The sequence below is a fragment of the Nitrososphaera sp. genome, from assembly GCF_036397675.1.
Lineage (GTDB): Archaea > Thermoproteota > Nitrososphaeria > Nitrososphaerales > Nitrososphaeraceae > Nitrososphaera.
Genome location: NZ_DASWIL010000026.1, coordinates 1 through 53155 on the forward strand (window position 1 = coordinate 1; position 53155 = coordinate 53155).

The window sequence follows — 53155 nt, forward strand, 5'->3', positions numbered from 1 at the left end:
GGTGGTGACAGAAAAGTTACCCTAGGGATAACAGGCTCGTCGCGGGCGAGAGCTCCCATCGACCCCGCGGTTTGGTACCTCGATGTCGGCTCTTCCCATCCTGGTTCTGCAGCAGGAGCCAAGGGTGGGGCTGCTCGCCCATTAAAGGGGAACGTGAGCTGGGTTTAGACCGTCGTGAGACAGGTCGGTCTCTGCCTGACAGGGGCGTGGTTGTCTGAGGGGAAGTCGCCCCTAGTACGAGAGGAACAGGGCGGCGAAGCCTCTGGTTTATCAGTTGTCCGACAGGGCAAGCTGAGCAGCTAAGCTTCTTAGGATAAGTCCTGAAAGCATCTAAGGACGAAGCCTTTCCCGAGAAAAGACAGCCTTCCGTAAGGAGAAGGGCGGCCATAGAAGATGGCGTTGATGGAATGGAGGTGTACGCACCAAGCTTCGGCGAGGTGTTCAGCCTGCCATCACCAATAGTCCAACGCACTTGAACCGGATTGTTCAAGCAACCGGTTTTGGTGGATAGCCATCGGCACCGTTGCCATGGACGCATCTATACAGCCTCGGAACACGCAAAGAACGCGTGAAGCCACTGTTGCGACGTGTTTTCTGTTTTCCTCTGTACGGCGGTCCGCGTTTTTCTTTTTCTCAAACTATTAATCCCGGGTAGCAGGCGCTATTGTGTTTTGGAAATAGTGTGCATGTCCCACAAGGAGGACGTCGACGGAATTGCATCGGCTGCGCTTATCAAGGCCGCTTTTAACGCGACTTCGATCATACTTTCAGACTACCCGTCGCTGATACCCCGGCTTGAGAGGCTGGCGGAGAAAAAGATTGAAAAACTGTTCGTGTGCGACCTCGGGCTGTCAAAGAGAAACGAGGAAAAATTCGCGGAAATTCTGGGAAAAATAGCCAAGGACGCCGACGTGACATACATAGACCACCACGACATCTCGCCGGCGACCAAAAAAGCATTGAAAAAAGCGGAGGTAAGGCTTGTCCACACCATAAAGGAATGTACTAGCGTGCAGGTGTACAGCAAGTACAGGAAAATGTTGCCTGCGCACGCCGCGTTCTTGGCGGCGATGGGCGCGCTCACCGACTACATGGAAACGAAACCCAAAGCGCGCGCAATAGTGTCCAGGTACGACAGGCAGTTTCTGATGCTCGAGGCAACCGCCACCTCGTATATGATATCGGCGAGCCAGAAGGACGACGATTTCCTGCTGAGAATAGTGGACACGCTTGCCAGGATGAAGTATCCGCACGATGTCAAGGACGGGTTTGAGCGCGCAGAAAAATACACCAAAAAGGTGGCAGGTGCAGTCGATACGATACAGGGAGGCATCATCACCCTGCAGAACCTTGCGCACGCGCCAAGCACCGTCGACCTGTCGTCCAGCATGGTCGTGAATTTCGTGTTGGGCTCGTCGGGCAAGCCGGCGGCGATGGTCTACAAGCTGAAGGAGGACATCGGTTCGTACGTCGTTTCCATACGAGGGTCAAAAAAGTGCAAGGTGCACCTTGGCCGGCTCGTGAACGAGATAACAACAGAGCTTGGTGGGAGCGGCGGCGGCCACGACAAGGCCTGCGGAGCAGTTGTGCCAAAGGCCAAGCTGGACGAATTTGTCAAGGCCCTTGACGCCAGGATAAGCTAGACCTCGACTATAAACTCGACTTCCACCGCGCTTGCAAGGGGCAAGCTGCTGACGCCGACGGCTGCCCTTGCGTGTTTGCCTTTTTCCCCAAACACCTGCACCAAAAGATCGGACGCGCCGTTTATGACCTTGGGGTGGTCGGCAAACGACGGCCCGCAGCTGACAAAGCCCGTCACTTTTACGATTCGCTTCACTTTGTCAAGGCTACCAAGCACGGCTTTTAGCTGCGCAAGGCCGTTTACCGTGCACAGCCTTGCCGCCTCCTGGCCGGCCTCTACCGGAAGGTCCCTGCCCACGTTGCCCTTGAATTTAACCTGTCCAGCTTCTAGTGGTATCTGGCCGGCTACAAACGCAAGGTTGCCGCTGACTACAACTGGCACGTACGAGCCGGCAGGCGCAAGCGGTGACGGCAGCGTTATGCCAAGCGATGACAGTTTTTCCTCTATCATTATGGCTTACATCCTATTGCAGTTATTTTACTTTTAAAAAGCGAATACCTTTAAAAAGCCTCATTTCCAAATAGAGATGTCAATGTGCGCTCACCAGGAAAAGCCATCGGGCGGGTACCAGATGACCGGTGTCGCATGGTCCATACTTGTCATGGGCGTCTCGCTTGCGATCATCTTCCTTCTCTGGGTCGGGTTTGGATATATAGGCCCCAAGTTCTCTGACGATGTGCTGCGTAATCAGCAGGAAACCCTGAGGGAGCAGTACGGTTTTCCGGCGAAGCCCCACATAACCCCCCAAGAGGCGCAGATACCGCCGTCACTTAGGAACCTCGGCTAGAGCAGGTCTTCGTCTATAGTTTCAATCTTGTCCGCGTACTGCTCGCAGTCGCAACCAGGCACTGAGCACCTGCCCACCTTCAATATCGAATCGCAAGTAGCCGAGTCGGTGTGCGCCTGGTGGGTGTGGAGGCACCTTATGCAGTTCATCGCCATATCAAAAAGTGTCTGGGCAATTAAACGCAGCGAAACAAAGGCTTATACGTAATTTCCATATGCAACTTGCCGTGGATTATGGCGATTACCTGAGGCGCTACCAGAAAAGGACAACTAAGTCAAGGCACCTCTTTTTGCGTTCGCAAAAGTTGTTTCCCGGCGGCATCAGCCACAACATCCGCTATTTTGAACCCTATCCGTTCTTTGCAACGGGCGCAAAGAGCAGGTACCTGCACGACGCGGATGGCAATAGGTACACGGACTACTGGATGGGCCACTGGGCGCTTATACTCGGGCACTCGCCTGCGCCAGTCGCCACGGCGCTTGCAAGGCAGGTGAAAAACGGCACCCTGTACGGCGTCGCAAACGACGCAAGCGTCGCGCTTGCAGAGACGATACAAAAGATTATGCCTGTAGCAGAGAGCATGCGTTTTTGCAGCACCGGCTCCGAAGCAACGATGTACGCGGTCAGGCTCGCAAGGGCAAAGACGGGCAGGCGCGTGATAGCAAAGGCGATAGGCGGCTGGCACGGCTTTAACACGACTCTCATGCAGACTGTCAATTACCCATTTGAGGCCGATGAGGGCCCGGGCCTCGTGCAGGATGAGGGGCAGCATGTTGAATCCATACCGTTCAACGACCTCGAGGCGTCGCTGAAGGTACTTGAGAATATCAGGGACGACCTTGCCTGTATCATAATAGAGCCTTTTCTGGGCGGAGCCGGCTGTATCCCTCCGGCCGGCGGATACCTGAAGGGCCTACAGGAGTTTGCCAGAAGGAACGACGCGCTTTTCATACTCGACGAGATAGTGACCGGCTTTCGGCTGTCGCTCAAAGGCGCCACAAAAGAGTATGGGCTGGAGCCCGATCTTTTCACTCTCGGCAAGATATGCGGGGGCGGCATGCCCATCGGCGTAGTCTGTGGAAATAAGGAAATAATGTCGCTTGCAGACCCCGTGTCAAGGCGCGACAAGGAGACCAGGTGCGCGATCGGCGGCGGCACGTTTTCTGCAAACCCGGCAACGATGGTTGCCGGCAAGGCCACGCTTGACTTTCTGGCAAAGAACGAGAAAGTCTACGGCAAGATAGACAAGCTGGGGCAGATGGCAAGGAAAGGCCTGACAAAAATATTCGCTGACGCCAAGATCCCATGCCAAGTCACCGGCACAAACTCGCTTTTCCTCACCCACTTCGCAGGAAGCAGGATCGCAGACGCGACGGACGTTGCGACTTCTGACAGAGCGCTGCTTGCAAAATACCACTTAGCGCTCATGGCAGAACACGACATATTCTTCCTACCCACCAAGATGGGCGCCATGTCGTATGCGCACGACGAGTCTGACGTCAAGAGACTGCTTGCCGCGACAGAGTCGCTTGTAGAGTCCGGACTTTTCAAGTAGCACTGCATTGCAGTGCAATCGCAAAGCTTCTTAGAGCGCGGTGCGCAGTAGAGCCGTTGGAAGACAAGCGCGACGACCTTGTTAGGGACTACGGCACGGTGCTAAGGGAGAGCTCAATTCTTGTTGTAATCTCTGGCATACTGTTTGGATTCCTTCTCAACATGACCGTCACCGCCCCTGACAATTTCGGCACGGTCAACATGGTCGCCCTGCTCGTAGCCGTGTTTTCCATAACGGTGGCAATATCGCTCTTTGTCATGCCGGTCATTTACCACCACATGCAGTACCCCTACACCGACATCGAGAAGTTCAAGCTGAGGAGCCACAGGTTCATAATCTTTGGCATGGTGCCGGCAGGAATAACGCTGTACCTCGGCCTTGCGATAGCCCTCTCGTCGCTTCTGGGCGAGTTCGCGTTCATACCTGCGGCGTTTCCGTTTGTCATAGTGTACGTGCTGTTCCGGATGAGGAAATAGCCCAACACTTAAAAGGCGGACTACAAGAATCCATGAAACGTACATGGCCGCGCGTAAGAACACGTCGCGCAAGAAGCGACTGATGAAAAAGACCAGACAGAACCAGCCGGTTCCTGCGTGGATAATCATCAGGACCAAGAGGAAGGTCAGGACCAACCCTAAGCGCAGGGCTTGGCGCAGGTCTGACGTGAACGTCGGCTAGGTGATAATATGTCCATAGAAGAAAACCTTACACGCGTTTACACCATCAACCTTGGCAGGGCGTGGATCACGCCTGAGTACAAGAGGACCGACAGGGTAGTCAACATTATCCGCGAGTTTGCTGAGAAGCACATGAAGTCAAGCGAGGTCAAGCTCGACCAGGACCTGAACAGGCAGGTCTGGGCACGGGGCAAGACAAACCCGCCAAGGAAAGTGAGGGTAAAGATGGTTAAGGACGATGATGACGTCGTGACAGTTTCGCTGTTTGAAGAGCCGGTAGAATCGGCTCCTGCCCCGACAGTGGAAGTGCCGGCGGTCGAGGAAAAGCCTGTTGAGGCAAAGACGGAAGAAACGCCGGCTGAAACAAAGGTAGAAGAGAAGCCGGCTGAAGTCAAAGCTGAAGCAGAAGAACCGGCTGAAACAAAGAAGCAGTAAATGATAGACGTCTGCCCTGTCTGTTACAGGTTTTTGCAGACTGTTTATGACAAAAAGAAGATGAAAGAAGTCAGGCTTGAGGAGACCAAGCCATGCATGAGCAGCTACCACAAAAAGCTGACTGATTCGTTCAAATCTTGAAGTGGCACATCTCGCATTTTTCAAACGTTGTGCCGTCGAGGTGATCAAAGTGGGCGCCACAGTCCTTGCATGTGTGGTGGATGTCGGTGTATCCGTCAGCAGCCTTGAAACTGTTGCCGGCAAGCCGTTGGCTTTTGCAAACGATGCACCGGCAGCCGCAGGTAATTTCCAACGCCGCTTGCTTGCCGGTTTTGCTATAATAACCTATTCGATTACCGGAATTGCTAGCTGGATCTCGGGTGCCGAATCGGGCTCGTCCCAGTCAAGGTGGCTGTCCATCGGGATTATCTCGCCGAGCGGGTCGTATGAGTCAAACCGCGTTTTTTGCGGCGCCGACGCCACGAGGCTGACCCTCACGCCGGCGCCTGCTTGGAGCGACGACATCGCAACTTCAGTTGTCCCTTCTTCCTTGAAGATACCCCTTGCGTACGAAACAAGTTGATTCAGGGCAGATATTGAGAGTTTGTCGCCTCCCATGACGTAAAGCACCGCACGCTTGATGGCGTCCGTGCCGGCGACATCCTGGTAAAGCATCGAGATAGAGTCCCTGAGTGAAGTTTCAGAGTCGCCCGGCTTGCTGGTGGATAAGATGTTCATGTCCGACCTTGTACCCTGCGACGAGAGCGCCGACACGACGCCGATTATCGCGCTGTTTGTGAGAGAATAGCACTCTTCCTTCGACAACTCGGAGTTGTTGTCAAGGAAGGCGTCGTTGTCTATGACTATTGTGGAGTGCGACGCGTCGCGTACGCGCCTCAGGGTCACGCCGGCATTGAATAACCTGTCTTTCTCAAAGCCAAAGGGCATGACTGCAAAAGTTATCAGGGTCCCGGCGTCCTTTGCCAGGCTGCATACAATGGGCGCCATGGCCGCGCCGGCCATGCCTGCCAGGTTTGCCATCACGATGACCGTCCCAAAGCCTTCCATCTTGGACCTCAGCTGGTCGGCCTTGCCCTGAGCAAACGACCTCAGCTTGAGCGTGGAAGGATTGACGTACTTGCCGGAATTGACGAGAACAGAGTTCTCGTCGCCAAGGTCGCGCTTGTCGTTGCTCACGATGAGGCAGTCACACTCGATTGCCTTTTTTGCCTCTCGTGCAAGCTTTGCGCCGGCGCCACCTATGCCCACTACCAGTACTGGACTTGAAATTTGAAGATCATACATGCTACCCCGAACTCCCCCGTCGTCAGTAGCCGACGAAAGTTAAAAAGCTTTGGAGGTAGCCGGCGGTCCGCCGGTGGTTTAACTATTTTGAGCTTTGCAGGATCGCGCGAGCCTTGAGCGAAAAGCTGGAAAAATCATGAACCCTGACGCGGATTCTTGCACCCAGTTCTGCAGGCTCTTCGAGCACCACCGGCTTGTAGGCGTAGTTCCTGCCCTGGGAGACCTTGACCACCTCGTTGACTATTACCTCGCCCTCCCAGCCCTGCCAAGCAGAGTTGCGCTTTTTTGCAATCCTTCGCACAAGGGCGGTCGCGCGCCTTGACCTCTCTTTTGCGACGTCTGTCCTCACCCTGCCCTTCCAGCGTGTCGCCTCTGTCCCGGGCCTTGCACTGTAACGAGAGATGTTGACTACGTCCGGCTCTGTCTCCTTCAAGAGGTCAAGTGTTTGCTGGAAGTCGTCCTCGGTCTCGCCTGGAAAGCCCACAATGATGTCAGTCGATACCGTAAAGTCGGGCATCTTTTCGCGAAAAGCGTGCACCGCGTCGGCAAACACCCTCGCGGTGTGGCCGCGCTTCATCTTTCTCAATATTGGCTCACTTCCGCTCTGCACCGGCATGTGCACGAACTTGAAGAGCTTGTCGTTTTTATCATAGACATCAACCATCCTCGCGATCATGCCGGGCATGTACTGCGGGTTGAGCATGCCTACTCTCATCTTAAAGTCGCCGTCGACTTCGCAGCATGCCTGCAACAGCTCTACAAGGTCCGAAGCCATGTCCCGTCCGTAGCACCCGCTGTCGGTCGACGTGAGCCAGACCTCCCTACACCCGTCTGCTACGTCCTGCCTTACCTGCCTTACGATGTCGCCTGGGCGGTAGCTTCGGAGTACGCCTTTTGCCATCTTGGTCTGGCAAAAAGTGCATTCACTCAGACAACCGCTTGCAATCTCGACTATGCTAACTGCCGGGTTTATCCTGACCCGGGGTATGTTGACCTTGTCTGTTTTTGAATCTGAAAGCGCGACGAGCCTGTTTCCAGAAAGCGTCGAGGCAACCACTTCAGCAGACCTGTCCAAGGAATGCGGCCCCATCAACGACGCGTCGGAATTGAGCGACTCTACAAGCGCCCTGTCCGCCTTTGGCAGGCAGCCGGCTACTACAAGCGGCTTGCCAGACTTGCTCAGCTGTTTTATGCGGTGCACCATCTTGTGCTCAGTTGTGTCCTTGACAGAGCAAGTGACTATGAGGTTCAGCGTTCCTTCCTTCTTGCTCTGCGCGATTTCATAGCCGGCGCTCTTTAGCAGCCCCGCAATCATTTCAGAGTCCGCCATGCTTGCTGAGCAGCCGTAGGCCTCAAGCCACACCTTGCCCTTTGGCTCCCTGCGTATGACCTTGATTGATTCTATCAGCTGGGGCTTGAGCGACCGAACGTACAATGCAACGTGCAGTCAGCCTTCTTTGGTTTAAAAATCATGTCTTTTGAAAGTAGTTTTTCAGAGGCTCACAGTAATAGCCAACCCAACCCTGTCGATAATCTGCGGCCTGTCCTGCAGGAACCTTTGTGTGGACCATTGTCAACTCTGTGCCGCCTTTCTTGGCAAGCGTGATTTCGAGCGTCGACGGACAGTACCCTTCTGGCCACTTGGTTGTCTGCCACTCTTGCACTATCTTTTTGTTTCGAACAAGCTCGATGTTGTTCCCGATGAGGTAGCCGTCCCAGGCGAAGAATTTCCCTCCCACCCTCGGGTCGCACCTCGCCTTGCCACCCGTGAATTTTGCGTGCTTTTTTGCGTCCATGTAGGCGTCATAGACATCTTCGAGAGTTGCAGGGAAAGTGGACCTGTCTAATGGTAGAGGTCTTGCTGGCCATGAACAAGAAAGCGCACGGCTGTAATTATGATCTGTTCTGCGACCAGACCTCTGACAGCACCGCGACGTAGGTGGTGACGAGCGTGCCTGACTCCATGCTTTCGCGGTGGCTTTCCATGTCGTTTCCAAAGGTCAACGTCAGGGCCTTTGGCACCTTCAGGTACTCGTTCATGTATATGAGGAGTGAATAGTACATCAGCTTCATCACATCGCCTTTCTCGTCGGCTTTCAGCTTCATACTCTCCATGACGTTTGTAGCGACGAGCGAAAACTGCGGCGACAGCAATGCCTTTTCTCGCTCAAGCCTTATCGCCCCCATGTATAGCAGGTCCTCTATTGCAGACGCTGTCTCTTCTATCCGCTGCTCGTCAGACATGGCCGCCACCTACGATTGCCTTGTAACCTGCTATGAAATCAGAGTCGATAATCCCTTGCACGACGTACGGCTGGCCGTTTGAAAGCGTGATGTCCATCGCCACCGCGCTATACGGTATGTCAAACAGCTCGACTTGTTGCGGGTCGTCTGTTTCAAAGATCTTGCTGCATGCGCCGTCGCAGGAAAAACCGTAGACCTTGCTTATCTTCCTGTTCCCCGAGCCGGCCGCGCGGCCGCCCGCAGAGCCCCTCGACTCTTCAACCATCAGCACAAAGATCTCGTTTTTTAATTTATTGTCAAGCGACACGTCGCTTTCCGCGACAACCAGCTTGCGCTGCGGCAGCTGGAGTATCTCGTCTATCGACATGAGGTACGTCACGGGCCCGCGTTATAATACGTTAGCGCAGGCCCCCGACTTCCCATTTCCGCTGTTTTTCCCTTTCCCTTGCGCGGCTGCAATGCTCTTTTTCAGGTCTTCAAAGGTCATCGCGGGGTTGACCTCTACCTTTGCGCCCAACATGAACAGCGGCTGTGCTATTGCCGGTATCTGTCGACGCCTGACACGTCCATTATGAACACCACCGTCTTGTCGCCGTCTAGTTCCAGAAAATACGACGCTGCGTCGTTATTTGCCTTGATGTAGTTTTCCATGTTGGCAAGAAAGTTCCGATCCTTGACCATCCTGTTGCCTACTTCGGCTTATATGACTGCCCTTAGGACAAATCTCATGACATGTGAAAAGGACCCCCGCGATTTAGGATTTTCCCATCGTGTCGCAATAGATATAATGTCTGGCAGGTGATCAAAAGCATGGCAAGAACACTCTCATCCCCTGTGGTCCTCAAGACAGGAATGCAGGCCCCTGCTTTTACCTTGAAAGGTGTCGACGGCAAGTCGCACTCGCTTTCCGATTACAAGAGCAAATCCACACTCGTCATTTTCATGTGCAACCACTGCCCGTTTGTCAAGGCAAGGATAGGCGAGATGGTGGAACTGCAGTCGAGGTTCAGTCCGTCAGAACTGCAGGTAATAGGCATCAACAGCAACGACCCGAACTACGAGGACGAGGGTTTTGACAACATGGTCAGGTTTGCCAAACAGTACAGCGTCAACTTTCCGTACCTCATAGACGAGAGCCAGGAGGTCGCTCGCGCCTACGGCGCGATGTGCACCCCGGACCCTTTCCTGCTTGACGCCAGTGGAAAACTGATGTTCCACGGCAGGATAAACGACGCGATGGAGCCGGAGGCCAAGCCGACAGTCCCGGTGATGGAGAACAATATCAGGGCGCTCTTGTCTGGCAAAAAGATAGAGAATGACTTTGACCCTTCCATCGGCTGCTCGATAAAGTGGAAGAGCTAGCCGTACTGGTAGATGACGCCCTTCTCACCGCGTGGGTGGCGCCACTCTGTCTCTTTGGCGCACGTCCCGCACTCGATGCAGGGCTCGTGTTGTAAGATCACCTTGCCGTCCTCCAAGCTGTAGCATTTCGTGGGGCACAGCGTGACCAGCTTTTTCATGAATTCTGATTCTGGGTCGAGCACCCTAATGTGTGACTGCCTGTCGTCGTCGTATTTCAGCCGGGCCACGCGCTCGGCAACAGTCGGTATTTTAGGCTCGTATGTCTTGGCCACCAGCTTGCCGAGCCTCTCTGCTATCTCGATTGGCACCTGCACGTAGGTTTCTTCGGACTCGACTAGTGGCAGTAATTTATCGTAGCCAAGAATGTTGGCAAGCCCGACCGCAAGTCCTCTGAAAGCGCTTGACGACATCAGTCGAAATACCACGCCGTAACGCTGGCCCACGATGTCCTTTGGCACATCCTTTGCCGCGTCTAGGAACGTCTTCAAATAGTCCTTGTCAATCTCGCGCATGTCTCGCGTGTAGGGACTCTTGTCCACATCTTGCGCGTACTGCTCGCCCATGTATTCTGGCCCAAAATTGTTCTTGTCTATTGCCTTTGCGACTGCCTCAGCGGCGCGAACTGCGTCGTCAATGCCTACGTTGAGGCCCTCTATCCTCGGCCCGATAAAGACTCCCCTGCCGGCCGCGTCGCCAACGAAGAGTATGTTTCTGTGGTACGGCTTTTTCATCGCACAGCGCTTGCCGTCCGGGACTAGCTTTGTCGAGTATTCAAGTTCGACATAGTCGTCCACGAATTTGGTTCCGTACTTTGTCTCAAGGTCGGCCTTTACAGAATCAAGCCGTGATTTTATCTCCTCGTCTGATTTGTATTTGCCGCTTTCGACCAGCTTGCTCCTTGCAGCCGGCGAGTGATAGGCGTCGCGTAAATCGTTCCACGTTTTTACCAGCTTGCTTACCGCAAACTTGGCGCGCAACTGCTCCTCCTTTGGAAGGTCGCGATCTATCTCCTGCTTTACCGCGACCTCGTCCCTTATCATGCCGGACACGAGTGGATTTTGCAACAGCGCGTTTGCAAGCGCCGACGGCTCGGCAGGCTTTTCCACAAGCGAGTCAAAATGATAAACGGCGCCGATGGACAGCGTGTCGCGGTTTGTGTAGACAAAGCCGCCGCCGATGTGGCCCAGCGTCACGTCGCCGGCAAACAGGTGCGCCGAGCCCTCCTCCGGCCCTATGCCGAAGCGCTCCTCGAGTATCTGCTCTGGAAGTTTGACGATGACCTTGACGCCTTGGTACAGCTGCTCTGGCGTGAACTTCTCCCTTGCGCCCGTCATCTCGGCTACTTCCGAGTTGACGCCGTCAGCAGCTATAACGGCTTTTACTTCAAAAGGTTGCAGTTCGTCAGTCTCGATAAATGCGCGGCCATCGTTCCAACCTATTGACCGGACGTGCACACCGGTGACCATACCGCCGCCGTGCTTTTCTGCGGCCTCACGTGCCTGTTTTGCAAACCAAGAGTTCAGCCTGTTGAGCAGGACAGAGTAGCCAAAGTTGGCCTGGTACTCGTGGGCCTTTGTAAGGTCCATGGCAAAATCCCTGTCCTTTGACGCTGCGTGAAGTATGTATTTGGTTATCTTGCGCTCGACCGGCGCCTCTTTCTCGAAATTCTCGTACAGGTCCTCGACGTTGTTCGTCCTGCCCTGTTTTGGCTTTTTTGAGTACAGTATTCCGCCAGAGACGTTCTTGGTGCCCACCTGCCTGCCCGCTTCTATCAGGACTGCCTGCTTGCCAAGGTCAGCAAGCCTCTTGAGCGCCGCAAGGCCGGCAGAGCCACCTCCAATTATCGCGATGTCGTAACGCTCCGTCATCTCCTAGCCTCCACTTTCGGTCTGAGCGCCCGCAATTCCTCCAGCAGCGCCGGGATGACGTCCTCCATCCTCCCCCTGATGAACATGTCGCACTCGCCCCTTATCGGCGCGTCCTCGTCCGGGTTTATCGCTATCACAAATTCCGACTCTTTCATTCCAGCAAGGTGCTGCATCGCCCCGCTGATTCCTGCCGCGATATACAGAAGTGGAATGACCTTGCGGCCGCTAGTGCCTATCACTCTGTCAGGGACCATGTAAGTCGAGCTCGCGCCCTCGCTCACCGCGTACGGCTTTTTCGATATCGGGAGAGAAACGCCCACCTCTGCGTCCAGCTCTTTTGCAAGCTCAGCCACAAGCCTAATGTTTTCCTCCGGCGCGTTCTTTATCCCTCTACCAAAACTGACGACGGCTTTTTTGCTGTCAAAGTCGACGGCACTCTTGACTATTTTCCTGCTGATTATCTTCACCTGCAGATCCCGCGCCTCAAACGATGGCAGATAGTCGACTACGATCCCTTTCCTTGATTCGTCGCGTACAAGCGGGGCAAACACGCCAGGTATTATGCTGCAGGCCTGCGGGTGGTAGTCCCTTGCAATGTCGGGGTTGCGGTTGTCAAGGCACAGAATGGTGGTCCACAAAAAGCCTGAAAAGTCCGGCCTGTACATTTCAAGTGTGCGCTCGTACACCTGCGCCTGCCCCTTTGTCTTGTGCTGGTGCACGATCTCAAGGTCGCTTATGACCAGCTTGTTGATGTCCGACGCAAGGCCAGAGTCAAGCTCCGCCATCACTGTTGATGAAAGCTGCCGGCCGATGTTGTCTGCCGAGAAAAACATGTAGCGGGGCTTTGCAAAGTCGGTTGACTTGGGCGCGAATTTCAGGACCAGGTCCCTAGTTGTCGCAATCTGGCTGATGACCTTGGTGTCCACCAAGTTGCGTGTGTACTCCAGCTCCGGGCTTTGCGCGTAGATGATGGCGTCTGCGCCGTAGAATATTAGATCGTCGCAGAGCTTGCGCACGTTGTTGCCAAGGACTACTGCAACCACTTTTTCATCAGCATTGTATTTGTTGTTGTAGCCATCCATCAGGCGGCGAGCCTCGCCCAGCATCTCAAGGCTGACTGGCACCGGCCTGCCCCCGTCGTGCTCTATGATAACGTAAAGGTGCTCGTACCTCATTTTATGACCATGCCCCCGAGCACTTCGTAGATTTTTGAAGCGACCCTGCGCAGTTCGTCTCTATTCGAGCCATCGACGACCTCGGCTTTTCTGCTTGCCTTTGCCTTTGGTATCTTTTCCACCCTGTACACTATGGTAGGCGAGCCGGGCAGGCCGACCATTTTCGGGTCGGCTCCAAGTTCCTGCGCGTTGAACATTTTCAGATACTGCTTGTAGTTTGCGACGCGGGACTGTGCCTCCTCTCGGTATTTTTCGTGGGCGAGGCGCTGCGAGACCGTATTGAAATGAGGTTTGTATGACGGGTCGACTGCCATGAATACCGGCAAGGGCGCCTCCACCTCTTCAACGATGTCGTAAAAGCCTTGAAGCGCGACCAGCCTCTTTGCACGCACGACTCGCCGGTCCATGTCAATATCGTAATCGATGACGTGTCCAAGGAAAGTAAAGCCAAGCTTCCACGCAGTCTGAGGTCCGGTCTGCCCTGTCTCCCCGTCAGAGGCCCTGTGTCCCGACAACACGATGTCCATCTTGCCGTCCATCCTAGCGATGCCGGCACGTAGAGTCTCGGCGGTGGCAAGGGTGTCGGCCCCTGCAAAGAGCCTGTCACTGTAAAGGTGCAGCTCGTCGGCGTCGCATATCGCCTGCGCCTGAGCAAGCGCCGAGTCGGCGCTGGGCGGTCCCATTGTGCCAACCCCCACCCTTGCGTCGAATCTCACCTTTGCGTAAAACGCGGCTTGGCAAGCAACCGCGCTGTGCGGGCCGAGTATACTCTTTGTCTCGGCGCGGTTCAGGGTGCCGTCGGCGTTGTAACTTACGTTGCCTTCAGAAAAGTCTGGCTCGAGTTTAACGATAACTGCGATGTTGAGCTTTGACATCTAGTTGCACCCTTTAGTTCCATGTAGTGGCTTTAAATGGTTTTTGAATGAATTATACGGTAACTATCTTGCTTGCAGACCTCAATTCTTCGTAGCAAGAGCGCATGCTGTTGTAAAATTCGGGCATTTTTGGCTGGATCATTGCGTATGCAAGGTAAAAGTCCTCGGCCTCGCGCAGGTAGCGCCTGGACTTGGCGTGCCCCGGCACCTTTGCGATGAACTCCATGTTGTTGATCCTATCTGCAAGCTTTATCGTCTTGACGTCATAATCTGCCTTTAGCAAAAGGTCGCAATAATCCCAAAAGCGCGCCCGGACCCTGTCGTCGGCAGTCCTGCCGGAAAAGTTGTCAAGCGGCTTTATCCTTAGCTCGCTTGCAATTTTGTGGACGCGGCTTCCAAAGCGATACCGCATGTATGCGTCAAAGCCGTACGATTTTGCTTCGTAAAGGTTCAGTATGCGCTCGTCGTCTTCCATCACATCGTGAAGAATGGCAGACGCCACTTCCACGCCGGTGATGTTTCGGCCACTTGCCCTGTAATGCCTGACCACGTCCATGGCGACTGGCCACGTGTGCGTCTCAAGAAACGACGACTCTTCATCCTCCCGCATGAGCCCGGAATGGACCTCCTCGGCCACCTCCACCGCGCCTTCCACCAGACTGTCTACCCTCAGGCCCTCTTGCTCCAGGAACGATAGGAACTGGGCCCTGCTTGCCTGTTCGACCATACTGTATATTGGCGGAGGTCAGAGAAAAGATTTGCTGGCCTAAACGCACCGGAGCCGTAAGACTTTAATTTTCAAAAAAAATAACGAGCCGTCAGGCCCGGTTATTACTTCTTTTTGCTAGTCTTTTTCTTGGACTTTGTGCTCTTTTTCGCCATGTTGTCAGGTTTATGAAATAATTCACAAGAACTTAAGTTTATCTACTTTGATGCGCTGCCAAGGTGTATTCCCGATGATGCCAGAAAGGAGACCCCGGCGCGCAAAACACTTTAGAATTTGTTTTGCGATGACTAATCAAGAGCCCGCAGCTTGCAGAGTTGATCGCAGGCATCTGATTTGCGGTGAAAAATAATGATGACAAAAAAAATAGAGCACAGACCGTGGGGCAGGTTTGAGCAGTTTGCACACAACGAGACCTGCTCTGTCAAGCTCCTGTACGTCAAGGCGTCTAGCAGGCTCAGCCTACAATACCACAAGCAGCGAGAAGAATTCTGGAAGGTCATTCGCGGGCCTCTCAGCGTCCAAATTGGCGACGAGATGTTAACCGGCAACGAGGGAGACGAGTTCGAGATACCTGCTGGTACAAAGCACAGGCTTCAGGGACTTGATTCGGACGGCATAGTGCTCGAGGTATCATTTGGCAATTTCGACGAGCAGGACATAGTCAGGCTCGAAGACGACTTTGGGCGCGCAGGCTAGCTCAGGACCCGGGAAAGGTGTTCAAACAATATGGCGTGCCGAAGCCTGCCAGTTTGTGCTTGTTACACGAAAATTATGGTACATTTACGTCAAGAGTAACAATATATGCGCGTTTTTGAGATTAAAGTTCCCTTGCTCTCCGCCCCGAGAAGCTTTTCAATCTCAGACACTTTCACGCCATCAGGGGACCAGCCGGAAGCCATCGAGAAGCTTGTAAACGGGGTCAGAAAGGGAGGTCGGCAGACTCTGCTTGGCGTCACTGGGAGCGGCAAGACTTTTACCATTGCAAACCTAGTCGCCCGCTCTGGCAAGAACACGCTTGTCATCTCGCACAACAAGACGCTTGCGGCGCAGCTCTACGCAGAGTTCAAGGAGTTTTTCCCGAAAAACAACGTCGGATACTTTGTCAGCTTTTACGACTATTACCAACCTGAAAGTTATTTGCCGCAGACTGACACGTACATTGAAAAGGACACGGAGATAAATGAAAAGATAGAAAGGATGCGCCTTGAAGCGACTGCGATGCTGATGTCCGGCGAGCCCACCATCATCGTCGCAACCGTGTCGTGTATCTATTCTCTGGGCTCACCAAGAGAATGGGAGGAAACATCCATCGCGCTGCAGAAGGGAGAGGTCATAGAACGCAAGGTGCTCGTCCACGGCCTCATAGAGGCCCGCTATGAGCGAAACGACGTGGCGCTTGTCCCCGGGACTTTTCGTGTAAAGGGCGACACGATTGACATAATCCCGGGCTACTCTGACGACATCATTAGGGTAGCGATGTTTGGCGACGAAATAGAGCGCATAAGCATACACGACCATGTGAGCATGAAAAAGATCCGCGACGCCGGCGCCGTCAGAATATTTCCCGCCAAGCACTACATAACTGCCGACGAATCACGACTTCGCGCAATCGACTCGATAAGGCATGAGCTTGAAAACTGGCTGCCGGACCTGCCCTCGGAGCTGGAGAGACAGAGGCTCGCCTCCAGGACGAAATACGACCTTGAGATGATAGAAGAGCTCGGCTACTGCTCGGGCATCGAGAACTATTCCCGGCACCTTGATGGTAGGGCGCCGGGGCAGCCGCCGTTTTGCCTCCTTGACTTTTTCGGCGATGACTTTCTACTTGTCATTGACGAGTCGCACGTCACGCTTCCGCAGCTGCATGGCATGTACAACGGCGACAGGACGCGCAAAAAGTCTCTGATTGATTTCGGGTTCCGCCTGCCAAGCGCGTTTGACAACCGCCCGCTGAAATTCGCAGAGTTTGAAAAGTACCTGAAAAACGTCGTGTTCGTATCTGCAACGCCGGGCCAGTACGAATTGCAGTCAAGCGGGCAGGTCGTGGAGCAATTGGTGAGGCCGACAGGTCTTGTTGACCCCAAGGTCGAGGTGAGGCCGACCAAGGGCCAGATGGAGGACCTGATTGCAGAGATAAAGAAGAGGGCAAAGAAGGACCAGCGCACGCTTGTCACGACTCTGACAAAGAGGATGGCAGAAGACCTGGCAGAGTTTCTCGCAAAGAACGAGGTACGCGTGCGCTACCTACACTCAGAGATAGAGGGCCTGGAGCGAACGGAGCTTATCCGTCAGCTGCGCTTGGGTGAGTTTGACGCGATCGTCGGAATCAATCTCCTGCGCGAGGGCCTTGACATACCCGAGGTCTCACTTGTGGCGATACTTGACGCGGACAAGGAGGGCTTTTTGCGCAACACCGCTAGCCTAATCCAGACGTTTGGAAGAACAGCGCGCAACGTCGACGGCCAGGTCATCATGTACTCTGACACCGTGACGCGGTCGATGAAAGAAGCGACTGATGAAACGCAGCGCAGGCGGGAACGGCAGCTTGCGTATAACAAGCGCCACAGGATAACGCCCAGAACCATTGTAAAGCCTGTTCCGGAAAGCGCGTCGGCAGAAATCTCGGACGCGGTCGAGACAAAATCTATGGCCCGGCGCGACCTCTTGCGCCTTGCGATAGAGACCGAAGCCACGATGAAGAAATACGCAGAGCAGCTGGAATTTGAGAAGGCCATAATGTACAGGGAAAAGCTTGCGAAAATAAAGAAGGTAATAGGCGACCCCAACCCCGTCGCGGAGGTGTCCTGATGCATGACAGAATAATAATCCGCGGGGCCAGGCAGCACAACCTGAAAAACGTCAGCCTGGAGATTCCGAAGAACAAGCTCGTAGTCATCACAGGCCTTTCCGGCTCTGGCAAGTCGACTCTTGCGTTTGACACGATTTACGCGGAAGGCCAGCGGAGGTACGTCGAATCGTTGTCTGCATATGCAAGGCAGTTCCTCGAGCTCATGGACAAGCCCGACGTTGACTCGATAGACGGGCTCTCGCCGGCGATATCCATACAGCAAAAGACGACGAGTAAGAACCCCCGCTCGACAGTCGGCACGGTCACTGAAATCTACGATTACCTACGCCTGCTTTATGCGAGGATAGGCATGCCGCACTGCCCCCGGTGCGGCCGTAGGATCGCAAGCCAGTCAGTAGACTCCATAACAGAGTCGGTACTCAAGATGGCAGGCGGCAAGAGCGTGATGGTGATGGGGCCTGTCGTGCAGGCGAAAAAGGGCACGTACGAAAGGCTGTTCGAGGAACTGAAGCAGCAGGGGTATTCCCGAATAAGGCTCGATGGCGAGATTACAAACCTCGAAGACGAGGAAAAGCCGAAATTGCCCAGGCTTGACAAGCAGAAAAAGCACACCATTGAAGTCATAGTCGACAGGCTCAAGCCGTCGGCCGAGGAAAAGAGCCGGCTCTTTGAGTCGATACAGTCGGCGCTCAAGGCTGGGAACGGCACGGCAGTAGTCTCGATCGACGGCAACGACTCGATGTTTTCGCAAAAGAACGCTTGTCCCCACTGCGAGCTTTCCATAGGCGAGATAGAGCCCCGCACGTTCTCGTTCAACTCGCCTTTCGGCGCGTGTTCCCAGTGCAACGGCCTCGGGATAAAGATAGAATTCGATCCAGAGCTGATAATACCTGACAGGCAAAAGAGCATACTTGAAGGCGCCATCAGGCCGTGGACAGGCCACTTTGCAACATTCCGCGCGTCGATGCTAAAAGACGTGGGCCGCAAATTCGACTTTGACCTTGCGACTCCCATTTCCAAGATGACAGAGCGCCAGCTTGGAGTAATCCTGTACGGTACTGACGAACGCATCCACTTCAGGTACGAGTCGAAGCATTCAGACAGCAGGTGGGAATACCGCGGAACTTTTGAGGGCGTGATACCAAACCTTGAGCGCACCTACCGCGAGACTGAATCAGAAAGCAAACGCGAGGACCTCATGCAGTTCATGCGCGAGCGCCCCTGCGAGCGGTGCAACGGTAGGCGGCTGCGCGAAGAGGCCCTTGCGGTAAAAATTGGCGCAAGGTCGATAATGGAAGTGTGCGACCTGTCAATAGACGCGTGTTATGACTTTTTCCGCTCAGTCAACTTGACTGATACCGAGCGCTTTATCGCTCGAACAATACTCAAGGAGATAATTTCAAGGCTGGAATTTTTGCGCAACGTCGGGCTCAACTATTTGACACTGAACAGGATGAGCGCCACTCTTTCCGGAGGCGAGTCACAGAGGATTAGGCTTGCGACCCAGATAGGCTCAAACCTCACGGGTGTGCTGTACGTCCTCGACGAGCCCACGATTGGCCTGCACCAGCGCGACAACACCCGGCTCATAGATACCCTGAAAAAGCTGCGCGACCTTGACAACACGCTCATTGTAGTTGAGCACGACGAGGAGGTCATCAGGAGCTCTGACTGGGTGGTGGACATCGGACCGGGCGCAGGCATACACGGTGGCCAGATAGTCGCAAGCGGCAAGCTCGAAGACATCATGTCAAACGGCGACTCTGTTACGGGCGCGTTTTTGCGGGGCGAGCAGGTCGTCGCGCATGCGCGTGAGCGCATCAAGCCGGCGAAATGGCTGACAGTGCACGGCGCCTCGGAGAACAACCTGAAATCGATCGATGTTAAATTTCCATTGGGCTGCATGACAGTCGTAACAGGCGTATCGGGCTCGGGCAAGTCGACGCTTGTAAACGACATACTTTTCAACGCCCTTGCCTCGCACTTTTTTGGCGCAAAAGAGAGGCCAGGCAGGCACGACCGCCTGTCGGGGACAGAGCACGTCGACAAGGTGATAGGCATCGACCAGTCGCCCATAGGCCGGACTCCAAGGTCAAACGCCGCCACCTATGTGAACGCCTTTACGCCAATTCGCGAGCTGTTTGCAAGAACGCCCAGGGCAAGGGAGATGGGATACAGCGCCGGCAGGTTCTCGTTCAACGTGTCGGGGGGCAGGTGCGACGCCTGCGAGGGCGGGGGCGTGAAAAAGATAGAGATGCAGTTTCTGCCAGACGTATACGTCACGTGCGACGAGTGCAAGGGAAGGCGCTACAATTCCGAGACCCTTGCGATAAAGTACAGGGGCAAGACCGTTTCCGATGTGCTGGACATGACGATTGAAGAGGCGCTGGAGTTCTTCTCCAACATACCGTCGATAACCAAAAAGCTGCAGACCCTGAACGACGTAGGCCTGGGCTACTTGCGTCTGGGCCAGCCGGCCACCACGATGTCCGGGGGCGAAGCGCAGAGGATCAAGCTCGCGGCAGAGCTTTCGAAGCGTGACACCGGCAGGACCGTCTACATCCTTGACGAGCCGACGACCGGCCTGCACTTTGCCGACGTGAGCAAGCTCCTGCATGTTTTGAAGAGACTCGTCCAACTTGGCAACACCATCATAGTGATAGAACACAACCTGGACGTGATAGCCTCGGCAGACTGGATAGTGGATCTTGGGCCTGAGGGGGGCGAGGGCGGAGGAAGGCTAGTCGCGGAGGGGACGCCGGAAAACATAAGCGAGCACCCGGCGAGCTACACCGGCCAGTACCTAAAACCCAAGCTGGCAGTCGACCAAAAGCTGGTGCGGCGCAAGCAATGACTCTAACGGCCGCGGTCCTTCGCGAAAAGAGGATTCCCCGCGAGCCAGGAGTCTATTTGATGAAAGACGACGGGGGCATAATAATCTACATCGGCAAGGCAAAGGACCTGAGCAAGCGTGTCGGCTCGTATTTTGCAAAGCGCGATTTAGATCCAAAGACCGCAAGGCTTGTCGAAAAGATAGCAGACTTCGAGTTTGTGGTTACCGACAACGAGATTGAGGCGTTCCTGCTCGAATCCAACCTGATAAAGCGCTACAGGCCGGCGTTCAATATAGAGCTCAAGGACAACAGCAGGTATACTTACCTGAAGATTTCAGACGAGCCGTTCCCTCGGCTGCTCGTCGCCCGCAGGAACAGAAACGGCGAGTTCCAAGGGCCAAAAGGCAAGATATACGGGCCATTTGTGCGCGGCAGTTCGAAGTATCTTACGGCGGGCCTCCTGCGCAAGCTGTTCAAGGTCAGGATTTGCAACCGGCTGCCAAAGGTGCCGTGTCTACAGTACTTCATCAAGAACTGTGACGCGCCATGCATCGCAAACGTCACGCGGGGAAAGTACATGGAAGGCGTTGACGCGCTGCGCGAGATACTGGAAGGAAAGAGCAGCGTCGACCTCTTTGCGCGGGAAATGGAAATTGAAATGAAGCACGCGTCGGACCTTGGCGACTACGAGCGTGCCAAGGAGATCCGCGACACCCTTTACCGGTTGAGCAACCTCCGGATAAGGCAAAAGATGGAGAAGGCCACTAGGAGCCCCGACGAAGAGTACGTCGGCATAGTGCGCGATGCAAGAAAGGGTATGGCCCACGTAATGGCGCTAAAGAGGAGCAGGGGCGTCATCTCGGACCGGAAGAAATTCGAGTTTGACACCGTGGCGGACAACTCGTTCTCGTCGTTTCTCTTGCAGTACTATTCGTCGTCGCCGGCCATCCCTGACGTCATATACTCAAGCGAGGAGCCCGGTTCAAAAGAAATCCTAGAGGCGTCGCTTGAAAAACTTGCAGGGCACAGGGTCAGGATAGCCGGGGCGGAGACAGGCGAGCGCCACAGGTTGATGGAGCTTGTAATGCGCAATTTGGCCATGTATGTCGAACGAGGCTATGCCCCTGCAGTGGTAGAGCTGCGAAAGGCGCTTGCGCTCTCGTCGATGCCCGAAGTAATAGACTGTTTTGACGTGTCCAACCTGGGCACCGCAATAGCTGTCGGCTCAAGCGTCAGGTTCGCAAACGGAAAACCCGACAAAGATGGCTACCGCAAGTTCAGAATAAAGACTGTAAAGTGCCAGGACGACTTTGCGATGATAGGCGAGATAGTTCGGCGCCGCTATTTGGCAGGCGGCGTGCCAGACCTAGTCGTCATCGACGGCGGAAGGGGCCAACTTGCGGCAGCCACCGGCGCGCTGGCAAGCATTGGGTTATCAAGCCTGCCCTGCATCGGGCTTGCTAAGGAAAACGAAGAGATCTACAAGCAAGGAGCGAGAGAGCCGCTCGCCCTGCCAAGAAGGAGCCTGGCCCTCAGGATGCTGCAGCACGCAAGGGACGAGGCACACAGGTTCGGGCTTGCCTACAACAAGAGCCTGAGAAAGGTCACTCGACCTTGACGCTCTCGCGCTTTTGCGCGCGCTTCATTTCCTGCTCGGTCAGCTCGATATATTTTGCGACAGCGGTGTCTGCCGATTCCAGACCTATCTGGAGCATCCTTGCCGCAAAAAGCGACGCGGACATTGCCATTTCTCCCGCCACCAGCGGCCACAGCATGAAATCAGTCGCTGCAGGGTTCTTGTCGACCATAGACTGGATGCGGCGTTCAGTGTCTTAAACTTTATACCCCCCGTTCAAAGCTATAGGGAACGCGGTGCATTCCTTAAAGCTAAGCAGAAGAAGCTTTTCAAGTTCCTGAAAAAGCAGGATCCTGCGCACATGAATGATATTCGGCTAACATTATCCATATTTAAGAGCAATGTCTTCGAACACGTCTGCCACGTCTGCGCACCTGTCATGAGCACCTTCAAGTATTTCATAAACTTCTTTCATCTTGATTATGTGAATTGCATCGTTTGTCTTGAATAGGTCTGCGATAGCTGTTCTGAAGATCACATCTGCTTCATGCTCATACTGGCTTATGTTATGACAGTGCTCGATTAACTCGTTTGAATTCTTGAATCCTCGCAGTTTTTTTACTAAGAAGTAAATCTCTTGTGACGACGATAGGAGCATTTTTGCCAGCTCTTTCATGTATACTGTTGGTTCCTTAATGTCAAACAGTATGAGCGTTCCAATGAATCTGTCAGTGTAGTCTATTATCTGGTCAATCTCACCTGTAAGAGCTGAAATGTCTTCCTTGTCAAGCGGCGTCACGAAGGTCTTGTCAATGAGGACGTAAACGTAATGAGTAATCTTGTCTCCTTCATGTTCCAAGTCCTCTACCTTCGTGCTTAATTCTTGAAGTTTGCCATAGTCATTCAATAACTCAACCAAGGTGTTAACTGACTTTATCAAGACTTCTCCTTGTGATTCCAGCGAGTCTATTATTTCGTTCTCGTTCGATCGAAGCCATGACATCAATCCTCGTCCCAATTCGAATTCAGCCTAGAATAGAACGGTTCAATATATGAAGGCAGTTATTGTGTAGCCAGACGCTCGCCGTGTACCTTGGCTACCATATAGTCTATATAGAATACGTAGCAAGTGTTCTTATGGTAATTCCGCAGCACCTTGGTTGTGGGGGTCCCAGTCTCATCATTAACCAACTTTGAAGTAATTAGCGTAAGCCCGATTTCCGATTCAATCAAGAAACTTGATATCATTACATGCGATCTTTGCAAGACGGCAAGAGCCTCGCACGATGTTTTTGTGCAAGGCATAGTAGAAGTTGCATTTCTTAAACGGTGCTGCGACCAGTGCATAAAGAAGCTTAATGGATCCCGATAACATTCATTAAGAGCAGTGAAGCCGCGGCGAGAGATGCGCTGGCAGGTATCGTTATCAACCATGCGTATACTATTCTTCTTCCCAATCCCCATCTTACCGCGGAGAATCTCTTGGTAGAGCCAGTTCCCATTATGGCACCAGAAATCGCATGCGTCGTGCTGACTGGTACCCCAAGCCACGCCATCGATGTTAGGATTGCACCTCCACCGGTTTCAGCAGCAAACCCCTGATACGGCTTCAGGCTGGTCAGACGGAATGCCATCGTTTTGACTATTCTCCATCCGCCGAAAAATGTTCCAAGGGCTATAGCCGTCGCGGCACCACCTATCACCCAAAGCGGAACTACAAACCCTTTAGTCTCAAGCATACCACCAGCGATGAGCAGCGCCGTGATTACTCCCATAGTCTTCTGCCCGTCATTCGCTCCATGGGTAAGCGAGAAAAACGTTGAAGACGCAATCTGCAACTTTCCAAATATTCTATTAACCTTGGCTGACGAAGATTTACGGAATGCTAACATTATGCCAACAGTAAGCGCAGCAGCTATTGCAAAGCCCACAGAAGGTGATACAACCATGAATATCAAGACTCTTTCGATTCCTGAGAAAACTATTCCCTGGAGACCCCCGGCAATTAATGCTGAACCAACTAGACCTCCAATTAATGCATGACTACTGGATGAGGGCAGACCTAACCACCAAGTAACGAGATCCCAGATGATAGCACCAATTAGTCCTGCTAAAATTACAAATACGGTAGAAAATTCTGGCTGGATTATCCCCTTGCCCACGGTTGCCGCGACTGCAGTGCCGAACACAAATGGCCCGGCGAAATTAGCTGTGGCGGCGATTGAGACAGCCTGCAAGGGCCTTAGAACCCGAGTTCCTACTACCGTGGCAATCGAATTCGCTGCATCGTGAAAACCATTCACAAAGTCAAAGAAAAGTGCCGCAGCAATTGTCCCAGATACGACTAATAGTGTTGCTCCAACCTCTACCAATTCTAATCAACCATATTGGATACACGCTAAATTAAGCAGAATTTGCAATCACTATCAGATGCGATTTTTTTATTGACCACTAATATTCGTATTCACAATAGACTATGACATCTATAAAGATTAGCTACAACATGCATAGGGTGACGAATATTCTTGTTATCGTGGTTGATTTCTACAAAGCCCTACTTAAGATGATCCAGCGCACGGTAATTTGATGTGAGGAGTAGGTCGCTCAAAGGCGTGAGATCAGAATTTGTTATCTGCTCTATTCTATGAACGAGCATTCCTGGGATTTGCTGAATGTCATTTGTATTTTTGCTCTACTATAGTTTTCAAATCTGACATAAACCTATCAAATGTCTTTACTTTTCCGCTTTGCTCTGTGTTGCCTTTGCTCAATAGGTAGCTTCCATCGGTATCGACTTCAACAATAGCTCGCCCTTTCTTTGTGGGCTTTTGTAGCTAATGTACCGTCCTCGTCAGGCGTGACGAAATATACCCTAATCTCTCTCGTAGATGGTGCAGCAGAGAGTTTTAGTTTCCAGTAGCCTGTTTGAGCATTCTTTCTCTCAGTGTGACCTTAACGTTGTCAAACCACGTTCTAAAATCCGGCTCGTCAAGTAGGTGCCTGCGTGGGGATTTCGCCAGATCCTGCCGGGGTGAGGGATTTACCATGAAACGTAGTGAAACCATCTCCCGGATTTACAGGTTTTATTCTTAATTAAGAGTGGGGCCGAAGGGATTTGTCCTGACGCGGCGAACACCGCAGTCATTTGAACCCTTGACCCACGGGTTTCTTGCTCTAACTAGCCCACGCGTTAGATCTGGAGCCCGTTGCGATGCCTGGCTTCGCTACGACCCCACCAAAGTGGCACCGTATTTTTGATAGCGGAAAGATGTCTGTATAAGTTTATTGTTTCCGCGCTTCCTTGTAGCGGAACTTGTCCAGCTTTATCAGTTGCTGGTAAGAGCCGAACTGCGACGTGTCGGCGCTGTCCAATGCCGACACGTCGTCGTCGCTCTCATCCTTGTATACTTTCAGCAGTTTATACGAGGTGGAACGCTGGGCAGGAATGCGCCCTGCAGACCTTATCAGCTGCCTTATTTCCTTTGGCTTCATCAGCTGGCCGTGCTGTGCGCCTGCCGCAGTAGATATCGACTCGTTTATCAGCGTGCCCCCAAAGTCGTTTGCGCCTGCCGCCAACAGCAATTGCGACATCCTGGCGCCCTCTTTTACCCACGACACCTGGATGTTCGGTATGTGGTTGTTAAGCATTATCCTTGCCACTGCATGCATCTTCACCACTTCAAAGCCGTCCGCGCCGGCGCGAATGTTGTCGATCGTGTGGTGGCTGTACATCGGCGCTTCAGTGTGGACGAAACTCAGAGGCACGAATTCCGTAAAGCCGTGCGTCTCTTTCTGTATGTCGCGCAAGAGCGCGATGTGCTCCGCCTTTTGCTTCGAGTTCTCGATGTGGCCGTACATTATGGTTGAAGTCGTCGGGATACCTAGCGCGTGCGCCTGCCGGATTATCGACACCCACTCGTCCACCTTTATCCTGCCCGGCGAGATGATGTCACGCAACGACTGGTCAAGAATTTCTGCCGCAGTCCCGGGCAGGCTGCCGACTCCGGCCTCCTTGAGCATTTTCAGGTACTCGTTTGTAGAAGTTTCTGATCTTACCGCCCCGTACAGCACTTCCTCGGGCGAAAAGGCGTGGATGTGCATGTTCGGCAGCTCTTTTTTCAAAGCTTTGCAGATGTCAACATAAAGGTGGCCGTCCATTTTTGGCGGCAGGCCGGCCTGTATGCAGACCTCGGTCGCGCCAAGCGACGCGGCCTCTATGGCTCGCCTCAGTATCTCTTCGTTTGGAAGAAAGTATCCTTCATCTTCACGAAAGTCGCGTGAAAAGGCGCAAAAGCCGCACTGCTTTATGCAGACGTTTGTAAAGTTGATGTTACGGTTGACCACGTAAGTCACGACGTCGCCAACAGCGCGCTTGCGAAGCTCGTCTGCGAGTGCGACTGTCAGGCTCATCTCTAATCCTGTGCTGTCAAAAAGCGCGACTGCCTCGTCTACGGAAATGTCCTTGCCGTCAAGCGCCCTGCCAAGGGCTGATGCTACGACAGGGTCGGCATTTTTCAGGAGCGAGTCAAGCGCCATTTACATAATCCTCCTTGACAAGGCCCGAGCCGTCAGAAAGCAAGCGTACGTAGTCATGCAGGCGTTCGGATATAAATCCACCTTCGATGAATTCCGGATATATGGGCAGCCTCGCGCGTAGTTTCTTGTTCCTGCTTTCTGTCTCCTGCCTCACTTCGCTTATCGCAGGCCAGGGGAACTCAGGGTTGACGTGGTCGATTGTAACGGGCGAAATGCCCCCCCAGTCGTTGATGCCTGCATCTATGTATCGGCCATAGATTGCGGGGTTGAGGTTTGGCGGCACCTGTATGTTCATGCCCGGCATTATTAGGCGCGCAAGCGCGACTGCGCGCAGAAAATACTCTTTTGGCGTCGACGGAAACCCGGCCATCCCCGTTTCCGGCTTGGGCTCAAAGTTCTGCAGGATTAATTCCTGTATGTGACCGTGTTTTTCGTGCAGCTCTTTTATCACAAAAAGCGAGTCGACCATCTCTGTAGGAGTTTCCCCGATCCCGGCAAGGACGCCGGTCGTCATGGGTATCGCAAGCTCGCCGGCAGACTCTAGCGTCTTTATCCGGACTTTGGGGTTCTTGCTTGGCGCGCCGTCGTGCGCAAACCCCTTGCCCATAAGGCGCTGGCTTGACGACTCGAGCATCACGCCCATGCTGACGTTCGTGTGCTTTAAGCGCGCCATCTCGCTTTTGGTCAGGCTGCCGGCGTTTGTATGCGGAAGCAAGCCGGTCTTTTGAAGCACCTGCTCGCCAATCTCACAAACATAATCGACGGTTGATTGATAGCCCAACGACTTTAGCCAGTCCCGCGCCTCTGGGTATTTCTGCTCTGGCCGCTCGCCCGTCACAAACAACGCTTCTGTGCAGCGCGCCTTCCTGCCGGCCTCTGCTATCGCAAGCACTTGCTCCGGCGAGAGCATCGACAGCATAGGATCGCCCGGCTCATTTTTGTACGTGCAGTACGAGCATGTGTCCCGGCACAGGTTGACGAGGTTGATGAAGACCTTGCGCGAGTACGTGACGGTGTCCGGCCGCGTCGCATCCCTTACCCTGCCTGCTGCCGCCACGATGGCCTCTGTAGGGCATGCCAGCAACAGATCGCAGGCGTCCTCGCGCAAAAGCAAACCGGGGCTGGCAAGCGCCCTGTCAATCGCCGAATTGGCCAGCATCAGCGTTCCTTAGTGCGGGTTTACTAATAAACACTAAGGCGAGTCCTGTGCGTTCGGCCTTGCCTCAAGGTGCAGTTCGATGTGCATCACCGTGCCGTCCCGCAGGACAGTCACGTCCATCGTGTCGCCCACCGACTTTTCGCGCTGTAGATACACAAGTATATCGTCGAGTTTTCGTATCTGGTTGCCGTCAAGCTCGAGTACGATGTCGCCGCCAAGCGGAACAGTCTGGCCTTCTACCCTGGTCGGGTTGTCGCCTCCCCTTATGCCGGCCTTTTCAGCCGGCCCGCCCGACACAACCTCGACTACGAGTACGCCCCTTGGCTCGTCAAGCTCGAGCACGCTTGCAAGACCTGGCGTCATGTCCCTGCCCGAGATGCCAACCCACGGGTGTTTGAAGCTGCCGGTCTCTATGAGAGAGGGAACTATCTTGGCTATCGTGTTTGACGGGACCGCAAAGCCGATGCCAGCAAACTCGCCGGTGCTCGAGCGTATGGCACTGTTGATGCCAACCACCTGGCCCCGCGTGTTGAGGAGAGGACCGCCCGAGTTGCCCGGGTTTATTGGCGCGTCGGTCTGTATGATGTCAGGTATAAGGAATTGTAGCGGGCCGGAATTCTGCGCGGGTATAGTCCTGCCAACCCCGCTCACGATGCCGGACGTCATGGAACTTGAAAGCCCAAACGGGTTGCCTATCGCCGCGACCTGCTCGCCCACCCTCACTGTGGTCGAGTCTGCAAGCGGAAGCGGCGCGAGCTTTTCCTTTGGCACATCCTTGACGTAAAGGACCGCAAGGTCGGTGAAAGGGTCGCTCCCAAGCAGTGTGGCACTATAGACCGTGCCGTCGTAAAACGTCACGCCCAGGTCGTTCACGCCTGACACCACGTGGTCGTTTGTCACGATGTGGCCGTTGTCGTCAAACACAAAGCCCGTCCCGAGCCTGCCCTGCTCTGCAAGGTCATTGCTTGCAGTCACCTGCACGACGGACCTTTCGGTCCTCTCGAAAAGATCTGGAAGCGTCAGCTCCTGGTCCACGGCCTCGACCGTGCTGACACGGCCCACCCTGAACGCGTCGCCTTCAAGCGAGTCGCGCTGGTTGCCGTTCGTATCGAGGAGGCTTGAAATGTCTGGGAGCTGAGCCTTGCTAAAGTCAAAGCTGTTGAATTGCGAAAAAGCGAAAAATATGGCAACTGCAGCAACAAGTGACGCCGCCGCGAGGATGGCCTTGTTCAATCCGGGTGAAATTCACCTGTTGTGCTAATAACCCTTTTCCCGGATCAGCGGCTGATGTACTGCACTTCGAGTCCTGCAGGCACTGGCATGTCCAAGAGTTCTACCAGTCTGCCGTAGTAGTGCAGAAACGCCCTGCCCTTCTCCGTCGCCCTGTAGATGGTGCCGTCGTCGTTCGTGGCTTGCTCAAGCATGCTTCTTTCTATCAGTTCTGCAATGTACGCGTGCACCTGCTCGTAGCTTAGATTGGCCCTGTACATGATGTGGGTCTTCTTTATCCCCGCCGTAGCCAGGCCAAGCACGTCGCCCATTATCTGGATCCTTCCTCTGTTATTCTTGCGTTCTGTAGCCATGAAACTATTTACTTGACAATCCTACATTAGGGGTATGGCGGAATTTTGAAGTGGAACGCGCGTTCCAGCTCGATTCTAGCGCATAAAGCTCTGTTTTTCGCTCACGGTGTACTGCCGGCCGCTCCACCTAACGGCGTCCTTCTTGGTTGCATCAACTATTGCCGACGCAAAGCCGAGGCAGATTATCGCGCCCCCGACTGGCGCCCCGAGCGCGTACATGGGGCTCTGAAAGACGCCTAACCTGCTCTGGACCGCTGTCGTGAGAAGCAGCGCGGTGATGGTCAAAGCTTGCACCAAGACCAGGGCGGTCGCGGTCGGCCCTGCGAGGCCGCCTGCCACGAGTGCCAAGACTGGGAGCGAGTAGGCAAGGAACAGGAACGGGGCGAACAGGATGAAAAACACCGCCGCTGCAATGAGGTGCGCGCTGCGCCTGTTTTGGTGGTAGAGAGGGATGACAAGCCGGCGAAGGCCATGCCAAAGCGTTGAAAGATCGCGGGCCCACACCGCGTTCACGTACCTCTCGCCTCTGACCATCTTCATCCTGTGGCCGCCCACCTTTACCCGGGCCCCAAGCGCGCCGTCCTCTACAAGCTCTTCTCTTACTGCGACGTGCGTGCCCACCGCCTCGTACGTCTTTCTGGTGATGACGAAAAAGCTGCCGAAAAAGTATCCCGTCTTTTGCCCCGGGTCGTTTACCCGGAGAGGCGAAAAGCGGGTGTGCAGAAAAGTCGAGAGGCCTGGAAGCGTTATCCTCGTCCAGAGGTCCTTGCAAATCAGCTTTGGTATAGCGGTCAGGGCGTCGAGCCCCTCTGCAAGCATGTGGCCGACTGCAAGCGAGAGCGCGGTTGGCGAGTGCTCGGTGTCGGCGTCGGTGAAAAACAGGTAATCGCCTGTCGCCCTCTCGTATCCCTGAATGCAGGCCCAGTTCTTGCCGGCCCACCCCTCCGGTTTGGGAGGCGTGCTGACTGGCACGACGCGCCTGTCATTTCTTGCATAGCGCTCGATTATTTCGCCAGTCCCGTCAATAGAACTGTCGTTTATCGCGATGACTTCAAAGTTGGGGTAGTCCTGCGCAAGGAGCGTGTCGAGGCACCTTGCGACGTACTTTTCCTCGTTCCTAGCAGGCAGTACCACGCTCACCTTTGGGTGACCCACCGCAGACCTGCGGTCAAAAGACTCCAGCCTCGGCGCCAACTTGAAGGACCTAGTCATGTAGGCGAAAAAGTAGGCCCATACGCCAAATATCCCCGCAAGAATGACGGCTAGTGCTATGTTGAGGGCCGCTATCCCCAGATCGAGTGCCGGCTCCATGTCGCAAGCGGGTTATTCGACGGCCCGGGCTATGCGTTCTAGCGCCTGTTCGGTGCCCTCGGTGATGTGCTTTCTTACCATGACGGAAAATACTGACAGAAGCCCTGCGAGCTTGAAGTCCCAGGCGACATCCACCTTTGTTCTGCTGCCCACCCCGCTTAGAGTGACGAGCCTCGTGCCGGTTATCGGGCCTTCTGTTATTTTTGTTTCAATAGATGTCTGTGGGTTGAGTGTGACTTTCTGCATCGTCTTTGAGTCCTTGAACGCGATTACCACTTCGCGCTTTATGACGTTGCCCTCCCTGCTGATGTTTTTGACGGCCTTGGTGCCGTGCCAATACTGGGCCTCGTTGTCCACGTCGGACACAATCGCCCACACCCTGTCAAGTGGCGCTGCAATCTCGCGGCTGGCGTTTACGGTAGTCATGCCAATTGTTCACGCCAGCCACTATATGTGCTTAGAGCGCCTTTATCTTGGCAGCTTCGTGAGGCTTTGTCCTGTCCCACAGCACGCCAAATATCGCTCCAAGCAGGACCCAGAACATCGTCATGGTCGCGCCTGTTGCTATCCTAAAGCTGTTGACAAGGTCCATCGGTGCAGTTATCTCGTCTGGGTTTGCGGGCAGCGTGGAAAACACCACTACCACAACTGCCGCGTATGCCGCCGGAGCAATGAATTTGCGTGACCCTGCCGGTATCTTTTTGTACGCCGCGCCAAGGGCAAGGGCCGCAAAGCCTGAGATAGCAATTATCACCATGTAGAGGCTCTGCCTCACGTATATCGTCTCCGGGTCGCCTACTGCCGGCGGGTTTGCAGGGTACTTTATCGCCGGCACGATGTATAGTGCAAGCCACATAATGCCTGCAAGGGCCAGCGCCTTTTTCAGGTTGGTCGATCCGGGAAGCAGGTTGCGCCCATAGGCAAACACGACTCCAAACAGCGCGCCAAGCGACATGCCAAGCACGGCGCCGGCCGCAATGCTCCCACCCCTCTGCCATATCCTGTAGGTGGCAAGCTCCGCAGGATCGATTATCTCGCCGCCTGCCGCAGCGGCTTGGTTTTCAAGCTCTATGGCGGCGCTGATGTACGGCTCGACGACTCCCTGGTTAACGAGGCCTAAAACGGTGCCGGCAAGCGCGCCGGACAAAAGCGTAATGGCAATAAAAGTGAGGGACTTCATGCCTGCGTCAGCCTAGTGGCATGCAAAGCCTGCGGCGTGTCTCATGTCGTGGTAGAACTCGTGCATCCACATGTCGTCGTACGCCTGCTCTCCCTGGGCCACGCTAAATACCTGGCCCTGATCAAAGCCCATAACAAAGACGCCAAGGACCAAGACGCCGAGGAGCACGCCCACAGCTATCTTGGGAACGCCCGCAGCAGCTCTTACAATCTGATCGGTAAATGACATTCAGTTCCGAATAATCTCGGTGTTATTTAAATAATGAGATGGTTTGTCCAACTGGATGGTTTATCCAACCCGGGTGCAACGAATAAATCGCTCCGCGCACAACGCCAAGGCATGCACATGTACGTAAGGGCGCTTGAAAAGGTAGCTACCAGGTACGCGCCGAGCAGGCTCTTGTCGTTTGGCGCGGTCCACGTTCTTGTTGCCTTGCAGCTGATGCAGGGAAACGGGCACGCAAGCCGCGACGCGCTGTGTAAAAAACTCGGGCTCGGTGGGGGCGCGGCCAAGACACTTGTCAAACACATGAAGATGAGAGGGCTCGTCGAGACCTCGAACGGCGGCACGCGGATGACTTCAAAGGGCGGGGGTATATGCCAAGGCATATCGTCGGTAATGCCGTCTGAAATGGCGCTCCCGAAATCGTCGGTCGCGCTCGGCAGGCACAACTATGCCGTGCTCTTGAAAGAGTTCGGGTTTGAGGTCAGTTCCGGGATAGAGCAGCGCGATGCTGCAATAAGGATGGGGGCCACCGGCGCGACCACGTTGCTGTACATCGAAGGCAGGTTCGTGATGCCCGACAGCAGCCACGACCCGCTCAGAAAAGAGCCGGGTCTCCGAAAAGAGCTGGTTAAAAGACTAAGGCCGGACGACGGCGATGTGATCATCATCGGGAGCGCGGAGAGCAGCAGGGTGGCCGAGCTTGCCGCCAAGGACGCGGCGCTTGCCACCATCATGAGGCACGAAAAGCACGCCTAGGCTTTGCTGCGGGTGCCGTCCCTGTTGTAGACGTAGATCTTGCCTTGCTCCTCGTCCGCAGTCTTTTCGTGCGGACCGTCGCAGAAAGGCTGGTTTGCAGAGACCGCACATGCAGATCCATTTTGATTCGCTTCCGACCCTGACTTCCTTCGGGCCCCTGTCCTCTTTTCTTACCAATCTTGCCATGCATTTTCCATACCTGCTTTGACAAATAAACCTGGTAGTAATACACGACTGACTTGGTTCTCCAGAGCTAGTCTCGCTCAGTTTAACATAGTTCCGCTTGGCAATCCACTCCAGGCGTTTCCTCAAGAAGCTAAAAGGCGCAGAGCTCGGCAAGAAGGGGATCGAGAAGGGCGCCGAAGTAGGCACCAAGGCGTCGACGTGGCCAAGGACGCGGCGCAGAAACGCTGCGACAACGCAAAAGAAAACAAATATGTGGGGGTGCGGTTTCGGCTACAGCCTCGACCTCAGCACCATCCCGTAGATAGGCGACTCGCCAAAGTGGCTAATGACGCTCGTGTCTATCGAGATCTCGATGACGTTATCGTTTAGGATCTTGATGGTCACAGGAACGTTTTCGACGGGGCCGTCCCTCTGGGTTATGGTAGCCGTGCCTTCGAAGGTTATCGATGTCTCGTCCGCGCTCCACTTGGTCAGCTCAAAGTCTGATATTTGGTGCCTGTGCTTTGAGTTGCCGTCCTTCAGCACCATGCCAAAGCCGCTTTTGAAAATCATTTCTGGGCTTTGTGCCTCGTCAGCCGCGGGTATGAGCACTAGCCACCACGGGCCGTAGATTATCCATTCGTTTCCGTTCGGGTCTGTCTGTATGCTCGAAAGCACGCCTACCGCGCCGCCTCTCCTTCCGTCCGCAATAGCTGCAGTCACCCTGTCGTGCACGTTCAGCCTGTCGCTCTGTTCAGACTGTGCCTGGGCGTAGGTTCCCGCAAGCGCCGCCGAAAAAACCGCGCCTGCCACGAGAACAACGCTCAGGCCAAGAATCATCGCCAGTTTGGCGTTTTTCATTGCGCTGTACGCATTCCGGGCAGAGATATATGTTATGGAAAAAGGTTACACCTGCCCCTGCAGGGACACGACCAAATCTTTTTACCCGTGCAAGTATGCTGTTACTTTTGAGGCGCGCTATGGGATTGATCTCGCCGACGCTTGACATGAAGCAGATCCACTCCAGGGTCATGAAGAGTATTGAAAAAGGTGTCCAGATAGACCTGTCGACCATTACGTGCAAGCGCTACCTGAGGAGGCACGCAAACAGCAAGACGAGCGTCGCCGTGCTGTACGTGGACATCGACGGCTCGACCAAGCTGACGCTCTCTCTTCCTTCTGACAAGCTTGCGCTCGTGCTCCAGGTGTTCTCGCAGGAGATGAGCATGGTGGTCGCAAACTTTGGGGGCTACGTGCTAAAGTACGTGGGCGACGCCGTGATAGCGCTTTTCCCGGCGGAACACGACAGGAAGCAGGCCTGCCTTCGCGCGCTTGAATGCGGCAGGACTATGCTCGACGTTGTGCAAAACGCGATAACGCCGGCCCTGCTTGCGCACGGCATTCCGGAGCTGAGGATAAAGGTGTCGATAGACTTTGGCGAAGTACTGGTGGTCCTTTACGGCAAGAGCCTGGAAAACTCGCACATCGACATAATAGGCTCCAGCATCAGCATGGCTGCCAAGATGCTTTCCGTCGTGCCCACTGGCAGGATAATAATGGGACAGTCATTCCGCGACAACCTGTCTGAAGAAGTTGCAAAGTCGTTTGTCCAGTTCGACGTCGACGAGTCGATGTGGTCTTATGTAGACCAGAACAAAAGGCGCTACAAGCTTTACCTGACGCTCCCATAGAACACTTTATAATTTTCGACGCCCCCGGACATCATGATGTCGACAAGAAAAGCCAGAACTGCGGCTGACCGCGACGGCGAGCAGGCCTACGTCACGCCTATCGGCTCAAGAGACATCAAGCTTCAAAAGCCCACGGTGCTGGCAGGGTTTCCCGACAACGGCATGGTAGGTTCAATATGCATCAACCACGTGATAGAACATATTAAGATGCACCAGGTGGCCTTTGTGGATTCAGAGTACATCATGGCAAGCGCCCTCTTTGTCGGCAAAAAGCTGCGCCACCCTTTTAGGATATACGCAAACGGCGAGGGCACCGTGTGCGCCATCCTGTGCGAAGTCCCCATACTGGCAAGGGGCGTGCGCCCCATAGTGAGGGCGTTGATCGATTGGCTTGGTAGCGAGAGCGCAAGCGAGGTCACCGTCCTTGGCGGCATAACCCCTTCCAACATAAGCCCGTCCAACCTGAGGCCAAGAAGCGCCTTTTTGCTGCAAAACACCGGCGATGATAGCTCTGCAGAAAAAGACGGGCTGGCGCGGATTCCCTCGACCGCGTTTGTGGTGGGCATAGGCGGGGCGTTTTTGTCTTCCTGCGTAGCGAACGGCATCAGGTGCCGTGGAGTGTTCGTGCCGTCGCTTGGCGAGGTGCCAGACCCGGGCGGCGCGGCGATACTGCTCGAAGCTCTTGCATCCATAGTCCCTGCAGCAAGAGTGGACACGGGGCAGCTCAAGGCAGAGGCCGAGAACATAAAGAGGCACCTTGAGGAGCTCTTGAAGATGCAGCAAAAGATGATACAGGAGTACGAAAAGGGTGAGACCAGGCCCGAGACCGAGCGCATCTACAAGTGAGTGCGCTCTCATGTCCTGCCTTTGGCAAGGGCCTCAAGTGACTGGCCTATCGACCTTTTCACCTCGCCAAGCGTGTCTCTGGCATCTTTGCCTGCGCCCTTTTGCTCGAGCTCGTTGTTGTAGTACTTCATCCACGAGTACGTGTGCTGGAGGCTCTTGTACACCGCAAACGGGAGCAGCGTTTGCTTGCCGCCCAGCAGGATTGCATCCCACATGTCGGTGAAGAACGGCTTGAAGTCGCCCTACTGCAAAGACTCGTTTATGAAGCGCAGCTTGCCGTTCAGGTCGTCTGTAACGAACTGGATTATCTGGCGCCGGGCCACGGCCTCCTCTTTCCGGATCCTGCGCTTTTGCACATTTGCTTCGACCCAGACTGCCCCGTAGATGATTACTGCGAGCAAGACCATCTCGACTACGACCGAGTCCCATTCTATGGCCATGACAGAATGGCGGGCGTGTAGCCATTTATTCTCGCAGAGTACAGCGCCATGCTCTGCATACATACCTATTAAGAACGCACCGGGGATTACCTACCGCATGAGCGCAGTAAGCGAGATAATGACCAAGGGCGCAGTCACGGTCAAGCAAGAGTTAAACCCGACGGCGCTTGACGTCGCACAGGTAATGGCCAAGAGTAGGATAGGCTCTGTCATAATCACAAGCGGGGGCAGGCAGGCGGGCATAATAACAGAGCGTGACCTGCTCAAAAAAGTCTCTGCCAAGGATAGAAAGCCAGGCGAGATAGCGGCTTCAGACATAATGTCCTCCCCCGTAGTAGTAGTCAAGGCCTACGACTCGGTCGATACGGCGGCCGGCGTCATGGCAAGGAACAGGATAAAGAGGCTGGCAGTTGTGGAAGAGGACGGCTCCCTTGCCGGCGTCATCTCTGCCACTGACATTGCAAAAAAGCTTGCCAGGATACTGGCCGACGACTACAACCGCTACAGCTCGCTGAAAGCCGTGCTAGACCTGTAGCCTCAAAACCTCTCGGGCGCTCGCTGCCCGCTATGGCACGCCTGGCAGGCTCCGCACCATTCGCAGACCCTCGGCGTCTCTACGCCGCATTTGGAGCAGGCAGTCTCGGGGTTGTGAACCTTGACCTCGTGGAAGCTGTGGGGCTGGCGCATCCGCGTCACTGCACTTGCACCTTGTTCCCTTTCTTCTTGGACGGCGCCTTCTTGGGTAGGTCCACTGAGAGTATGCCGTTGTTCATCCTTGCCACGACCCTTGCAGGGTCTATCTCTTCGGGCACCGGTATCTTGCGGTAGAACGATCTGCTGGACCTCTCGTTGTAGACATAGTCCTTCTTTTTCTCCTCCACTTTTTCGTTGTGCTCGCCGGATATCTCGACCGCGTCCTCTGTCGCGTGCACGTTTATCTTGTCCTTGTCTATGCCCGGGACTTCTATCTGCAGCTCGTACCCGTCGCCCCTGTCGGCCATGTCACAGAGAGGCACGCGCATCTCCTCTTCCAGATGCGGCAAGCGCCACATGAGTGGCCACGGCCTCATCATGTTCTCCATCTCTGCCCTGAAATCCTCAATCGCGTCGTCAAATCGGCTCGGGAGTGACTCTCGTTTGGCAATCTTGCCGGGTTTTGTCATGATTCTGTGTGGGCTGGTTTCATATTTGAAAACTGGGTATGCAGTGCAGTGCAATGCAACGCGTTCCGACCCCGTAAATACGCAAGATGCCAATTAACCCCTTGTAGGGCTTTTGGCTTGAAAATGAGCGACGGGATGTTTGTCGCAATCGCACTTGCAGGAACCATCGCAGCGTTCGCGCTCCTGTTCGTTATCGTAAGCGGAGGTGGCGTCAGGCACGTCCAGATATTCCTTCCAGAAAAGACAGAGAACACGCTTGCGTTTCGGGAGGTGGACGGCGAAGTTGCGCTTGTGGGCATTAAGGGCATAGCGCAGGTCAATCCCACGCTAATCATGAGGACCGGCGACTATTCGCTTGAGCTCACCATCATAAACGAGGACGACCAGACACACATGCTGTTCATCGACGGTGTCAACATCTCCACAAAGGTGCTCAGGCCCGGCGACAGCGACGTCATAGCGTTCCAATCACAGGGCGAGGCCACGTACAACTATTACGACTATATGCGTCCAACCGACGAGCCACTTGGCCAGATACTGGCAATGAAAGTAACAGCCTTTGAGTAACTAGCGCATTGGGAGCGCTCTGTCGAACCTGAGCGTGTCGCCCCTTCTTTCATCCTTTTCAAAATAGCAGATCTCGTCTATTGCCAGCTTTATCTTTGACGTACGCCTACTGCATTGCGGGCACCTGTCAACCAAGCCCTTCTCGCTCAGGCAGGTAACGCACCAGTGACACCTGTCGCAGATCTCAAAGACAGAGCTTGGTAAGGACTCGCCGGTCTTATTGCGCTGCTTTTCATCCAGTCCTTCATAGGGCTGGATCTGGACCTCCAGAGACTCGGCAGCCATAAGCCTGTTTTGTTTTTTGGATAATTAAGCTGGAGGTTTGCAGTGCATTGCAGTACAGTCCCGTTGCGTAAATACTGCCATGCCCGAAAAGCCGGCATGACAGGCAGAATTCTAGTACCGCACGACGGGACGGAGATGTCGGACAGGGCCCTTTCCAAGGCCACTGAGTTTGCGAGCGCGCTTGGAGCCGAGATGGTCATAGTGCATATCGTGGACAGCAGGTTCGTGCCCCCGAGCGCCACGCTCGGCTTCATAAGCGACAGGACATCGCTGGAAAGCGCCAAGGCAGAGCTTGTGAGGATACTAAAGTCAGGTGCAGAGCAGATGCTCAAGAAAAAGATAGACGATGTCAGGAAAAAGGGCGTAAGGGTGGACTTTGTGCTGGGCGTCGGCTCGCCGGCGGACGAGATAGTAAAGGTCGCAAGGAGCGTGAAGGCAGGAATGATAGTGATTGGAAGCCGTCAGCTGAAAGGAGGAAACCAGCTCAAGGCCCTTGGGAGCGTCGCAAGGAAGGTATCAGAAACGGCACACTGCCCGGTGATGATAATCCGCTAGGTCAGAAACTCGATATTTAGCGCCCTTATTTTTTTTGTCGCTGAATCGATTTCGAACGTAAACTGCCCTTTCAGCTTGTCCCCCTTTTCAAACGTCACCAATGCGCGCACCTTGCCAGCCTTGTCGTTTGCTTTGAGCTCCAGCTTGCGCCGCATGTTCGCGTTTGCCATCAGAGCCACCTTCAAAAACGCGGATATCTCCGATCGCCCCTTCAGCTCGGCAGCCTTGCTGAACGGCTCTTTTACTACCGCGTCGTAATCAAACATGTCCACCAGACTGTCTAGGTCCCTCGAGTCCATAAGCTTGAAGTACCTTCTCACTATGTCCTCGCTACTCAGCTCAGCAATATTGCGCGTCAGAGTCATCGCCTTGATGAACCTTTGCCGTTAGCATAGATAACCAGTGGGTTTGCACTGTCTTGCAAGGTTTTGCACTTAGCGAAATATCACGGTCGCCACCGTCGTGTTTGGGGTGACGGTTATCTCGGCTTTGATGTTGGCAAGCTTTTCAAAAATGAGGCTCAGGAGCTCCTTTGTGAACAGAGACCAATTCTCTCCAAGCTCGTGCTTTATCACAAAGACGTGGTTGCGCGAGCCCTCTATCCTGTGATCGGCCTGGATGCCAGAGACTTTCATGTACTCTTCGAGCACATCGAGCACCACCCAGAGGTTGTACTTCTTCTTCATGAAAAGCACCGTGTCCTTCATGATGTCAAAGGCCATCTGCGCGGCGTGTTTCACTATCTGGTCCCGATAGCCCGCGATATCCTTTATGCCCTCTCCCTTGGCAAGTGATATGGACTTGTCTATGATGGTGAGAAGCATCGCCTTTGGAACCGGCATCATGCCCACTTTGTTCTCGTACCTGTCCCACTCTGTGTACTTCTTCAGCACTTGGTTTACCAGCACGTTAAGCGATATCTCGCGGTTGTCAGCTTCTGCCTGCATCTCGTCTATCACTCCCGAGTCGACCCTGAATGTGACGCTGCGGGTCTTGTGCTGGCGTGTTTCTTCTTCGCCCGACATGTAGCCAGTTTTGGCTAAGGGTGGGTTAAAAGGGTTTAACCCCTTGTTGACAAGGGGATAAAACCCTAGACGGGCAAGCGTCAAATCCATTCAAGTCAGCACAAGTAATAATTTGGAAATACCTTTCTTATGCATCGGGCACAATATGCTATGACTGCGATGTTCTTGGGTGATAGAAGATTGGAAATAGAAAACGGATTAACATGATATGGTATGAAGGCTATTCCCCATCTCGAGAGAGTACTATATTACCACAAATTTGAACACAAAGATAGGGAATTAGAGCAAGCCCATCTATCGCGATGAATAACTCTTCAAGTCAGAAGCGTATTGGAAAGGGTCGTAATGAGATATCATAGCGGTCGTGAAGGATTAAGGGGCGTTAACGCGGTAGCCGCCGCAGGATTTCCTTGGCGATTTCTTCGTGTTTTATCTGCTCGCCCCTCCTCCCGGGCGTAATTAGTCCCTGATGCTTGACTTTTTCCATTTCTTCAAGCAACTCATTGCATCCAAAATGCGGATTAACACAACTTGCAACCTTTTTCTTGCGCAGTTCAAACGCGTATCTTTCGCGGAAATCTTTTTCTTCAGGAGTATCTTCAATCAAGACTCAATCACTTAGCGAGACTGCCAATTATCGAGTTCTTCAGCAACAATCGTGGTTGAACATGACCTGACGTTAGGAATCATATGAAATTTTCTCAGTATGTTTGCTATCCCGCCGTTTGAATCGGAACGCAGCTTGGCTACTATGTCGTAGATGCCGGAGACGCCGGTAGCTTCAGATACTCCCGAGATTTCCCTCATCTCTCCCATCACGGCCTTCTCGGTCCCAATATCGCAATTCAAAAAGACAAAAGCAAGCGTCATGATTTGGTTATGCGTCACCGCTATAAAAGGTCGCTTATTTCATCCTTGGCGTACGGAAAGTGACCCAAGGCTTTGCTGCTGTATTGAAGACCATATTGGTAGATGTATGTTACAGATACAGTGGCAAGACCTTTTCAAACTAGGCCGGCAAGAGCAGGCACAAAGGGCAACACCGGATTTTGTGTGTCGTGCGCGGCCGTGGCGACGATGGAAGCATTGTTCCAACTGGGAGGCTCAGTCCTGATTCAGAGATATTGTGATCACTGCCTACAGGGGGCAAGGTACGAAAGTTCCGGGTACTGAGTGGTGCGATACGCGAACGTTTGCGTTTAAAAGGTTGTATGGTGATTGATTTCGGACGGCTTCACTTCGTATTTGTAGGGATACATGTGAAAATTGCGGCCGAAGGGTGCCCGGGTCCACACAGGGTGCCAGCACAACAGTTAGGCAGCAATCCATTGGGGCGGCTACCTTAGTCCCTACCGACTCTTTTGATTTCCTGCTGCTATAATCGCATGTTTACTAACATACGATCACCACGGGACAGGAGCAATTCTAGATACCGTCTTAGCTACTTTACCTAGTGCGCCGCTTTCATATCGGACTGTCTACTGCCGATTTTGGCCAGTAAAAGGGTTTAGTGGACTATGAGGACAGGACAGCGAGAGTGCTCGCACACCTTGCGGGTCACGCTGCCGAGTGCCCGAAGCTTTGAGAGGCCGCTAAGCCCTTTGCTCCCCATCACTATCAGGTCGGCCCCCTCGGCTTTTGCGGCCCTAAGTATAACTTCAGCAGGGTCGCCCACCCTGTGCACGAACGAGGCTTGTACGCCCTTCTTCTTGCACAGTGCGACTAGGTCACCGAGCACCTTTGAGGCTGAGTCCCCCGACCACGCGACTAGTTCCTGCACGGCCTCGTTTATGGCCATGTTTGCCGCCTCCTGAAAGGTGTAGATGAGCGACGGCAGCACGGTCGAGTTGACAAAGACTATCTTTGCGCCTGACAATTGTGCCAGCTCTATTGCCTTTTCCGCGGCCCTTGAAGAATATTCGGAGTTGTCGTGCGGGACCAGGATCTTTTTGTACATTTTACCACTGCCTCAGGTCGCCTTCGAGCAGGCCGCTCCCGAGGTGGATCCGGTCGATATGCCTTGAAAGGTCGTCCTTGCCCTCAAACTGCGAGCCGCAATACGGGCAGACCATCTTGGCGCTTTTATGGTTCTCGATGTGCGCCAGCTCGATGCCTTGGCTTGGTATGTTGCCAACCACCGTTTTAAGCGTAATGACGCCGGCCATCTCCTCTCCACGGATAACTGCTAGTCTCCGTATGCCCTTGCTCCTCATGAGGGCTATGGCATCCCTTACCGTCGCGCTCTCGCCCACAGCCACAAGGGGCCAGCTCATGACCTCTTTCAACGTGATCTTAAACGGGCCCATGTTCGCAGCGACCACCCTGTACAGGACATCCCTCTCAGTCACGATGCCTACAGGTAGCTTTTCGCCCTTGCGGCTCACGAACACGCTTGAAACGTCCTTTTCCCTCATGATCTTGACCGCCTCTGCGACGGTGACCGACTCGTCCAGAATTACTGCCTGCTCGGCCGCGTCTGCCACATTTTTGTCCAAATAATCCCCCTGCATGGCCGTTATATGGCTGGCGGCCGTTATATTGTCCGCGTGTGCAGTGCAATGCACTATATTCCAAGGCGTAAAATACGGCTGAATGGTCAATCCGCGCAGATGTTTTCCAAGATACTCGTAGGTGTGGACGGGTCAGAGTGCGCAAGGCGCGCCTTTGACGCCGCGGTCGGGATGGCAAAGGAAAGCAATGCTAAGCTGCTAGTGCTGTGCGTAGTGCAGCCGCCTATGGTCATAGGGCAACGCAAAGAGACCGCCGCGAGGTTCGTGAGCATACTTGAGAGGGAGGCCAAGCTGATACTCGCAGACTATGCTGCAGAGGCAGGCAAGAAAGGCATAAAGGCAGAGACCCTTCTTGCAAAGGGCTACCCTGCCAAGATAATACTCTACACCGCAAGAGCTGAAAAGGCAGACCTCATCGCAGTCGGGAGCAGGGGCCTTGGCGGCATGAAGGGCATGCTGCTTGGAAGCGTCTCAAGCGCGGTCGTGCAGAACTCCAAGGTGCCCGTCCTGGTGGCAAAATGAGCATTTATCTTGCCTTTCTCCCAAGAAAGATTAGGGCATGAAGTGGTCGCTTGAGGATTTCGTATACGGGGCGACTGACGGCGCCGTCACCACGTTTGCCGTCGTTGCGGGGGTCGTCGGCGCGTCGCTTTCGCCGGCCATAGTGCTGATACTCGGGTTTGCGAATCTCTTTGCGGACGGCTTTTCGATGGCAGTCGGCAACTACCTTGCGACAAAGTCGCAGAAGGAGTACATCGACCGGGCGCGCCAGCGCGAAGAGTGGGAGATAGACAACCTAGCGGACCAGGAGCGGCAAGAGATCCGTGACATTTACGCAGGCAAGGGCTTCAAGGACGAGGTTCTAGAAGAGATAGTGCGCATAATAACGTCAAGGCGTAAGGTGTGGGTCGACACTATGATGAAAGAGGAGCTCGGCCTCATAGATGACGCAAGGCGGCCCCGGGACACAGCCATCACCACCTTTGTGGCGTTCAAAGCTATTGGCGTCATACCGCTGGTGCCTTTCATGGCCATGTACGCCATAGGAGCAATAGCGACCGCCGCCGACGCGTTCATCTACTCATCAGTATTTACAGGGATAGCGTTTTTCGCTATCGGGGCGATAAAGGGCAGGATACTGCAAAAGCCACTTGCGCGGTCAGGCGCTGGCACGCTTGCAGTAGGCGGGATAGCTGCTGTCGTTGCGTTTGTAGTGGGCTATTTGCTGAACCAGCTGATATGAGTGCAGTGCCTTGCAGAAGATTCCTCTCCGGTATTATCCTGCAGGCCAACTAGGAACCCATGAAGTCAAGCATAATCGCCGCAATACTCGTGGCCGGCTTCATAGCCACTGCTAACCTCTCCACTTTCTTTTTCGCACCGTATTGTCGGGATATGCGTCCACACTTGTTATAAGGTCGGGATGTGAATATCCATCAAATGGGTTCAGAGGCGCCGGCAAGTTCTAACCAGGAGATACTACTTGCCAAGTGGAGCGACAGGTTCTTTGCGTGGCTGATAGACTTTATTATAGTCCAGGTCGCGCTTGGCGCGGTCCTTGCAGCCGTTGCGTTTCCATTCTGGTTCACCAGCGGCTTTGATCGCATGGACGGCTGGTGGGGGCCCGGACCGTTCGACGGTCCGGTGCGCTACGCCATAACAAGCATCGCGTTCTTTGCATACTGGGGGTTCTTTGAGGCCACGCGCGGGCAGTCAATCGGCAAGATGGTGCTCAAGATAAAGACCGTCAGCATTGCCGGTAAGCCGGCGGACACAAGGAGCGTCGCCATACAGAGCTTTGGCAAGGCGTTTTTGCTACCGCTCGACGTGCTTCTCGGGTGGATATTCACCAACGACAAGCGCCAGCGCATCTTCAACAGGGCAAGCGATACAATAGTCGTCAAGTTAAAGGACGGCTACGGCGAGCCCGGAACGACCTACAAAAAGGACTAGACAAAAAAATTATTGAGAGAACCACGAGGTTCCCTCATTGTAGGCAGGTGGTAGACGCAATGGTATTCGAATATGCCGCTCTCGGTTGCCACGAATTCCATGGTCTTGTTCGTGTTTGCGTTCAAGTCGTTGTGCATCTAGTAGGGAGCGAACATAGTAAAGGTGTGACGTTCCTGTGTTTCTTCCGGCTCCAGATTGTAAAAGTGGATGACCACCCTGTCGCCCTAGTTGGCCGTCATCTCTTCAAGCGAGAACTTGTCTGGAGGTATCCCCAGCGCGTCCTCCTCCATGTTTTCGTCCACTTCTGAGAAGAGGTAAAACTCGCGCGTCTGTGGCTCTGCCGCTGTCGGCACAAGGCCGGAAATTCGGTCCTGCACCTACATTGTACTTGCGGACGCGGCTACCACCAGAGCTACCACCAGAGCAATGGCTGCCACCGCTATTCCGATTGCCGCATATGCGATTGCGTTGATTGGCATTCAGAGAAAAGCTCTGCTTTCCTATATTAGCCCCATGATTGCAGTGCAATGCACAATGTTCATAGGCTTTATCCTGCTGGCCTCCTCCTGTTATAGAGATGCAGGACATTTCCATAAGGGCCGCCGCGCCCCAGATATTCCGCCGCCCGCTCCTGTACGTTGGCCCCCAAGACGCGATGGTCCATGCTGCGACCTTTCTTGCGATCGGGCCGCAGATCTATGTCGACGGTCTGGTTGTTCTTGACGCGGGCAGGCTTGCCGGTAGGATTGGCGGGCGGCGTCTTGCAAGCCACATACTGGAGCGCAAAGAAAAGTGGCTTGACGGTCGTGCAGGCGACATCACAGAACCACTCGACAGGCCGCTTGACGCCGACTCGCCACTCAAGGACGCGCTCTCGGCATTTGCCGAGACGCGGTTCGCGTTCATGCCGATCGCTTCCGGCGACAAAGTCATAGCATCGCTTTCAATCCGTGATCTGCTTGGGGCGGTGGACAAGACGCGAAAAGTAGGGCAGCTGGCTTCATCCCTGACAACCGTTGACGAAGGCATGGGCGTGCCAGAAGCGCTGAAATTCATGGTTGAAAAGGGAGTGCGCAACCTGGTCGCGTTGCGCCATAACGGGCCCTTTGTGGTAAACGACAGGAGGGTCCTGGAGTTTATGCTTGGCTACGAGGCAAGGACTCTTGTTGCTGAAAAGGGCTTCTCTGCTCTTGACGACGTGCCGCTATCGCACGTCGGGTTCTGCAAGGGCAAGACCCTGGGACCGGAGGAAATCGCGGGCGCTGCGGCAAGCCTCCTGTCCGACGTGGGCACGCCGTGCGTTTTTGTTGGCAACAGGATACTGACTCCCTGGGACCTTGTGATGAAGTGATCAGTTCGGCGTTATCACGGCCCTGCCGGTTATCTCGCCCGCTCTGAGCAGGTCAATTGCACCATTTATATCCTCCAGCTTGAACGGGCGGAGCGAGTGCTTCACCTTGCCCTGCCGTGCCAGCTCTATCACTTCGACAAGCTCGTTGTAGTTGCCCCACAGCGAGCCGGCCACCACGTTCTCATTTATCACGGCAGGCAGCAGCGGCATCTTGATCGTCGAGCCAAAGAGCCCCACTATTGCAAGGACGCCGCCCTTGGCAAGGAGCCCTGCAGACGCAGCGATTGTGTTTTCAGCCCCCGCGCAGTCGACAACTAGGTCTAAGCCCCGGCCGCCGGTCGCCTCCATCACCTGCCTACTCAGGTCGGCTGACAGTGTAAAGCAGTGGTCTGCGCCAAACTTTTTGGCCAAGTCGAGCTTTTTCTCGTTCCTGTCAATTGCGATGACTGTCGAGGCCGGCCCAAAGAGCCGGGCGTACTGGACGCCGTACGAGCCCAGGCCCCCTATACCCACTACTGCGACCGACGTGCCGGGAAGGAGCAGGTGGCGGAACCTGCGCAGCGCCCTGTATGGCGTCAGCCCCGCGTCAGTCAGGGGCGCAAGTTCTTCTGCAGAAAGCCTTCTGTCTGCCTTTATCAAGAACCTGTATGAAGGGATGAAAGCGTACTGCGCGTAGCCACCGTCCTGTGATATGCCAGGCCACTTGGACTTTGGGCAGGCCTGCTCGTCACCCTGCTTGCACACATGGCATACGCCACAGCCCCATCCCCCTGAAACAGCCACCAAGTCGCCGACCTCAAAGATGCCCTTTGGAACGGACTCTCCCAGCTCCTCTACAAATCCGGCTATCTCGTGCCCGGGTGTCAGCGGGAGTCCGAGCGGTATCGCGTCCTTCCATTCGCCGGCAATGAGGTGCAGGTCGCTGTGGCAGAGGCCGGCTGCCCCTACCCTGACAACTACTCCCGAGCCGCGCGCGCGGGGCTTTTGGACTGATTCAACGACAAGCGGCTTCCGGTACTCGTGGATCCTTGCGGAAAGCATGCTCATGCAGCTGCAAAGGCCCCCACGATATTTCAGGAATTGGATTGCAGTGCAATGCACAACATTCGCGCCGGTTAAAAACTCCGGGCATGTCGGTGGGGCGATGGCCTGCAGGGGAATATGCGTCCACTACAAGACTACCGCGCGCTACGAGGAAAACCACAAGCGCTGCAAGATATGCGACATTTTCATCCAGTGGGAAGGCGTGCGCTGCCCGTGCTGCAGCTTTGCTCTCAGGACAAAGGCAAGGAACCCGAGAAAGCCCGCGGCCAGAGAAGACGCCCGGTTCGTAGCAAGGTACGCCTAATAGCAGACTGTCTGGCCTATTCTTGCTATCCTGAACGCCTATTCCCTCGCGTCAAGGCCGATGCCGGTGTAGACGTCAATGCGCTTACCGACTATGGCCGACCTGGTGTATGCTTCCTTGAACGACTCGCCGCTAAGCGACTCCATGTGCACGGCAAGGCAGTCCCTGCATTAGATTCCGACACAGCTGTCTTAGGCAATTTCCTGCTTGCAGTTTACGCATTTTTTGAGCGCCATGAGGCAGTGTTGGAAACCGCCCTGTCGATAAGTGTTTCTTTGCATCTGCAGTTGCAGCAAAACATTTCAAGGGGTTACGGTGTACCTAACAATCCAGCTTACGTGCTTTTAGGACATGAAGATAAGAGAGCAGGAAATTTCAGTCGACGCCGAGTTTGCCCGGCACGTGCAGGAGGGACTTTCCGCAAAGAACAAGCGCCTTGACCCCAAGTACTTTTACGATGAGCATGGGTCACGCCTGTTCGAAGAAATATGCAGGCAGCCCGAGTACTACCTGACGCGCATTGAAGCATCAATACTGGGCGAACAAGGAAGCGGAATTATAGGTGCCGTAGGTGACGGCAAGATAGCCCTGGTAGAGTTTGGCAGCGGCTCGTCGACAAAGACCAAGATCCTGATTAAAGACATTCTAGCAAGGCAAGGCAGCCTGCATTATTTCCCAATAGACATCTCGCTTTCGATGCTGCTTGAGGCAAGCAAGAGGCTTGAGGGCGAGTTTTCCTGCCTAAAGGTGAGGCAGGTGCACAGCGACTATGCCGCCGGCATCGACCACATAGAAAAGGCTGAGGGCAGAAAGATAATCGTGTTTCTTGGTTCGAGCATCGGCAACTTTGAGCCTGACGACGCAACGGCGTTTCTTTCCGACGTCGCCGGCAGGATGGAGAAAAGCGATCTCCTGCTCGTCGGGTTTGACCTGCAAAAGGATGTCGAGATCCTGCACAGGGCGTACAACGACGAAAAAGGCGTGACCGCCAAGTTCAACCTAAACATGCTTGCAAGAATAAACAGGGAGCTTGGAGGCGAGTTTGACCTGTCGAGCTTTGAACACCTCTCCATCCACAACGAGAAAAAGGGCCGCATAGAGATGCACCTGGTGTCAAAAAGGGATCAGGAGGTGAGAGTGAGGCACGCCGGCACGTTCCATTTCAACCAAGGCGAAGCCATCCACACCGAAAATTCGTACAAGTACACCATCTCTCAGATAGACGAGTTTGCGCGCCGCGCCGGCCTTGCAGTTCGCCGGCACTTTACCGATTCTAACCGGTGGTTTGACCTTGCCTTGCTTGCGCCTAGCCGGAAGCGCACCTAAAACCTGCGAACAGTATCCTTTCGTGCGGCTTGAAGTAATTGCGGTAGCTGTTGCGTATCTGCCTCGCCCGTGTCACAAAGCAGCCGCCCCGGAGGACCTTCTGGTTAACAGCCCACTTGTCAGTGTATTCCGGGAATTTCGACATGAATCCGGGGTATAGCACGTATTCTGAAGAGGTCCACTCCCACACGTCGCCTAACATCTGGTGGCAGCCGTAGTGGCTCTTGCCCTGCGGGTACGCTCCTATTCTTGCGGGGCCCCACGTATATGAGTCAAGGAGGTTTGCATGCCTTGGAGTCGGCGGGCTGTCGCCCCATGGGTACAGCGTTTTCCGGCCAAGGTCGTCACTCCAGCTTGCGGCCTTTTCCCACTCGGCCTCTGTCGGGAGCCTCTTGCCGGCCCACCTCGCGTATGCCTCCGCCTCGTAGTAACTTAGGTTCACTACCGGCTCGTCAGGGTCCAGTTCGTGCAGGCCGCGCAGGTCCTTCTTGGCCCACCGGCCGTCATTTTTCTGCCAGTATAATGGCGCGGCCCAGCCCTGCTCGCGGACAAGGTCCCACCCATCTGCAAGCCAGTACTTGTATTCTTGGTAGCCGCCGTCTTCAATGAATCGGGCAATCTCGCCGTTTGTGACCGGCGCTATATCGATCTTGAACGGCTGCAGGTAGACTTTATGCTCCGGGAGCTCGTTGTCGTAGCAGAATCCGTCGCCGGAAAATCCCAGCTCGAAAATCCCGCCAGGTACGTCGACCATTCCCTGCGGCCGCTCCCTGCTTTTTGGAGGTGTGTTCCGAGTCTTTGGCAGGTAGTTGTCGTCAGGATCGGGGAATCGCTGGTAGTAATGCTGGAAATCGTAGGCCATGAGCTCCTGATGCTGCATCTCGTGCTGTATGCCAAGGTTGATGTCGTAGCTCAGTTCACTTGAAAGGCCGCTTGACTTGGTTGCATCTTTTATCAGCGAGACTACCTTGTTTTCAATGATGGCCCTGTATCGCAAATTCTGCGCGACCGTCGGTCGGGGATATTTTCCTCTGTCAGACTTGGGCAGTATCTCTCCGTACTTTTGATAATAGGAATTCAGGTACGTTAGGTTGACATTGCTGTCTGCAAGGCCTGCACCATGCTTTTCAAGGACTTTTTGGAAAAACCATGTTACATGCGCGATGTGCCAGTTTGGCGGGCTGCCAAACGTGTCTGACTGAATGACCGCGTCTTCGATGCCTAGCGGCTCGAACAGCTCCATAGTGTCCTTGCGGACCTGCTCAAACTCATCCAGCAAGTCCTTCGTGCCCTTCTGCAGCAGGCGAGACATGGCAAAAAATTGCTTTGATAACTTATAAGCTGATCCTTTAACCGTACTCCTTGTGCACGTAGCACCACCTCCACGACCTGCTTGGCAGGGCGACCATCACTGGGTGGCCGGTTTCCTTGAAGTGTTTTGTGGCATGCAACCCTGGCGACGAGTCGCAGCACCCGACGTGGCCGCACACTAGGCACATGCGCAGGGCGACCCACCGCGAGTGAGTCTTTTCGCACTCTTCGCACCCTTTGGTGCTCGGCTCGACATCCTTGGCCGCGCTATAGTGCTCGCAACTACCCATGTCTGTTATCGATCGAAGGCCATGCTATAAAAGCATCAGCCACGCAAATTTGGAACCATTTATGTCGCAGGCGATACAGAAGGTGGGCCCAAAGGAGATCCATCTCACGTATAATCTGGACTCTTCCACCATTTTTTCAATTATGGCAAGTCGCGCGGCGCGTTCTTGAAGATTGCAATTGCAGCCTCATTCGTCTTCCTGATTATCAGGCTCATCTTGTCGTTGACACGCCTCTTTTTGAAAGATCGCGTCGTTAATCCGCGATTCCAAGTCTTCCACATCCGCCTGAGTGCAGTCCTATTGATAAGGGCAAGAGTAACGCGAGAGGGATGGAAGAGGGGGGGAGCGACAAAGCGATTCTAACCTAGGTATTCGCGCACCCTTCACAATAAGCGTTTGCCAATGCAGCCCTTCGGCCACAATTCCGACAGGTATCGCTTCGCAAATAAGTGAAAGCCACAAGACATCTAATGGTAATACCTACCTTTAAACACCAGAGTCAAAATATCGGTGTTTCATGGGGCGTTTCCACCAAGTCCGCTTGATAAAGTTCGGAATGGTAGTCCTGATCAGCCTTTTTGTTTTACGTGATAACTTTAGAAAATTACCATAGCCAATTCATCGTGATGTTCAGCTAGGATAGAAGGGCGCTATCCATGATGTATAGTTCACCCGCTGTAACCTAGGTAGAGGCTGACCAGGAGTCAGATAGAGAGTCGCGTTAATAAAAAAGAGATCGATCGTCAGCCTGTCCCGCGAGCGTCGTGCAGACCATCATCACGTGGTTTGCCGCGACGCTGACAGCCGATTCTCACCTTCTCTTTCAGTTCTTCGGGATGCTTGACTCCTGCCTCAGGTGATAATAAACCTTCGACGAACAGGGCACCCTTGAAAGCCATATAAGCAGATACATGCCTTTCATACCATGGTAAAACCATACAAGACGAGACCTGTGGAAACGAGCACAAAAAAGTTACCGGGATTTTGCATATCATGCTCGGCCATAGCGACTACACAAGCATTATTTCAGATTGAAGGCGCGGTCATACTTCAGAGATATTGTGACAAATGCCTGTCTAAGGCGGATTACAAGTTCTAGGCTGCGGCCCTTTCATGGAGTCAGGTTTGTACCTATGTTAAGCTGTCTTAAAGAGAGAGAAGCGTGTAGTGTTAACGACAACAAATGGACTGTACCACTAACGGTAAGCTGTCGATTAGTTTTCTTTCGCTACTTTGCTGTATTCCTGATGCAGCCAACCTAAATCCGCACTTTTGAAAACATTCAGTGGCGGTGTCGTGCCACACGAGCGGAATGACGAGTCTATCTCTATTCTATTGGAAAAATATGACACTGAGCACTCAAGGCAAGAGAGGAGTTAGAAATTGCCAAATAAGGAAGCTTATTCCTGCAAGTGATAGAATTTCTATAAGCTTCGGAAATGATGTTTCTTCCAGTCAGATATCTGCTGAATCCTCCCTCTCGCCCGATTCATTTACGGTAATACTGTAATGGATTCTATCAAGCTGCTTCATTCTTTTGCTGGAATCCATGAAATGTGCTACTAAGTCCTCAACAGAGAGGTCCTTGAGGTGTGGCTTGAGAGAATCGAATGTAACTTCGACCTCAGGGTGCCAAGGTACGTTCATTGCAATAGGCAAGGCTGCTGCGGAAGACTTCCAATTCTCATCCGCTCAAGGGCTGCCCACGACGTCTTGTATCCCCATTTGCCTCCCTCTGAATAGAAATTTCTGCAATCATAACAGAAGAGGAAGATCCCCCGGTTGGTCATTACGAGGACATTATCATCTGTGCGGTCGCGAGGACAGGGATAGTGTTCTTGTGCTTGCTGCCAGATAGCAAGTACGTTAATGCTATTTCCATCCGGGTCGATAAAAGATGGCGGGATTTCTGCGCGATAGTTCACTGCTACTGCACGCAATTTCTGATCGGACGAATTGGCACCGGCGGTCGCGGACAAGACCAAGAGGGGCTTCAGCTCTCCCTCGCCATACTCAGATTGTTTCACCAGCTCTCTGAGCGTCGTGACAGCGTGTGCTATGTCATATCGAGTATAGCCTTTATCACTTTCGAACCCAAAAGACGCAAATGCCCCTCTTAACATCGAGTCCGCGACACTGTCTGAGACACCCCCGAAGAGCATGTACAATGCATCGGCGACGCTATCGGGCTCTTGAAAAATGTGGGCGAAGCTCGTGTCGCATTCATTCAAGAAATCTTCTATACGATTTGTTACACTATTACCATAGGTTGCATGAAGGTGAGAAACTATAACATCCACTATGTGCGCCTCAATCTCGTCCTCAGCACTTACTGACGTTTCGTCCACTCGTTTCTCTGCAGCACAATTGCATGGTTCTTGGTTAACCGCACGTCTGATTGTTTCAGCATCGAACATTCTTGTTCGTTCATCTATTAGCCAAGGAACTATTTAGCAAGCAGGAATATTCTGTCACTATCTGATTCAACCTTGACGGTTCAAGGACATTCTACAGACAACTAAATGGTAAGCGCTTCTTTACTTCCTCTTGATTACAGTGTAATTACTTACGTGCAGCGTCAGTATGTATGATATACATACACGCAGTTATACGAAATTTCGTTCAAAAGGACTTCGATGGAAAGGCCGATTCAGGCCGAGGAAGAACAAAGGCGGAAGTCGCGTACAGAGGGGATTACTTTCAGGCTTGACGAAAACGTAATTCGGGCTTTGAGAAAGCAGGCAGAACAGAAACAAGTTAGTGTCAACACTCTAGCAGCCCAGATATTCAATAGTCACCTGGACTGGAATGCAAATGCTGGACGAGCAGGGATGGTCAGCTTCCCAAAATCCCTGCTCATCAGACTCGTGGAAGGTCATAGCAACGAAAGAATAATCGAAATTGCCAAGTACATGGCACAGAAGGAAGTTGCTGACATCATACTCCTTTTGAGAAATAATTATACTCCTGAAACCTTTCTGGATGTAGTGGAATCTTGGGCAGAAGCATCGGGCTTTCCATTCAACCATCATGTTGAGCGAGACAGGCACGTTTACGTAATCCAGCACGATATGGGTGATGGTTGGTCGTTATATCTTGCAAAGGTCTTTGAATATGTATTCGAAGAAATAGGCACCAAGAAGCCAGAAATTAAGGTTACAAACAACACATTCGTTCTCAAGACCGAGCTCTAGCATCCGCGGCTTCCAGTGGAACTCCAAAAACTGGAAAATGAACAGAAACAAGCCCTGAAGGCGTCGGGATAACCGCGGCTGGATCTGCTTCTGGCGCTCATACGGCAGAATGGAAAGGAGTTCGTCCAGGTCCCAGATTTCCGTTTCGGAGTATAGTGACAGTCTCTTTGTTTTCTTGTGACGGATTCTTGCAAAGGTCGGGGTTTCCCATTCAGATACGGGCATGAAATCCTGCTTTCCGCGCTGGTTATGGAACCACCTAAAGAAGAATTTCAGCCGGTTAGAGTAGTCGTTCCAGGTCGTAATCCACTTCTTTTCAGGATCATCCTTCTCTGACTTGATTCTCAGATCCAGAAAGGCAAGTAACTGCTCCTTCCGGTTGACATCCTGCAGGTTTGTATTTCCTAAAGAAATGGCGTAGAGTATCATGGCTTTCACCTGGTCATTCTGGTGGCGTTCCGACGAGCCGTTCTGTTTCAGGAACTCTAGGAACTCACGCAGGAGCTCCCTATTC

The 53155-nt window shown here is 53.8% G+C and carries 70 protein-coding genes, 1 tRNA gene and 1 rRNA gene (1 of these 72 cut by a window edge); 27 read left to right on the forward strand and 45 right to left on the reverse strand.

Features of this window, described 5'->3' with window-relative positions:
- Together VGA14_RS05215 and VGA14_RS05220 are read left to right on the forward strand one after the other, a co-directional pair.
- Nucleotides 1-479: ribosomal RNA gene (locus VGA14_RS05215) — 23S ribosomal RNA — on the forward strand; the annotation flags it as partial.
- Nucleotides 480-680: 201 nt separating this feature from the next.
- Complete coding sequence (locus VGA14_RS05220; protein ID WP_331002767.1) at nucleotides 681-1643, forward strand: DHHA1 domain-containing protein; 963 nt, start codon at nucleotides 681-683, stop codon at nucleotides 1641-1643.
- On the opposite strand, the gene VGA14_RS05225 is transcribed toward VGA14_RS05220, so the two are convergent.
- On the reverse strand, nucleotides 1640-2092 hold the full coding sequence (locus VGA14_RS05225) for a RidA family protein (RefSeq protein ID WP_331002695.1): 453 nt from the start codon (nucleotides 2090-2092) through the stop codon (nucleotides 1640-1642). The genes VGA14_RS05220 and VGA14_RS05225 overlap by 4 nt on opposite strands.
- A gap of 82 nt (nucleotides 2093-2174) precedes the next feature.
- Between VGA14_RS05225 and VGA14_RS05230 the strand changes: the two genes are divergently transcribed.
- Complete coding sequence (locus VGA14_RS05230; protein ID WP_331002696.1) at nucleotides 2175-2429, forward strand: hypothetical protein; 255 nt, start codon at nucleotides 2175-2177, stop codon at nucleotides 2427-2429.
- Here the strand turns inward: VGA14_RS05230 and VGA14_RS05235 are convergent.
- The gene (locus VGA14_RS05235; RefSeq protein WP_331002697.1) at nucleotides 2426-2578 is read right to left on the reverse strand and encodes a hypothetical protein; all 153 of its coding nucleotides are present in this window, start codon (nucleotides 2576-2578) and stop codon (nucleotides 2426-2428) included. The two genes, VGA14_RS05230 and VGA14_RS05235, sit on opposite strands and share 4 nt — an antisense overlap.
- 77 nt (nucleotides 2579-2655) lie before the next feature.
- On the opposite strand from VGA14_RS05235, the gene VGA14_RS05240 reads away from it, so the two are divergent.
- The 5 genes from VGA14_RS05240 to VGA14_RS05260 are packed head-to-tail and all read left to right on the forward strand — an operon-like array spanning nucleotide 2656 to nucleotide 5237.
- A complete protein-coding gene (locus tag VGA14_RS05240; RefSeq protein ID WP_331002698.1) occupies nucleotides 2656-3984 on the forward strand; it encodes an aspartate aminotransferase family protein in 1329 nt (442 codons plus the stop codon).
- A gap of 56 nt (nucleotides 3985-4040) precedes the next feature.
- Entirely contained in the window at nucleotides 4041-4460 is a 420-nt protein-coding gene (locus VGA14_RS05245; protein WP_331002699.1) for a DUF6328 family protein, read from the forward strand.
- 43 nt (nucleotides 4461-4503) lie between these two features.
- Nucleotides 4504-4662: a 50S ribosomal protein L39e gene (locus VGA14_RS05250; RefSeq protein ID WP_331002700.1), complete on the forward strand. Its 159-nt coding sequence runs from the start codon at nucleotides 4504-4506 to the stop codon at nucleotides 4660-4662.
- A gap of 8 nt (nucleotides 4663-4670) precedes the next feature.
- Nucleotides 4671-5096 carry a 50S ribosomal protein L31e gene (locus tag VGA14_RS05255; RefSeq protein ID WP_331002701.1) on the forward strand — a complete coding sequence of 142 codons (426 nt, stop codon included), beginning with the start codon at nucleotides 4671-4673 and terminating at the stop codon, nucleotides 5094-5096.
- Entirely contained in the window at nucleotides 5097-5237 is a 141-nt protein-coding gene (locus VGA14_RS05260) for a hypothetical protein (protein ID WP_331002702.1), read from the forward strand. It abuts the gene before it with no gap.
- Here the strand turns inward: VGA14_RS05260 and VGA14_RS05265 are convergent.
- From VGA14_RS05265 to VGA14_RS05295, 7 genes are all read right to left on the reverse strand, one after another.
- Nucleotides 5227-5409 (reverse strand): hypothetical protein, encoded by a 183-nt coding sequence (locus VGA14_RS05265; protein ID WP_331002703.1) that lies wholly within the window; start codon nucleotides 5407-5409, stop codon nucleotides 5227-5229. The genes VGA14_RS05260 and VGA14_RS05265 overlap by 11 nt on opposite strands.
- 32 nt (nucleotides 5410-5441) lie before the next feature.
- The gene (locus tag VGA14_RS05270; RefSeq protein ID WP_331002704.1) at nucleotides 5442-6401 is read right to left on the reverse strand and encodes a hypothetical protein; all 960 of its coding nucleotides are present in this window, start codon (nucleotides 6399-6401) and stop codon (nucleotides 5442-5444) included.
- Nucleotides 6402-6483: 82 nt separating this feature from the next.
- Nucleotides 6484-7788: a tRNA (N(6)-L-threonylcarbamoyladenosine(37)-C(2))-methylthiotransferase gene (locus VGA14_RS05275; protein ID WP_414690230.1), complete on the reverse strand. Its 1305-nt coding sequence runs from the start codon at nucleotides 7786-7788 to the stop codon at nucleotides 6484-6486.
- An 82-nt stretch (nucleotides 7789-7870) separates the two neighbouring features.
- Entirely contained in the window at nucleotides 7871-8398 is a 528-nt protein-coding gene (locus VGA14_RS05280) for an SRPBCC domain-containing protein (protein WP_331002706.1), read from the reverse strand.
- Complete coding sequence (locus VGA14_RS05285; protein ID WP_331002707.1) at nucleotides 8295-8645, reverse strand: hypothetical protein; 351 nt, start codon at nucleotides 8643-8645, stop codon at nucleotides 8295-8297. The genes VGA14_RS05280 and VGA14_RS05285 overlap by 104 nt, the downstream gene beginning before the upstream one ends.
- Nucleotides 8638-9012 (reverse strand): hypothetical protein, encoded by a 375-nt coding sequence (locus VGA14_RS05290; protein WP_331002708.1) that lies wholly within the window; start codon nucleotides 9010-9012, stop codon nucleotides 8638-8640. The genes VGA14_RS05285 and VGA14_RS05290 overlap by 8 nt, the downstream gene beginning before the upstream one ends.
- Before the next feature lie 167 nt (nucleotides 9013-9179).
- Nucleotides 9180-9326 carry a hypothetical protein gene (locus tag VGA14_RS05295; protein ID WP_331002709.1) on the reverse strand — a complete coding sequence of 49 codons (147 nt, stop codon included), beginning with the start codon at nucleotides 9324-9326 and terminating at the stop codon, nucleotides 9180-9182.
- A 129-nt stretch (nucleotides 9327-9455) separates the two neighbouring features.
- Here VGA14_RS05295 and VGA14_RS05300 point away from each other — a divergent pair, with 129 nt between their 5' ends.
- The gene (locus VGA14_RS05300; RefSeq protein WP_331002710.1) at nucleotides 9456-10007 is read left to right on the forward strand and encodes a thioredoxin family protein; all 552 of its coding nucleotides are present in this window, start codon (nucleotides 9456-9458) and stop codon (nucleotides 10005-10007) included.
- Here VGA14_RS05300 and VGA14_RS05305 read toward each other — a convergent pair.
- From VGA14_RS05305 to VGA14_RS05320, 4 genes are read right to left on the reverse strand one after another with little or no spacing between them, the layout of a single operon-like run.
- Nucleotides 10004-11875, reverse strand: a complete 1872-nt coding sequence (locus VGA14_RS05305; protein ID WP_331002711.1) for an FAD-dependent oxidoreductase — start codon at nucleotides 11873-11875, stop codon at nucleotides 10004-10006. The genes VGA14_RS05300 and VGA14_RS05305 overlap by 4 nt on opposite strands.
- Nucleotides 11872-13050: an electron transfer flavoprotein subunit alpha/FixB family protein gene (locus VGA14_RS05310; RefSeq protein WP_331002712.1), complete on the reverse strand. Its 1179-nt coding sequence runs from the start codon at nucleotides 13048-13050 to the stop codon at nucleotides 11872-11874. The genes VGA14_RS05305 and VGA14_RS05310 overlap by 4 nt, the downstream gene beginning before the upstream one ends.
- A complete protein-coding gene (locus VGA14_RS05315; RefSeq protein WP_331002713.1) occupies nucleotides 13047-13925 on the reverse strand; it encodes an electron transfer flavoprotein subunit beta in 879 nt (292 codons plus the stop codon). The genes VGA14_RS05310 and VGA14_RS05315 overlap by 4 nt, the downstream gene beginning before the upstream one ends.
- Nucleotides 13926-13977: 52 nt before the next feature.
- Entirely contained in the window at nucleotides 13978-14652 is a 675-nt protein-coding gene (locus tag VGA14_RS05320; protein WP_331002714.1) for an HD domain-containing protein, read from the reverse strand.
- Nucleotides 14653-15000: 348 nt separating this feature from the next.
- Between VGA14_RS05320 and VGA14_RS05325 the strand changes: the two genes are divergently transcribed.
- From VGA14_RS05325 to uvrC, 4 genes are all read left to right on the forward strand, one after another.
- Nucleotides 15001-15348: a phosphomannose isomerase type II C-terminal cupin domain gene (locus VGA14_RS05325; protein ID WP_331002715.1), complete on the forward strand. Its 348-nt coding sequence runs from the start codon at nucleotides 15001-15003 to the stop codon at nucleotides 15346-15348.
- A 105-nt stretch (nucleotides 15349-15453) separates the two neighbouring features.
- Complete coding sequence (gene uvrB, locus VGA14_RS05330) at nucleotides 15454-17460, forward strand: excinuclease ABC subunit UvrB (RefSeq protein WP_414690229.1); 2007 nt, start codon at nucleotides 15454-15456, stop codon at nucleotides 17458-17460.
- The gene (gene uvrA / locus VGA14_RS05335; RefSeq protein ID WP_331002717.1) at nucleotides 17460-20315 is read left to right on the forward strand and encodes an excinuclease ABC subunit UvrA; all 2856 of its coding nucleotides are present in this window, start codon (nucleotides 17460-17462) and stop codon (nucleotides 20313-20315) included. Before uvrB ends, uvrA begins: the two co-directional genes overlap by 1 nt.
- Entirely contained in the window at nucleotides 20312-21913 is a 1602-nt protein-coding gene (uvrC, locus tag VGA14_RS05340) for an excinuclease ABC subunit UvrC (protein ID WP_331002718.1), read from the forward strand. Before uvrA ends, uvrC begins: the two co-directional genes overlap by 4 nt.
- Here uvrC and VGA14_RS05345 read toward each other — a convergent pair.
- The 13 genes from VGA14_RS05345 to VGA14_RS05400 form a co-directional block, all read right to left on the reverse strand.
- Nucleotides 21900-22103 carry a hypothetical protein gene (locus tag VGA14_RS05345; protein WP_331002719.1) on the reverse strand — a complete coding sequence of 68 codons (204 nt, stop codon included), beginning with the start codon at nucleotides 22101-22103 and terminating at the stop codon, nucleotides 21900-21902. The genes uvrC and VGA14_RS05345 overlap by 14 nt on opposite strands.
- Nucleotides 22104-22253: 150 nt before the next feature.
- Complete coding sequence (locus VGA14_RS05350; RefSeq protein WP_331002720.1) at nucleotides 22254-22874, reverse strand: DUF47 domain-containing protein; 621 nt, start codon at nucleotides 22872-22874, stop codon at nucleotides 22254-22256.
- A gap of 352 nt (nucleotides 22875-23226) precedes the next feature.
- Nucleotides 23227-24243 (reverse strand): inorganic phosphate transporter, encoded by a 1017-nt coding sequence (locus VGA14_RS05355; RefSeq protein WP_331002721.1) that lies wholly within the window; start codon nucleotides 24241-24243, stop codon nucleotides 23227-23229.
- 424 nt (nucleotides 24244-24667) lie between these two features.
- A complete protein-coding gene (locus VGA14_RS09595; RefSeq protein WP_349257139.1) occupies nucleotides 24668-24748 on the reverse strand; it encodes a hypothetical protein in 81 nt (26 codons plus the stop codon).
- Nucleotides 24749-24971: 223 nt separating this feature from the next.
- A tRNA-Trp gene (locus tag VGA14_RS05360) sits at nucleotides 24972-25105 on the reverse strand.
- Between the two features lie 48 nt (nucleotides 25106-25153).
- Nucleotides 25154-26407: a 5-amino-6-(D-ribitylamino)uracil--L-tyrosine 4-hydroxyphenyl transferase CofH gene (gene cofH / locus VGA14_RS05365; RefSeq protein WP_331002722.1), complete on the reverse strand. Its 1254-nt coding sequence runs from the start codon at nucleotides 26405-26407 to the stop codon at nucleotides 25154-25156.
- Nucleotides 26397-27566, reverse strand: a complete 1170-nt coding sequence (cofG, locus tag VGA14_RS05370; RefSeq protein WP_331002723.1) for a 7,8-didemethyl-8-hydroxy-5-deazariboflavin synthase CofG — start codon at nucleotides 27564-27566, stop codon at nucleotides 26397-26399. The genes cofH and cofG overlap by 11 nt, the downstream gene beginning before the upstream one ends.
- 33 nt (nucleotides 27567-27599) lie before the next feature.
- Nucleotides 27600-28799 carry a S1C family serine protease gene (locus tag VGA14_RS05375; protein WP_331002724.1) on the reverse strand — a complete coding sequence of 400 codons (1200 nt, stop codon included), beginning with the start codon at nucleotides 28797-28799 and terminating at the stop codon, nucleotides 27600-27602.
- A 44-nt stretch (nucleotides 28800-28843) separates the two neighbouring features.
- Complete coding sequence (locus tag VGA14_RS05380) at nucleotides 28844-29149, reverse strand: winged helix-turn-helix domain-containing protein (RefSeq protein ID WP_331002725.1); 306 nt, start codon at nucleotides 29147-29149, stop codon at nucleotides 28844-28846.
- Between the two features lie 75 nt (nucleotides 29150-29224).
- On the reverse strand, nucleotides 29225-30460 hold the full coding sequence (locus tag VGA14_RS05385; RefSeq protein ID WP_331002726.1) for a glycosyltransferase: 1236 nt from the start codon (nucleotides 30458-30460) through the stop codon (nucleotides 29225-29227).
- A gap of 12 nt (nucleotides 30461-30472) precedes the next feature.
- Nucleotides 30473-30886 carry a type II toxin-antitoxin system RatA family toxin gene (locus VGA14_RS05390; protein ID WP_331002727.1) on the reverse strand — a complete coding sequence of 138 codons (414 nt, stop codon included), beginning with the start codon at nucleotides 30884-30886 and terminating at the stop codon, nucleotides 30473-30475.
- Between the two features lie 31 nt (nucleotides 30887-30917).
- Nucleotides 30918-31640: a CbtA family protein gene (locus VGA14_RS05395; RefSeq protein WP_331002728.1), complete on the reverse strand. Its 723-nt coding sequence runs from the start codon at nucleotides 31638-31640 to the stop codon at nucleotides 30918-30920.
- A gap of 12 nt (nucleotides 31641-31652) precedes the next feature.
- On the reverse strand, nucleotides 31653-31868 hold the full coding sequence (locus VGA14_RS05400) for a CbtB domain-containing protein (RefSeq protein WP_331002729.1): 216 nt from the start codon (nucleotides 31866-31868) through the stop codon (nucleotides 31653-31655).
- A 111-nt stretch (nucleotides 31869-31979) separates the two neighbouring features.
- Here VGA14_RS05400 and VGA14_RS05405 point away from each other — a divergent pair, with 111 nt between their 5' ends.
- Together VGA14_RS05405 and VGA14_RS05410 are read left to right on the forward strand one after the other, a co-directional pair.
- Nucleotides 31980-32621 (forward strand): DUF4443 domain-containing protein, encoded by a 642-nt coding sequence (locus VGA14_RS05405; protein WP_331002730.1) that lies wholly within the window; start codon nucleotides 31980-31982, stop codon nucleotides 32619-32621.
- A gap of 283 nt (nucleotides 32622-32904) precedes the next feature.
- The gene (locus VGA14_RS05410; RefSeq protein ID WP_331002731.1) at nucleotides 32905-33108 is read left to right on the forward strand and encodes a hypothetical protein; all 204 of its coding nucleotides are present in this window, start codon (nucleotides 32905-32907) and stop codon (nucleotides 33106-33108) included.
- Here the strand turns inward: VGA14_RS05410 and VGA14_RS05415 are convergent.
- Nucleotides 33078-33647 (reverse strand): hypothetical protein, encoded by a 570-nt coding sequence (locus VGA14_RS05415; RefSeq protein WP_331002732.1) that lies wholly within the window; start codon nucleotides 33645-33647, stop codon nucleotides 33078-33080. The two genes, VGA14_RS05410 and VGA14_RS05415, sit on opposite strands and share 31 nt — an antisense overlap.
- Nucleotides 33648-33754: 107 nt before the next feature.
- Here VGA14_RS05415 and VGA14_RS05420 point away from each other — a divergent pair, with 107 nt between their 5' ends.
- Nucleotides 33755-34477 carry an adenylate/guanylate cyclase domain-containing protein gene (locus tag VGA14_RS05420; protein ID WP_331002733.1) on the forward strand — a complete coding sequence of 241 codons (723 nt, stop codon included), beginning with the start codon at nucleotides 33755-33757 and terminating at the stop codon, nucleotides 34475-34477.
- Nucleotides 34478-34510: 33 nt separating this feature from the next.
- Nucleotides 34511-35323, forward strand: a complete 813-nt coding sequence (locus VGA14_RS05425) for a proteasome assembly chaperone family protein (protein WP_331002734.1) — start codon at nucleotides 34511-34513, stop codon at nucleotides 35321-35323.
- Nucleotides 35324-35331: 8 nt separating this feature from the next.
- Here the strand turns inward: VGA14_RS05425 and VGA14_RS05430 are convergent, their stop codons facing one another.
- Together VGA14_RS05430 and VGA14_RS05435 are read right to left on the reverse strand one after the other, a co-directional pair.
- Complete coding sequence (locus VGA14_RS05430) at nucleotides 35332-35538, reverse strand: hypothetical protein (protein WP_331002735.1); 207 nt, start codon at nucleotides 35536-35538, stop codon at nucleotides 35332-35334.
- A gap of 27 nt (nucleotides 35539-35565) precedes the next feature.
- Nucleotides 35566-35763 (reverse strand): hypothetical protein, encoded by a 198-nt coding sequence (locus tag VGA14_RS05435; protein ID WP_331002736.1) that lies wholly within the window; start codon nucleotides 35761-35763, stop codon nucleotides 35566-35568.
- Between the two features lie 97 nt (nucleotides 35764-35860).
- Between VGA14_RS05435 and VGA14_RS05440 the strand changes: the two genes are divergently transcribed.
- Nucleotides 35861-36298 (forward strand): cyclic nucleotide-binding/CBS domain-containing protein, encoded by a 438-nt coding sequence (locus tag VGA14_RS05440; protein ID WP_331002737.1) that lies wholly within the window; start codon nucleotides 35861-35863, stop codon nucleotides 36296-36298.
- 2 nt (nucleotides 36299-36300) lie between these two features.
- Here the strand turns inward: VGA14_RS05440 and VGA14_RS05445 are convergent, their stop codons facing one another.
- Nucleotides 36301-36459: a hypothetical protein gene (locus tag VGA14_RS05445; RefSeq protein WP_331002738.1), complete on the reverse strand. Its 159-nt coding sequence runs from the start codon at nucleotides 36457-36459 to the stop codon at nucleotides 36301-36303.
- The gene (locus VGA14_RS05450; protein ID WP_331002739.1) at nucleotides 36456-36926 is read right to left on the reverse strand and encodes an Hsp20/alpha crystallin family protein; all 471 of its coding nucleotides are present in this window, start codon (nucleotides 36924-36926) and stop codon (nucleotides 36456-36458) included. Before VGA14_RS05450 ends, VGA14_RS05445 begins: the two co-directional genes overlap by 4 nt.
- A gap of 123 nt (nucleotides 36927-37049) precedes the next feature.
- Between VGA14_RS05450 and VGA14_RS05455 the strand changes: the two genes are divergently transcribed.
- A complete protein-coding gene (locus VGA14_RS05455) occupies nucleotides 37050-37493 on the forward strand; it encodes a hypothetical protein (protein ID WP_331002740.1) in 444 nt (147 codons plus the stop codon).
- Here VGA14_RS05455 and VGA14_RS05460 read toward each other — a convergent pair whose 3' ends face one another.
- Nucleotides 37494-37778: a hypothetical protein gene (locus VGA14_RS05460; RefSeq protein ID WP_331002741.1), complete on the reverse strand. Its 285-nt coding sequence runs from the start codon at nucleotides 37776-37778 to the stop codon at nucleotides 37494-37496.
- A gap of 96 nt (nucleotides 37779-37874) precedes the next feature.
- Here VGA14_RS05460 and VGA14_RS05465 point away from each other — a divergent pair, with 96 nt between their 5' ends.
- Nucleotides 37875-38333 (forward strand): universal stress protein, encoded by a 459-nt coding sequence (locus VGA14_RS05465; RefSeq protein WP_331002742.1) that lies wholly within the window; start codon nucleotides 37875-37877, stop codon nucleotides 38331-38333.
- Here the strand turns inward: VGA14_RS05465 and VGA14_RS05470 are convergent.
- The 6 genes from VGA14_RS05470 to VGA14_RS05495 form a co-directional block, all read right to left on the reverse strand.
- Nucleotides 38330-38698: a nuclear transport factor 2 family protein gene (locus tag VGA14_RS05470; protein ID WP_331002743.1), complete on the reverse strand. Its 369-nt coding sequence runs from the start codon at nucleotides 38696-38698 to the stop codon at nucleotides 38330-38332. The genes VGA14_RS05465 and VGA14_RS05470 overlap by 4 nt on opposite strands.
- Nucleotides 38699-38767: 69 nt before the next feature.
- Entirely contained in the window at nucleotides 38768-39358 is a 591-nt protein-coding gene (locus tag VGA14_RS05475) for a hypothetical protein (protein ID WP_331002744.1), read from the reverse strand.
- 382 nt (nucleotides 39359-39740) lie between these two features.
- Nucleotides 39741-39965, reverse strand: coding sequence for a hypothetical protein (locus VGA14_RS05480; RefSeq protein ID WP_331002745.1), 225 nt, complete (start codon nucleotides 39963-39965; stop codon nucleotides 39741-39743).
- 11 nt (nucleotides 39966-39976) lie between these two features.
- A complete protein-coding gene (locus VGA14_RS05485; RefSeq protein ID WP_331002746.1) occupies nucleotides 39977-40228 on the reverse strand; it encodes an Lrp/AsnC family transcriptional regulator in 252 nt (83 codons plus the stop codon).
- A 637-nt stretch (nucleotides 40229-40865) separates the two neighbouring features.
- On the reverse strand, nucleotides 40866-41315 hold the full coding sequence (locus tag VGA14_RS05490; RefSeq protein WP_331002747.1) for a universal stress protein: 450 nt from the start codon (nucleotides 41313-41315) through the stop codon (nucleotides 40866-40868).
- Nucleotide 41316: 1 nt separating this feature from the next.
- Nucleotides 41317-41853: a CBS domain-containing protein gene (locus tag VGA14_RS05495; protein WP_331002748.1), complete on the reverse strand. Its 537-nt coding sequence runs from the start codon at nucleotides 41851-41853 to the stop codon at nucleotides 41317-41319.
- A gap of 114 nt (nucleotides 41854-41967) precedes the next feature.
- Between VGA14_RS05495 and VGA14_RS05500 the strand changes: the two genes are divergently transcribed.
- From VGA14_RS05500 to VGA14_RS05510, 3 genes are all read left to right on the forward strand, one after another.
- Complete coding sequence (locus tag VGA14_RS05500; RefSeq protein ID WP_331002749.1) at nucleotides 41968-42390, forward strand: universal stress protein; 423 nt, start codon at nucleotides 41968-41970, stop codon at nucleotides 42388-42390.
- A gap of 37 nt (nucleotides 42391-42427) precedes the next feature.
- On the forward strand, nucleotides 42428-43111 hold the full coding sequence (locus tag VGA14_RS05505) for a VIT1/CCC1 transporter family protein (protein WP_331002750.1): 684 nt from the start codon (nucleotides 42428-42430) through the stop codon (nucleotides 43109-43111).
- Nucleotides 43112-43308: 197 nt separating this feature from the next.
- Nucleotides 43309-43821, forward strand: a complete 513-nt coding sequence (locus tag VGA14_RS05510; protein WP_331002751.1) for an RDD family protein — start codon at nucleotides 43309-43311, stop codon at nucleotides 43819-43821.
- Between the two features lie 224 nt (nucleotides 43822-44045).
- On the opposite strand, the gene VGA14_RS05515 is transcribed toward VGA14_RS05510, so the two are convergent.
- Complete coding sequence (locus VGA14_RS05515) at nucleotides 44046-44198, reverse strand: hypothetical protein (protein WP_331002752.1); 153 nt, start codon at nucleotides 44196-44198, stop codon at nucleotides 44046-44048.
- 200 nt (nucleotides 44199-44398) lie between these two features.
- Here VGA14_RS05515 and VGA14_RS05520 point away from each other — a divergent pair, with 200 nt between their 5' ends.
- Nucleotides 44399-45172 carry a CBS domain-containing protein gene (locus VGA14_RS05520; protein ID WP_331002753.1) on the forward strand — a complete coding sequence of 258 codons (774 nt, stop codon included), beginning with the start codon at nucleotides 44399-44401 and terminating at the stop codon, nucleotides 45170-45172.
- Here VGA14_RS05520 and VGA14_RS05525 read toward each other — a convergent pair whose 3' ends face one another.
- A complete protein-coding gene (locus VGA14_RS05525; RefSeq protein ID WP_331002754.1) occupies nucleotides 45173-46219 on the reverse strand; it encodes an NAD(P)-dependent alcohol dehydrogenase in 1047 nt (348 codons plus the stop codon).
- A gap of 97 nt (nucleotides 46220-46316) precedes the next feature.
- Between VGA14_RS05525 and VGA14_RS05530 the strand changes: the two genes are divergently transcribed.
- Nucleotides 46317-46520: a hypothetical protein gene (locus tag VGA14_RS05530; RefSeq protein WP_331002755.1), complete on the forward strand. Its 204-nt coding sequence runs from the start codon at nucleotides 46317-46319 to the stop codon at nucleotides 46518-46520.
- Nucleotides 46521-46871: 351 nt separating this feature from the next.
- Nucleotides 46872-47846 carry an L-histidine N(alpha)-methyltransferase gene (egtD, locus tag VGA14_RS05535; protein ID WP_331002756.1) on the forward strand — a complete coding sequence of 325 codons (975 nt, stop codon included), beginning with the start codon at nucleotides 46872-46874 and terminating at the stop codon, nucleotides 47844-47846.
- Here the strand turns inward: egtD and egtB are convergent.
- The 4 genes from egtB to VGA14_RS05555 form a co-directional block, all read right to left on the reverse strand.
- Nucleotides 47827-49158, reverse strand: a complete 1332-nt coding sequence (gene egtB, locus VGA14_RS05540) for an ergothioneine biosynthesis protein EgtB (RefSeq protein WP_331002757.1) — start codon at nucleotides 49156-49158, stop codon at nucleotides 47827-47829. The genes egtD and egtB overlap by 20 nt on opposite strands.
- 37 nt (nucleotides 49159-49195) lie before the next feature.
- On the reverse strand, nucleotides 49196-49447 hold the full coding sequence (locus tag VGA14_RS05545) for a UBP-type zinc finger domain-containing protein (protein WP_331002758.1): 252 nt from the start codon (nucleotides 49445-49447) through the stop codon (nucleotides 49196-49198).
- A gap of 1455 nt (nucleotides 49448-50902) precedes the next feature.
- A complete protein-coding gene (locus VGA14_RS05550; protein ID WP_331002759.1) occupies nucleotides 50903-51106 on the reverse strand; it encodes a hypothetical protein in 204 nt (67 codons plus the stop codon).
- Complete coding sequence (locus tag VGA14_RS05555) at nucleotides 51091-51795, reverse strand: hypothetical protein (RefSeq protein ID WP_331002760.1); 705 nt, start codon at nucleotides 51793-51795, stop codon at nucleotides 51091-51093. Before VGA14_RS05555 ends, VGA14_RS05550 begins: the two co-directional genes overlap by 16 nt.
- A gap of 288 nt (nucleotides 51796-52083) precedes the next feature.
- Here VGA14_RS05555 and VGA14_RS05560 point away from each other — a divergent pair, with 288 nt between their 5' ends.
- Nucleotides 52084-52641: a hypothetical protein gene (locus tag VGA14_RS05560; RefSeq protein ID WP_331002761.1), complete on the forward strand. Its 558-nt coding sequence runs from the start codon at nucleotides 52084-52086 to the stop codon at nucleotides 52639-52641.
- Here the strand turns inward: VGA14_RS05560 and VGA14_RS05565 are convergent.
- On the reverse strand, nucleotides 52537-53155 hold the 3' portion of the coding sequence (locus VGA14_RS05565; RefSeq protein WP_331002762.1) for a hypothetical protein. It continues 56 nt past the right edge of the window; the window shows 619 of its 675 coding nt (coding positions 57-675); the start codon falls outside the window, past its right edge — the gene reads right to left on this strand; its stop codon occupies nucleotides 52537-52539. The genes VGA14_RS05560 and VGA14_RS05565 overlap by 105 nt on opposite strands.

Bases quoted from the DNA above. Each gene is read 5' to 3' on its own strand.
- VGA14_RS05525 (WP_331002754.1), bottom strand. From the start codon at position 46,219: ATGAGCATGCTTTCCGCAAGGATCCACGAGTACCGGAAGCCGCTTGTC.
- VGA14_RS05470 (WP_331002743.1), bottom strand. From the start codon at position 38,698: ATGACTCTGACGCGCAATATTGCTGAGCTGAGTAGCGAGGACATAGTG.
- VGA14_RS05440 (WP_331002737.1), top strand. From the start codon at position 35,861: ATGAGCGCAGTAAGCGAGATAATGACCAAGGGCGCAGTCACGGTCAAG.
- VGA14_RS05455 (WP_331002740.1), top strand. From the start codon at position 37,050: ATGAGCGACGGGATGTTTGTCGCAATCGCACTTGCAGGAACCATCGCA.
- VGA14_RS05505 (WP_331002750.1), top strand. From the start codon at position 42,428: ATGAAGTGGTCGCTTGAGGATTTCGTATACGGGGCGACTGACGGCGCC.
- VGA14_RS05230 (WP_331002696.1), top strand. From the start codon at position 2,175: ATGTGCGCTCACCAGGAAAAGCCATCGGGCGGGTACCAGATGACCGGT.
- VGA14_RS05320 (WP_331002714.1), bottom strand. From the start codon at position 14,652: ATGGTCGAACAGGCAAGCAGGGCCCAGTTCCTATCGTTCCTGGAGCAA.
- VGA14_RS05255 (WP_331002701.1), top strand. From the start codon at position 4,671: ATGTCCATAGAAGAAAACCTTACACGCGTTTACACCATCAACCTTGGC.
- VGA14_RS05260 (WP_331002702.1), top strand. From the start codon at position 5,097: ATGATAGACGTCTGCCCTGTCTGTTACAGGTTTTTGCAGACTGTTTAT.
- VGA14_RS05250 (WP_331002700.1), top strand. From the start codon at position 4,504: ATGGCCGCGCGTAAGAACACGTCGCGCAAGAAGCGACTGATGAAAAAG.
- VGA14_RS05545 (WP_331002758.1), bottom strand. From the start codon at position 49,447: ATGGGTAGTTGCGAGCACTATAGCGCGGCCAAGGATGTCGAGCCGAGC.
- VGA14_RS05430 (WP_331002735.1), bottom strand. From the start codon at position 35,538: ATGTGGGATGCAATCCTGCTGGGCGGCAAGCAAACGCTGCTCCCGTTT.
- VGA14_RS05530 (WP_331002755.1), top strand. From the start codon at position 46,317: ATGGCCTGCAGGGGAATATGCGTCCACTACAAGACTACCGCGCGCTAC.
- VGA14_RS05460 (WP_331002741.1), bottom strand. From the start codon at position 37,778: ATGGCTGCCGAGTCTCTGGAGGTCCAGATCCAGCCCTATGAAGGACTG.
- VGA14_RS05435 (WP_331002736.1), bottom strand. From the start codon at position 35,763: ATGGCCATAGAATGGGACTCGGTCGTAGTCGAGATGGTCTTGCTCGCA.
- VGA14_RS05400 (WP_331002729.1), bottom strand. From the start codon at position 31,868: ATGTCATTTACCGATCAGATTGTAAGAGCTGCTGCGGGCGTTCCCAAG.
- VGA14_RS05385 (WP_331002726.1), bottom strand. From the start codon at position 30,460: ATGGAGCCGGCACTCGATCTGGGGATAGCGGCCCTCAACATAGCACTA.
- VGA14_RS05560 (WP_331002761.1), top strand. From the start codon at position 52,084: ATGGAAAGGCCGATTCAGGCCGAGGAAGAACAAAGGCGGAAGTCGCGT.
- VGA14_RS05475 (WP_331002744.1), bottom strand. From the start codon at position 39,358: ATGTCGGGCGAAGAAGAAACACGCCAGCACAAGACCCGCAGCGTCACA.
- VGA14_RS05315 (WP_331002713.1), bottom strand. From the start codon at position 13,925: ATGTCAAAGCTCAACATCGCAGTTATCGTTAAACTCGAGCCAGACTTT.
- VGA14_RS05450 (WP_331002739.1), bottom strand. From the start codon at position 36,926: ATGACAAAACCCGGCAAGATTGCCAAACGAGAGTCACTCCCGAGCCGA.
- VGA14_RS05350 (WP_331002720.1), bottom strand. From the start codon at position 22,874: ATGTCATGGCTTCGATCGAACGAGAACGAAATAATAGACTCGCTGGAA.
- VGA14_RS05520 (WP_331002753.1), top strand. From the start codon at position 44,399: ATGCAGGACATTTCCATAAGGGCCGCCGCGCCCCAGATATTCCGCCGC.
- VGA14_RS05300 (WP_331002710.1), top strand. From the start codon at position 9,456: ATGGCAAGAACACTCTCATCCCCTGTGGTCCTCAAGACAGGAATGCAG.
- VGA14_RS05425 (WP_331002734.1), top strand. From the start codon at position 34,511: ATGATGTCGACAAGAAAAGCCAGAACTGCGGCTGACCGCGACGGCGAG.
- VGA14_RS05235 (WP_331002697.1), bottom strand. From the start codon at position 2,578: ATGAACTGCATAAGGTGCCTCCACACCCACCAGGCGCACACCGACTCG.
- VGA14_RS05285 (WP_331002707.1), bottom strand. From the start codon at position 8,645: ATGTCTGACGAGCAGCGGATAGAAGAGACAGCGTCTGCAATAGAGGAC.
- egtD (WP_331002756.1), top strand. From the start codon at position 46,872: ATGAAGATAAGAGAGCAGGAAATTTCAGTCGACGCCGAGTTTGCCCGG.
- VGA14_RS05510 (WP_331002751.1), top strand. From the start codon at position 43,309: ATGGGTTCAGAGGCGCCGGCAAGTTCTAACCAGGAGATACTACTTGCC.
- VGA14_RS05270 (WP_331002704.1), bottom strand. From the start codon at position 6,401: ATGTATGATCTTCAAATTTCAAGTCCAGTACTGGTAGTGGGCATAGGT.
- VGA14_RS05325 (WP_331002715.1), top strand. From the start codon at position 15,001: ATGATGACAAAAAAAATAGAGCACAGACCGTGGGGCAGGTTTGAGCAG.
- cofG (WP_331002723.1), bottom strand. From the start codon at position 27,566: ATGCTGGCCAATTCGGCGATTGACAGGGCGCTTGCCAGCCCCGGTTTG.
- VGA14_RS05305 (WP_331002711.1), bottom strand. From the start codon at position 11,875: ATGACGGAGCGTTACGACATCGCGATAATTGGAGGTGGCTCTGCCGGC.
- cofH (WP_331002722.1), bottom strand. From the start codon at position 26,407: ATGGCGCTTGACTCGCTCCTGAAAAATGCCGACCCTGTCGTAGCATCA.
- VGA14_RS05500 (WP_331002749.1), top strand. From the start codon at position 41,968: ATGTTTTCCAAGATACTCGTAGGTGTGGACGGGTCAGAGTGCGCAAGG.
- uvrB (WP_414690229.1), top strand. From the start codon at position 15,454: ATGCGCGTTTTTGAGATTAAAGTTCCCTTGCTCTCCGCCCCGAGAAGC.
- VGA14_RS05490 (WP_331002747.1), bottom strand. From the start codon at position 41,315: ATGTACAAAAAGATCCTGGTCCCGCACGACAACTCCGAATATTCTTCA.
- VGA14_RS05380 (WP_331002725.1), bottom strand. From the start codon at position 29,149: ATGGCTACAGAACGCAAGAATAACAGAGGAAGGATCCAGATAATGGGC.
- VGA14_RS05290 (WP_331002708.1), bottom strand. From the start codon at position 9,012: ATGTCGATAGACGAGATACTCCAGCTGCCGCAGCGCAAGCTGGTTGTC.
- VGA14_RS05395 (WP_331002728.1), bottom strand. From the start codon at position 31,640: ATGAAGTCCCTCACTTTTATTGCCATTACGCTTTTGTCCGGCGCGCTT.
- VGA14_RS05310 (WP_331002712.1), bottom strand. From the start codon at position 13,050: ATGAGGTACGAGCACCTTTACGTTATCATAGAGCACGACGGGGGCAGG.
- VGA14_RS05405 (WP_331002730.1), top strand. From the start codon at position 31,980: ATGCACATGTACGTAAGGGCGCTTGAAAAGGTAGCTACCAGGTACGCG.
- VGA14_RS05225 (WP_331002695.1), bottom strand. From the start codon at position 2,092: ATGATAGAGGAAAAACTGTCATCGCTTGGCATAACGCTGCCGTCACCG.
- uvrC (WP_331002718.1), top strand. From the start codon at position 20,312: ATGACTCTAACGGCCGCGGTCCTTCGCGAAAAGAGGATTCCCCGCGAG.
- uvrA (WP_331002717.1), top strand. From the start codon at position 17,460: ATGCATGACAGAATAATAATCCGCGGGGCCAGGCAGCACAACCTGAAA.
- VGA14_RS05295 (WP_331002709.1), bottom strand. From the start codon at position 9,326: ATGGTCAAGGATCGGAACTTTCTTGCCAACATGGAAAACTACATCAAG.
- VGA14_RS05345 (WP_331002719.1), bottom strand. From the start codon at position 22,103: ATGGTCGACAAGAACCCTGCAGCGACTGATTTCATGCTGTGGCCGCTG.
- egtB (WP_331002757.1), bottom strand. From the start codon at position 49,158: ATGTCTCGCCTGCTGCAGAAGGGCACGAAGGACTTGCTGGATGAGTTT.
- VGA14_RS05485 (WP_331002746.1), bottom strand. From the start codon at position 40,228: ATGACGCTTGCTTTTGTCTTTTTGAATTGCGATATTGGGACCGAGAAG.
- VGA14_RS05465 (WP_331002742.1), top strand. From the start codon at position 37,875: ATGACAGGCAGAATTCTAGTACCGCACGACGGGACGGAGATGTCGGAC.
- VGA14_RS05415 (WP_331002732.1), bottom strand. From the start codon at position 33,647: ATGAAAAACGCCAAACTGGCGATGATTCTTGGCCTGAGCGTTGTTCTC.
- VGA14_RS05390 (WP_331002727.1), bottom strand. From the start codon at position 30,886: ATGACTACCGTAAACGCCAGCCGCGAGATTGCAGCGCCACTTGACAGG.